We start from the raw sequence: 57,671 nt of genomic DNA on the forward strand, positions 1-57,671 counted from the left end.
GCACAATTTTTAGTAAAGGGACTAGAGGCTGATACCCGTTATGATTTTATGGTACGAGCATTGAACCGCTACGGCAGTGCCTTAGAATTTGCAGAGGTCAGTGTTAGAACATTAAACTCAAAAGAAGATCATCATTTAAAAGATAAACAAGAGGAGCTAGAAAAAACGGCTGAAAAATTAAGAAAAGAAGGAAAAGAAGAGGTAGTAGATGGGGCTCTTGTAAAAACCATAGGTACAGAACAAATCCCTACTGGTAATACACCATATACATTAGACTTCTCTTTGAGTCAGTATAGCAACCATGATAAGTTTATCATAGCTATCCCTGTTTCCCTTTTATCGACTTTAAATAGAAGGCTGATAATCACCGATGGCAGAGCTACTTTTAGCTTTACCCCTAATAGTCTGTATACCCGTGAGGTGATACAGGGGGCCACTGGCAACATGGAAGATGCTCATGTTCAAGTTATCTTCGAGAAAGTAAGCGGACAGGAGGCAGAAGGTTTCTACTCAGCAGTACCTAGAACACAGCGAAGGGCTTCTAATATCTATAGCATCGACTTCAACCTACAGGTGGGCAAAGATATCACAGCTATTAGACGAATGCTGCAGGCAGGAAACCTAGCTATTAACTTTGACGCCAGATCCTACGCCAATGTTGATAGCAGCAAACTCTTTATAGGAGAATATAACGCTTCAAAACATGAATTTACTAGAATAAGAAACACAAACAGCGCTAGTTTACAGGAACCAACAAAATTAATGCTATTAGCAGATAGATAGAAGGATTCAAGTTCAAGTTAAGGTAAAGGATTAGCGTAATTCAAAAAAAGTGAAGGGACGAGGGGACAAGATACTGTTCCCTCGTCTCGAAACGAAACATCCTTATGATTTAAAACAAAAGAAGCAGGGAGCCAAGGAGACAGTCCCCCTTGGCGTCGAGTACTTAAAACGAAAAGGAGGGATCTCCATGGAATACTTAAAGAAAAAAATATATATCCTTGTAGCAATAACCTTAATACTACAACTTTTCCCCTACCCAGCCTTTGCTATAGATACTTTAAGCCCCTACCCAGCCTATGAGGGTCTTCAACATGGCGGTGACCTATACAGAGGTATTCATTTCACAGATATCGATAACCACTGGGGAAAGGCACATATTCAGGAAACTGCTGGCCTAGCTTTGATGAAGGGTGTGGGAAATCAACAATTTCAGCCCAATCAAAGTCTTACCCGCCTAGAAGCCTTGACAATTTTAGTTAAGGCCATAGGTCAAGAGGAGGAAGCACAAAGGTTGGGAGAACAGCAGATGCCTCCAAGGGTTAGGGATATTGTAATACTCAGTACAGCAGACCATTGGGGGAAGGGCTACCTACAGGTGGCGCTACAAAACAACATTGTAACCCCTCAAGAAGTCAATGAAATTATGAACTTAACGCCTCAGCAGATGGAAAATTTACAACAGCAAGTAGAAAACCGGTTGGAAGCTTATGAGGGTAGAGAACTAACAGCAGCAGAGATGACAAACCTCCAAAATCAAATTGCAGATCAACTGGAGACCCGTAATACATGGAATCGTCCTGTTAGTCGTCAGCAAGCAGCTGCCTGGATTGCCAGAGCATTAGGTTTGGAGGGAACCTATGGCAGCGGTATAGTAAGGGTTTATACGTTTAACGATGTAAACCAAATGGATACGGAAAAACTTCCTTTAGTAGAGGCTGTATTACAAAAAGGTATTATGTCTGGTACCTCCGCTAGTACCTTTGCTCCCAAACAAACCCTTACTAGAGGGGAGATGGCAGCAATGCTAGTAAAGTTTCATGAGGACTTATTAGAAGAAAGAGGTTTAGTGAAGAAGCAGGGGGAAATTACTGCGGTAGAGGAACTACAGCATGAAGGCGCCAACAAAAGGGTGCTTACCGTAGAAAATGACGACAATAGCAAAAATCTTATTGTTACAGAAGCCTCTTTAAGAGACTTTCCTGTACAAAGACATGAAAGTTTAGGTTTATCCAATAGCCTACGGAGAGGAGACTGGGTGCGCTATTACCTCAATGAAAATGATGAGGTGATTTATGCCTCTGTAGACCCCGGGGCTACAACCACGATAGAAGGTTTTGTGGAAACTATTGATGTAGACAATCGTCAATTGGTGATGACAGACTTTCAAAACAAGAGACATATTCTACAGGTACAGCCTTCTGCCAAAATTCAAATTAACGGCAGGGATGTAAATTTTGAAGGATTAATGCATGGGTTAGAGATTGTGGTAACAGCGAGAAATAATCATGTGTCCAACATAGAGGGTATGCTGGAAGAGGACCCCGATAGACATGGATATATCCCTCCCGGTAGCCGTACTAAGGTAGGAGATGTGCTATTTATCAATGGAGATACGATAGAAATAAGAGCAAACAATAATAGAGAAAAATACCGTATTACCAACGGAACACAGATTTTAAGAAATGAAAGTCCTGCTAACTTATTTGAGATAAAAGAAGGGGACAGAGTGATTCTTTTCTTCAATGATATCTATAGCCCTGATATTGCGACGATTAGGGTAGAAGATCATGAACGTCATATCGAAGGAATATATCGCGGGCAAATAGAGCAGGTAGATCAACGAAATAGAGAAATCTTACTAAAAAATGTTACTGTTTATCAAAATGGTAGATGGGTAAGTCATTCTAGAGATCAGGTAAGGTTGAAGGCAGAAGGAAATCTTCTTTATGAAGGTGCAGAAAAAATATCCCTTCAAAACTTAAGCACTAGAAAAAACAGCGAAGTTTATGCAGCGGTGGAAAACAGTTATGGGGTACCAAGGATTGCAAAACTGGTGTTAAAAGGAGGTTCTTCTGTACTATACGAAAGCAAAATTACAGATATTAACTTTGGTACAGGAAGAATGATTGTAGACAATACGGGACTTGCCTTCCACGCCGGTACCATCGTAGTCAAAAATAATCGTTTAGTGGACATGCTGAACCTAGACGAAAATCAAATTGTCTATGTTGCTGCAGATCTATTAAGAGGTAATAGAAATGCTTCTTTTGTGGCTATAGAGTACACAGGAATGGTGGAGGATCGCATAGATCGTACCCGATTAGTGATTTACAGGGGTACAGTAGAGGATATTTACCACTATGGAATTACTATGGGTCGGTTAGGCTATCGTCTAGATTATTTAAAGCTAGAGGAAAATCAATGGACTGAAGTTTCCGGCAGAAGAAGAATGACTTTGACAGAAGACACCTTTATCTTCGATAGCGATTTACAAATGGAAATAGAAGCTGGTTATTTCATGGATACTAGATATATTGACCCAGAAGACATAGAAGATAAAGAATTACGAAGACGGGTTGAAGATCGATTCTATCTAGGAAAAGCTGCTTACTTTGTAGTGAGAGAAACCTATACAGATGGGGAAACCTATGAGGAAGTATTGGCGATAAATCTCACACCAGTAAATATCTATGAAGGCGGTAGACTTCATATAGAGCATAGTGCTATTGGAGAAATAGCTGAAGTAGATATCGATGGAGAGACGATTACCTTAAGCAATGTAAGACACTGGAATAGTTTAAACAGACGTTGGGAGAGTGCTGTGAATTCAGAAACTATCCTTGCGGATAAAGCTGTCATCGTTGTAAATGATGCACCTATCGATAAAGATGAATTCCATAAGTTAAGAAGAAGTGCCAAGGCTTATGTTATCAAGAGCAAGAATTCTTCCACTGGGGATGATGCCTATATTATTGTAGTAGAACAATAACCCATCTAGAGGGGGACGATCCTATCCTCCTCTAGATACCATCAGTACATGGAGCCAAGACTACGCCAAGGGGACTGTCCATCTGGCTCGCGCTTCCCAGTGAGCCTGAGGGACTGTCCCCTTGGCGTAGTCCAACCAACTAACTAATCAAGGGGGAAAAAAAATGAAAAGAAGAATGGCCCAAATCCTATTAACACTACTGTTGATACTATCCTTTAGCGTGCAAGGCTACGGCTTAGAAATCCCCGGCTATGAAGGCGGTATACAGAATGAAAGCACCTACCGCGAAGTGATCTTTATCACAGGAGAACCTATTGTAGTAGAGGGCACAGTAACTGTGAGTGATCGTGGAGACCGTGTTACTTATACCTATAGAAATCTTACCAACACAGAAAAAGAGGTTACTTTGACGAGAAATGTTACATTAACAAAGCAAACAACAACCAATGGTAATCATCAAAAGACAGAAACCTTATCCCTTAACCGTTACCGGGAGACCATCAACGTAGGAGGCGTGAGATATGAAACCACAGAAGACCAATATCCATGGAGCCAGTCTACTATTTTTCACGAAAAACCTGGTGTGACCTACTTTGCAGGGAATTGGGACGGAAGAAAAACCTATACCATCAATAGAAACGAGGGGACTGTTAAAGTATCCACGCAAGGAACAATAGTCGGATATGACCATCATTGGGGAGCTACGCAGACACAAAGTATTGTCCATTACATTGAATACCGACAAAACAACAACAATGGAGAAGAAGGTTTATCTTGGGAGGGAACAGTAGAGGTAAGTGTTGCACACAATCGTACAAAGGATTATCACTATGAAGCCAATGCCCCTTCTCAAATCAGCTTTAGGGGAGGATATCTCTTAACAGAGAAGGAAGAAAATGTTGTAAAGTATAATTATAATCTACCGAGGATAAGTCAAGAAGGAGAATTGTTGAGGGGAAGAAACAGCGGCACCAGCAGCTTCACCCTCGATACAAATCCTGAAAATAAGAGATTAACTATACCTGCGTTGCGGGACATCTCAGGTCACTGGGCAGAAGGCGATATTTTATTCTTAGCCAGTTTAGAGGCTTTTTATCCAAACAATGTTAACTTTGGCCCCTCTTTACCGATGAGTCGGGGAGAATTCGCCAGAGCTTTAGGGGTAGTGATGGGAATAGAAAAAGAAGAACAGCCTACAGTAAGGACCCGTGCCGTCAGGACGGTGGAAGAACCCCCTAGCATCTTTGTAGATGTGCCGAAGGAAAATCCCAACCAAAAATATATTGAGGCCGTTTATGAAAGAGGGGTCATGAGGGGAGTAGGTCAAGACCATTTTATGCCTAATCAGGGAATCACTAAGGCGGAAGCTACAGTTGCTATTATCAAAGCCTTGGGTTTTGAAGGGTTAGCTCCTATCCAGCAATATACCACAGGTTATAGAGATGATGGGGCCGTGCCCCTATGGGCGAAGGATGCGGTTTATTTGGCAAGAGAGTTGAAGGTCGTACAGGGAGACAACAACGGTTACTTTCAGCCTAATAGAAATTTAACGAAGGCAGAGGGAGCAGAGATCTTGGTGAACCTTGTAAACTATCTTCAGCAGGATATAAGGTATGACTATAGAGAGAGAATATTAAATTACTAAAAAGGAAAAAATAGATTGAAAAACCCCCTGAAAAAAGGATATAATAAGAAAAAACAAGATAAGGGGGATTAATTATCTTGGAAGAAAAAATGTTTCTGATGTTAGAAAAAATTTATAGTGAATTACAGGGTGTAAAAGGAGAAGTAGGTGGCTTAAAATCAGAAGTAGAGGATTTTAAATCAGAAGTAGAGGATTTAAAATCAGAGGTTAAAGAAAATAGTCAGCGTTTAACAGGTGTAGAAACTCGGTTAACAAAACTAGAAACAAAAGTGGAAAATGAAGTCGTTACCAAAATCAATAGTCTTTTTGACGGATATCTACAAAACACCGAAGCCATCAATCGTGTGGAGGGTAAGGTAGATCACCTAACAGAAAAAGTAGAAAAGCAAGAGCTAGAAATAAGGGTCATAAAAGGGGGAAAATAGCAGCATCTTCTCCCTTTAGAGTGACCCTTTCCTTTTTGTTCCTGTAACACAGGAACATTAACTTAACAAAGAACTTTAAACAGTTACAGGTACAGGGACTGAGCGAAGTCATGGGGACGGTTCGAGCGTTTCCGAAGCGTAGCGAAGGACCGAAGGGAAAACGATGGAACCGTCCCCATGGCGTAGCGGAAATAAAGCACAACTTTAACAAACAACTTTAAATTTTAACTATAAGAAAGGATGAAACAACATGTCAACAAAATACATTTTTATCACAGGCGGGGTAGTCTCTTCTCTTGGCAAGGGCATCACCGCTGCCTCTTTGGGACAATTATTAAAAAGCAGGGGACTAAAAGTAACCCTACAAAAATTTGACCCCTATTTAAACATTGACCCTGGTACCATGAGCCCCTATCAACATGGGGAAGTATTCGTCACGGATGATGGAGCAGAAACGGATTTAGATTTAGGCCATTATGAAAGGTTTATAGATATCAATCTCAGTAAATATAGCAGTGTTACCTCTGGTAAAGTTTATTCAGCTGTTATCAACAAAGAGAGAAAAGGGGATTACTTAGGAGGCACAGTACAGGTCATCCCCCATATCACTAATGAGATTAAAGAAAGAATTTATCGCGTAGGTAGAGATGGCAACTTCGACGTGGTCATCACGGAGGTAGGGGGCACAGTAGGAGATATCGAAAGTCTGCCCTTTTTAGAGGCAATCCGTCAGATTAAATACGAAGTCGGGCGAGAAAGCACCATGTATATCCACGTTACTTTGGTGCCTTATCTAGGAAAGGCAGGAGAGTTAAAAACAAAGCCTACACAGCATAGTGTGAAGGAGTTGAGAAGTATCGGTATCCAACCAGATCTCGTGGTATGTCGCACGGAAAAACCGCTATCTCAGGAAATGAAGGACAAGATTGGTCTTTTCTGCAATCTAGACCCTGGCCATGTGGTACAAAACATGGATGCTCAGAGTTTATATGAAGTGCCGTTACTATTAAAGGAAGAAAAACTAGATGAATTGGTAGTAAAGCGACTTAAGTTACAGGCGCAAGAGGCAGAACTTACTCAATGGAGGGAAGTTGTAGAAAGAGATAAAAATCCTAAGGGTAGAGTAAAAATTGCCCTAGTAGGAAAGTATGTGGAGCTGAGAGATGCCTACCTTTCTGTATCAGAGGCCCTCACCCATGCCGGTATCTATAATAATGTGAAGGTAGATATTGATTGGATTCATTCAGAGGATATCATAGAAGACAATGTAGAGGATTTTCTAAAGGGAGCACAGGGAATTTTAGTACCCGGTGGATTTGGAGATCGTGGTGTAGAAGGAAAAATTAGTGCTCTAAAATATGCTCGTGAAAATAACATTCCTTTACTAGGTATCTGCCTTGGTATGCAGTTGGCAGTGATAGAATACGCAAGAAATGTACTAAGTCTAAAGGATGCCCATAGCTCCGAGTTAAACCCTGATACCACCAATCCTGTGATTGATTTGATGCCAGAACAAAAAGATGTGGAGGACATGGGAGGGACGATGCGTTTAGGTCTATACCCATGTAAAGTCTATGCCGATACCAAGGCTAGAGAAGCCTATGGGGAGGATTTGATTTATGAAAGACATCGCCATCGTTATGAGTTCAACAACCATTACAGAGATGCTTTGACGGAGGCAGGCTTAATCATCAGCGGTATTTCTCCAGACGAAAGATTAGTAGAAATCGTAGAAATCAAAGACCACCCATGGTTTGTAGCCGCCCAATTCCATCCGGAGTTCAAGTCCAGACCCACAAGACCACACCCTTTATTTAGAGACTTTGTAAAGGCCGCAATTGGACAGTAAAGGAATTATAATAAAAAATTTAATTTTTTTGCAGGAATTTTTTGTAGGACATAGAATAGTATGTAGTGGAGGAGTTAAGCTCCACTACTGTTTTTTTATGTGCTTTTTAAAACGAAGTTAATGAAGCTACGGGAACTGAACGAAGTCATGGGGACTGTCCCCTTGGCGTAGTGTAGTATGGCACACGATGCTTTTTTTAATAGAAGCTTGTCAAAAAAGGTAAAAAAATTGTAACATACTTGTAATGGTAATTTACAGTGATTATGTGTATAATGGTTTTAGTAGCAAGGATAACACTAATTTTACAGTTATGTTACAAACTGTCATCAGAAGTTGACCTTGGAAATAACTGATGGTATAATCGTAGCTACAGGGCAAGTGAAAAGTAAGTGCATAGGAATACATAAGAAAAATTTTGAGACTTGCTTGTTTTAATTAGCTTTTAAAGGTTTTAAACCTTTAAAATATTGTACTTTGGGGGGTTGAATACATAAGCATCCTAAAGTAAGAAAAAAATAAAAAACTTAAAATTTAAAGGAGGAAGAAGAAGGATGAAAAGAAAAATAGCTCTATTATTAGCGCTAGCTATGGTATTGACTATGATACCAATGATGTCTTTCGCAGCATCAGGAAACACTAAGACTATTATAACTAGTGTGCCAAGATTGGCAGACGACTATAATAGTGAAGGTAAAACAAAAGGAACTTTTACTCCTGCTACTTATTTAGTTATTGAAAGAGACAACTTCGATACAAGTAGCAACATAAGTTTCCAATTAAGAATTGATGGCGCTAAATGGTCTGGAAGCGCAGCTTATGGAGGCGACAATAAGAACGAAGGAGGTAGTGTTACATCTTCAGTATACAACTACTCTGGGTTTGTAGGAACTGGTAAAGCGCTTAACATTCCGGAAGGTGACTTAGCACAATTTGAAGTTGTAAGTAGAACTGACAGAGTGTTAGACATTACTTTAATTGACGCTATCGATGATTCAACATCATTTGCTATTCCATTATTCTTTGAAGTAAACGGTTCAGGTACTGTACAAGTAACTGTAGATGCAGATACTGGAGTTACAAGCGGAACTTTTACAGTAGCAAACGCTACAAAGGGTGCTACAGTAACAACTGTAGACGATATTGTTACTTTTGCTGAAGAAGGTACATTAGAAACAATCCGTATTGAAGAAACTTCGGCTGCTGCATTAAGCAAAAAGGATCACGTAATTAAACTTAGATTACCAAACAATTTTGAATGGGTAAACAGTGATGTTAAAAACAACGTACAATTTATCGGTGGTTTAGACGCTGAAGTTGTAAGCGTAAACAGCTATGTTGGAGAAAGAGACCTTGACATAACAATAAAGGTAAAGAGTGCTTCTTCTACTAGAGGTGCTATCTTAATTAGCGACCTTAAAGTTTTAGCAGGAACGAATGCTAGAGAAGGTGACGTAGAATTAAGAGTTTCAGGTGGAGATGTAACTACTGAAACGATCACAGTAGCAAAATACTCTGATTTTGATGTTATCGTAAAAGCAGATGGTGAGCCTGAAGAACTTATCAGTGGTAGATTTGAAGGATACAACGGCAAAGATGCTGATGAGTTAGATCATGCTGCTTTTGATGATGAAGCTCACGAATTACAAACTTTAATTATTGAAGAAGCAACAAACGGTGCATTGTTAGGAAATAGAAGAACAAGAATCGAATTCCCAAGCTGGGTAAAAATTCTTGGTGTAGATGTTGATGCAGACGATGCAGATGTTACACTTCACGGAATTGACGAAAATGAAATGGAAGGTCCAATCTTCGGATACAAGGATCGTGGTGAAAGCTATCTTGAATTAACTATCAATCCTGATTCTGGCGCTACTGTTGAAGCAAAAGTTGAATTAACTTTCTACGTATCTATCAAAGCTGATGCTGAAGGAGATATCGTAGCAGAAGTATCTGGTAGAAGTGGTGCAGAAGGAGAAGTAGTTCTTGGTACAGCTAGAAGAGCTGTAGAAATGGAAATCGAAGGAAAAACAACAATCGTAGATATTGGTAAAAAAGCACAAGCAATTCCTGATATTATCATCAGTGAAATTGAAGGCGAAGACCTAATGGAAGGAGATTTAGTGCTTAACCTTTCTAATGGTGCTGTATGGAATGATTATAAAGTAGAAGTTATCGAAGGAGATCTAGAAATAGACGATGTTGATGATAAAGATTCAAACTTAATCATTACTATTAAGAAGTCAGGTGTTAGTACAAAGGCAAGTACAATTAAAATTTCAAATGCATCAATTGATGTAGACAGAACTATCCCTGATGGTGCTGTAAACGTAAGAGTACGTGGAACATCTGCAAGAAAGAACCACTTACCTGGCAGCGAAAGCAAATCAACTGAGCTTGATGCTGGTTACTTCGATCAAAATAACGTTGTATCTGCTAAAGTAGCAGACGTATTAGCTGGTGGAGAAAGTGCAGTAGGAAGAGATGCAGTTACTTTAACAATTGGTGAAATTCCAGCTGGTGGAGATGCAGCTCCATATATCAGCAACAACAGAACTTACGCACCAGTAAGTGCTGTAGCTCAATCTTTAGGAATTGCTAAAAACAACATTATCTGGAACGAAGCTAACAGAACAGTAACAATCATGGGTAACAAAACTGTTCAAATGACAATCGGAAGCACAACATTATTAGTAAATGGAACACCTGTAGTAATGGACGTAGCTCCAGAAATCACAAGCAGCAGAACTTTCTTACCAATCGCTTGGTTAGCAAAGGCTCTTGATGTAGAATATTCTTGGGATGCTGCAACACAAACAGTTACATTTTACTAGAATGAAGTAAATACTAAAATGTTTTATAAAAAGGAGACTCCTTAGGGAGATCTCCTTTTTATCGTAAAAAAAGAATTTATCCTTCGGTATATAGGTAAGACTCATTTTATTTCTAATCTATTAAGAAACTATTAAAAATAGATTAAGAATAAAGCTAACTGCTGGTAAACTTTTTTAAAATATGATAAAATTGCATTATGCAGCATAGATTTAAAAATAGTTACTTAAATATGTATAGGGTTTATTTAAAACTATTTTAATGGTAAAGGAGGAAAATGTTATGGCATGGCAAAAATGTAAAATGTTAGTTTCAGGAATCTTCATAGGGGCTTTAACTACCTTAACCTTCAATGTTTATGCTAATGTAGAGGATAAGGTTACAGCTTTTCTTGCTCCGTATATCGGTTTTGAATTTAATGGTGAAGAAAAACCACTGTCCCAAGGCTATACAGTTCTCCTATACGAAGGCAGAACGTATACACCTGCTAGATTTATAGCTGAGGAATTGGGTGCTGAAGTTTTTTGGGATGAAGCAACACAAACTGTAAAGATAGAAACTCCTTTACAAGAGGATGTGGAGAAGGAAGACATAGATGATAAAACAGAAGAACCTAAGAAGGAAAATCCTGTAGAAGTAGAGGAAGAAACAAAAGTGCGAAAAAGCTACGAATCTCTACCTGCAACCTACTATGATGGTGATATTCGACTTAAGGTACAAACCGTCGTTATAGATGATGAGCAAACAAGAGTCTACATCTCACTTCTCAATGAAGGCAATGTACCCATACAGTTAGAACAAACTGCTACTCTTATAACAATAGATGGAAAAGAATACAAGCAATTGGATACTGGCAGAAGAGTACCAAACCCTTATGTAGGTGATTGGTACAATGATATAAGAAATGATGAATTTACGGATAGTCTTGTCCGGATGCCTGCTATACCAGAAGATACAGAAGAATTAACGATAAAGTTTGAGATTAGAGAAAATGACAGGAACCAAAACCGAAAAGAGATAACCTTTAATATTAAACTATAAAACAAAAAGCAATATAAGGAGATGAAGGAAGATGAAAAAAAGAGCAGCGTCTATAATGATGGCTTCCCTTGTTCTGGCCTCTAGTTTTACTGTGTATGCTGACAGCGTATTGCAGCCAGACGTCACAAATATAGTAGAAAATGAGGCAGCCGTGGAAGAAGATGAGTCATTGGTATTGACCTATGAAGAGGCGCTAGACAAGGCATTAAAACAAAGTTATGATTATAAAAAACTAATAGAGACAATAGACCAGCTAGAAGAAATAAGAAAACAAGCTGCTACAGATCTAAGATATATTCCCATAGGAGGGCAGGGGGATAGTCAAGCAGTAAGCCAGTTATTTGGGCTAAAGTCATCAGAAATCAACCTGCAAATGAGTAAGAGACAAGAAGAGACATTGCAAGAAATGCTTTCTTTTAAAGTGAGAACAGAATACGATAATATTGTCAAAAAAACAAAAGAAATACAACTACAAGGTGAAATCATCAGTAATACAGAAAAGCAGCTAAAACAGTTGAATAAAAAATCTCAACTAGGCACTGCCAGTACCTATGAATATCAAGTTCAGCTAAATAAATACAATGAAGAACTACAAAAGAAGCGAACCTTAGAAAAAGAACTAGAGGACACTTATTTAAAGCTTAATGCTACGATGGGTGTCGATAAGGATGAGCGGTACGATGTAGTTTTAGATAGAGAAATTGAATGGATGGAAGAAGTAGACCTAAATACGCATATCAGAAGAATGCAAAGTCAGCATCCTTCTGTTTGGAATCAAGAACAACAGATTAGAATGAATCAGTTAGATGTGGAATTACATATATTTAATGTGGGCGGCACGCCTTACGAAGCTAAACAGGCAGAAACTAGAAAATCACAAATAGAATTAGCCTCCCTAAAAGACAATATTCAACAATCCATCAACAATACCTATAATCAAATGCAGCAGTTGGAAAGCCAATATAAGATGATGGAGGTTATGTTAGAAAAAGCTGAAAAGGATTTAAACATAGTTCAATTACGATATGATGTGGGGATGGCTGTTGCTTTAGATGTGGAAATGGCAGAACTGGCGGTAACAAGCATCAAAAATCAAATGGAGACGATACTTATATCCTATGAACAATTAAGAATGATTTTTGAGAAACCATGGCTTATGGGATGATGAAAGCTGCGTAGAAAAATAATTGATTTTCAGAAAAATATCAATAGAGACTACCTAATTCATCAAGCTATCGACAGCATCGATAGCTTTTCTCATGAAGAAACTAAAAGAAAGAACATAGATATAAAAAAAGATACGCTAGCTACAAGAATATATGCTTTTGTGATGAGAGACTCTTGAAACTTATTAGGAAATAGCATATTATATGTCTTAAAGAGATGTTTTTCAATAGGAGGTACAAGTAAGCGTTATGAAAAAAACAAGGGTATATATCTTAGCTGGTATCTTGATTATAATAATTATCGGGTCACTTGCTTTTCTGCCTAACTTAAAAGTGCAGGGTACATTATTTATTAATGAAGTGATGTCCTCCAACGGTGATACCATAAAAGATGCAGACGGAGATTATGAAGATTGGATAGAAATCTATAATGCAGGAGATAAAAGAATCAACTTAAATGGTTATTGCCTATCAGATAATCCTAACAAACTAGCTAAGTGGAGATTTCCTAAAATCATCTTAGAGCCAGGAGAACACTTATTGGTCTGGGCCTCAGGAAAGAATAAAATAGGAAAAAACGGAGAACTCCACACGAATTTTAGCATAAATTCCGGGGGAGAGCCAATTTTTCTTACGGCACCCAATGGCAAAACCATTATTGATACAGTAGATGTTATAGCCATCCCAAGAGATCGATCCTATGGACGAATAGGAGATGGTGCTGAAGAATGGCGTTTTTTTGATAAACCTACTCCTGGTGCTTCTAATAATAGTATAGAAGCCTACGAGAAAGTTTTAAACCCTCCTGTTTTTTCTCATGTAGGGGGATTTTATAAAGAAAATCTTATACTGGAATTAGACGTAGAGGATGAAGGTATGATTTATTATACATTGGACGGTTCGGAACCTACGGAGGAATCGTTTATCTATAAAGAGCCGATAAAGATAGATAGACAAGCTGTTCCTGCTAATGCACCTACGCAGAAAATAACAGCAGAAACCTCGCCAGAATCTCCCATTACCTTTATTGAAACTGCATCTGAAGAACTTTATGAAGGATGGGGATATCAAAGATATCGCTGGAATCCTCCTAGTGACAGTTCTATGAAGGCTGTTGTTGTTAGGGCAAAAACCTTTCAAGAAGGAGCCTTACCTAGTGAAATAGCCACCCATACCTACTTTATAGATGAAAACATTGAGGGCCGATTTGATCTTCCGATCATTTCCATAGCTACAGATATAGAAAACTTTTTTGGCTATGAAGAAGGAATTTACCTACCGGGCAAAGTTTTTGACGAATGGAGAAAAGAAAATCCAGAAGAAAAGGTGTTAGGTAATGTTCCAGCCAATTACAATGCGAAAGGTATAGAAGGGGAGAAACCTATTCATATAGAGTTTTTTGAAAAAGATGGTAGGCTAGGTTTTTCACAGGAAGCAGGGGTAAGAATTCATGGAGGCTTTACAAGGGCATGGGCTCAAAAAACATTAAGAATTTATGCTAAAAGAGACTATGATGAAGAAAGTTATTTTAACTACGAAATTTTCCCAGGACTTAAAAAATCCAGCGGTAATGGAACTTTACAGCAATTTAAACGTCTAATATTAAGAAATTCTGGGAATGACTGGACCTATACTTTGTTTAGAGATGCATTAATTCAAGAGTTAGTAAGAGATTTCAAAATAGACACCCAAGCTTATCGACCAGCAGTGGTTTATATCAATGGAGAATATTGGGGAATCCACAACATTCGAGAACGTTATGATCAACATTATTTGGAAACAAACTACGATTTAGATAGAAATAATGTAGCTATTATAGATATAGGGGAACTAGAACAGTTAAAACAAGAAGAAGCACCAGATATAGAGCATTATTTACACATGATTAACTATCTTGAAGAGCAAGATATCACCTTAGAAGAAAATTATGAATATGTAAAAACCTTGATGGACATGGAAAACTTCATAGATTATCAAATCGCTGGTATCTATGTTGCTAATACCGATTGGATAGGGAACAATTTGCAGTTTTGGAGGTTAAAAACAGATGGTTATCAGCCGGAGGCACCTTATGGACAAGATGGAAGATGGCGATGGATGCTGTTTGATACAGATTATGGTTTCGATTTAGATAATTATGGGATGTATGCCCATAACACATTGGCGTGGGCTACTGCAGAAGAAGGAACCGAGAGAAACGAACCACAATATACTTTTCTGTTAAGAACCTTACTGAAAAATCAGGATTTTCAAAATCAATTCATCAATCGTTTTGCAGATACAATCAACACCAATTTTAGGCCCAGTGATGTTCTTGGAAAGATAGAAGAGATGCAAACTGTATTGCAACATGAAATGACTTATAACATTAAACGATGGGTAAACTTTGGTAGTATAGAGGAGTGGTATGACAATATTGAAGTGATGAAAAATTTTGCAAAGCATCGTCCACAGTATATGTGGCAATACATTACAGAACAGTTTGATTTAAGTGGCACAGCGAATCTTACTGTAGGCTTACCCAACCTGCAAGAAGGAACAGTAAAAATCAATACAATCATCATTGATGAAAAAACTCCGGGGTTAAATAGCAATAATATGTGGCAAGGGGTATATTTCCAGGATGTACCGATAGAAGTTACCGCTATAGCAAAACCAGGTTATCGCTTTAGCGGCTGGGAGGAAATAGGGAATGAAGAAGCTTCTCTAAGCATGACATTGTATCAAGACATGACATTAACGCCTATTTTTTTAAAAGAGTAAAAGGAAGTGGAGAATATAATAAAAAAAGAGGAATGGTGCTACCTTGTGAACGGAGTCATGGGGACTGTCCCCGTGGCGTAGTGGCATACAGAGAACCTGTCCATGACGCAACAGAAATATTTAAAGAGGACTGCATAGATAATACTACCTATCCATGAAATTTTTACACAAACAGAGAGGATTTTACGGAAAAATATAGAATACTATTCTATAGAATCTAAAAACAAGGGGGATAAAGGACAAATGAAAAGCTTCAAAAGAATCTTTATAGTAATGATGATCCTAGCAATGTTTATGACCACAGCTATGACTAGCTTTGCTGCGATAGCCTTTACTGATGTAAGTACAAACTATTGGGGAAGACCGCATATTGAGAAGATGGCAGACAACAGTATTGTAAGTGGCATGATGGAAAATGGAAAACTTGTATTTAAACCAGAGGCCTTTGTCAGTAGGGTACAAGCTCTTCAAATGATATTTAGAACCCTAAGAGCTACTGATAGGCTGCAATCTACAGCGAACTTTACCAATAAATATGAAGATGTAATGGCATCCTATAATATTCCTGAATGGGCCTATGAGGCAGTGGCCTATGCGTTGGAATATGAAATTTTAACCGGCAACGAACTTGCCAACTTAATGAAGGATGAGCAGCAGGTGAGTGCCACAAGACAACAGGTGGCAGTTTACTTAGGAAAAGCGATAGATACTGATCCTCAAGGCAGTGCGGTTTCTTCCATAAATTTTGTTGATAGAGAGCTCATTGATGCTGTAGCAATGCCTTATGTGGAGTTGTTGGTAACAAATAATATCATTTCAGGAGATGACAAAAACTACTTCAACCCAAGAAATACCATTACTAGAGCGCAAATGGCTGCGATCTGTTCTAAAGCCTTTGATTATTTAGAAGAGGAAGCGGATATTATCGTGGAGATACCTGTAAATGACCCTGTAGAAGAGGAAAAAACTGAAACAAAAATAGCTACAATCATTGATATAAGAAATGATAATATCTTTGTTAGAGACAATAATGATAATGTAGATGTTTATACAATAGAAAATAACACAGAATTTTTCCTTAATGGATCAAAAACTACTAGAAATAATGTGACAAAAGATAGAAGAGCTCATTTTACCTTCAATCAAGAAAAAAAGTTAATAAAAATTGAAATAAATCCTTCAGAGGATAAGTACGAAGGCTTTATTGACAAAATCAATAGAGGAGACAGTTATGATTCAATAACTGTTCGAGGTGATTATGGTTACACCAGTACTAGAACTTTTAGGCTTTCTGAAAATACAGAAATCAGGTACGAAAATAAATCTGCCCATATAAGAGATTTAAGTACGGGTGATCAAATTAGCGTAGTATATGAGGGAGATAGAGCAGTGAGAATAGAGGCTTATTCTCCAATGGACGAGTTGGTAGGTATATTAGAGGCCAGCATCAGTTATACTAGATACCCCTTTACAATGCAGGTAAGAACTGCAGGTAATCAGGTGAGGGAGCTAGAAATTAGTGACGGTGTAAGAGTAAGAAAAGATGATAAGACAAAGGAATTAACAGATTTATCTAGGGGAGATATTGTAAGTCTTCAGATCAATGGCAATCGTGTAACCCGTATTGATGCTATTAGCGTCAGCGGTACGCAAAAGGATGATAAAGGTGTGGTTCAATCTATTATCTTGGGTAATCCAAATAAAATTACCATTGTAAATGAAGATAATGATGAGTTTACTTATGACATTGATAACAACGTAACCATCTATATAGATGATACAAGATCTAACTTGTATGATCTAAGAGTGGGTTATGAAGTAGAATTAGAGATAGAAAACAATCGCGTCATAGCTATTGAAGCAGATAAAGTAGAACAAAGAAACTCTTTAACTGGAGAGATTGTCAGTGTTCATGACAGCATCAACAGAATTGTATTAAAAGTCTTTAATGATACATCTAAGAGATATGAAGATATACCAGTGTATATAAATAAAAACACCAATATCATTGATGAAAAAGGAAAGTCAATTGATATGGGGTATCTAGATAGAAGAGATGAGGTCTTTGTTTCAGGCAAATATGAAGAAGATGTGTTTGTAGCAACAAGAATTATTATATTGAATAATTAATAAAAAAACTAAATGATGAGAACAAAAAAAGTGAAGAATTCATTTCTTCACTTTTTTGTTTTTGTTACAAAATTCTTACAAATTATTGGAAACACCAAGATTTTTCGGTGAAAATGTTGTTATTCGTAGCAATTTCATATAAAATGTAAAAGGAAGGTCTGTAGTAAAAGTTTTATTTAATTTCTTAGAGCAAGAGGTGCGATGATGAAGACAAAAAGTGTTAAAAAGGTACATACCATAGAAACGCAGAGCTTTGAAGTACTATTATTGAGCTGTATTATATTCTTTCTCCCCTTCTTTAGAGGGCTTTTTTTTGAGAAGGAGTTTTATGTTGGCAGTCTATTGATGGCTCTTTTAGTTATAGGAACTCTAGTAAAAAATAGCATAGCGAAAGAAAAGATAACTTTTTCTACAATGATAGAGTATTTAACTGCAGCTTTAGCTTTATTATACATTTTGAGTTTTCCATTAGCTGTAAACAAGTACTTAGCTGCTTTTGAAACAATAAAAACCTTGACATATTTTTCGGCGTTTTTAATAGCAGCAAATCAGATTAGGAAAAAAGAAGATATCAGTACAATTACCTGGACGATTTTGTTGAGCAGTGCAACTGTAGCTATAATAGGATTTGGTGCAGCCTTTGGTAGTTTCACCTATCAAGACGCCTATGGGGCTGGAATGATTAGTTCCACCTTTCAGTACCACAATACATTTGGAGCCTTCATGTTAGCCACACTTTTTTTAGCCGCAGGAGAAATTGTAAGCAATCAGGGTTGGAAACGATACAGTGCCACAGCTATAGGCTATCTTCTATTTATGGGATTGGTTTTTTCCTACTCAAGAGGAGCGTGGCTTTTAGTTCCCGTGGTGGGTTTAGCCTTTTTCTTAATGCTAAAGCAGGAAGCATTAAAGACTGTGGTATTAAGTCTTATAGCGATTCTTCTATCTTTTGCTATGACGATAAGCTTTCTCTATAAAGCGGTACATACATCGAATGGATTAATAGGTTGGACACTGCTTATAGGAGGCAGCTGTTTAGCTGCTGGGATTGGCTTTGCTTTTAATAAATATATTGCTGCTTCTTTTGAAAAATATATTACAAAAAGGAAGTTTATTATAGGTATGTTGATAATCGGTATTTTCAGCATTGTCTTATTAACCAATGGTTATGTTCTAAGACACCTGCCAGAAACAGTAGCGGACAGAGTTTCAACAATTAATGCTAGGACCTTTACTGTTGTAGAAAGAGGCGTGTTTTACTCAGACGCATCAGGTCTAATAAAAGACTACCCTATCCTAGGAACTGGTGGAGGAGGATGGGCTACTTTATATGGTACCTATAAGACCTATGACTATACAACCACAGAGGTACACAACTATGTAATGCAGACATGGATTGAGATGGGGACGGTGGGTGTACTCTTATTAATAGGTATTTATGTATCTTTTGTATGGATAGGCTTTAAGCTTGTAAAAAATGTAGAGGATGGCGCTTTATCTAGTAAATTGCTAGGGGTCATCTGTGCAATACTTGCGATGATTTCTCATAACTTTATCGATTTTAATATGTCATTGGGAGCTTTTGCTATTGTGTTTTGGCTTCTGTTAGGGGTTGTTGCAGCAGCTTATAAAAATTATGATACTACAGAAAAAAAATTAAATATCAGGCTAAATATACCTAATGCACCTTTTCTTTTATTAGCAGCACTGCTTTTTATTTCCTCTTTAACCTTTAACTTAAGTATTTCCAATGCAGCAAGGGCTGAGACACTAATAAATGAAGGCTATTATTATGAAGCCATAGAGCATTTTGAAAGTGCAGCTAAACAAAATCCTTATAATGCCGACTATCTGTTGGACTTAGCTAATCTGCAGCTGCTTATAGGTGCGAATGTAGAGGATGAGACATTAATAGAAGCATCAAAAGAAAACATGGAGAAGGCTTTAGATAGAAATGATAGAGACTTTGGAGTGTTACAAAATGCTATAACTTACTATATCAATATAGAAGACTATGATGCAGTCAATAAATTGTTGGAAAAGCTGATAATGTATCATCCCTTAAGTGATCATACCTATAATTTTGCTGTGGAGGCATATGATTTTATGGCAAATGATTTAATGCAAAAGGGTGAGGGAGAAGAGGCACAGAAATACTTTGAGAAGATATTGATGTTACAAGATAAAATTGAGGGAATTAGCTTGCTACTTGCAGAAAGAAGAGAAAACTTGTTGCAGGATGTCACAGATATTCCAGAATGGTATATAGATCAACGATTTAGAATTAATTTAGAGGGCAGCACGCTAGAAAAAATTAATTTCGCCAGGAGTGTTGTTGATCGGTAAATACTACCGCTTAAGCCACAACTCTACAGGAGAGGTTACAATTAACTACAGGAATTTCTAAAAGAAAATCGAATACTTAATCATGAAATAAACTTTTTAATTGAATATGCTAGGAATAGTTTCAATAATACAACGATAAATAATAAAAATGTTAATGAAAAGGAGATTTCTAATCATGAAAGGGATCATTTTAGCGGGAGGGTCAGGTACAAGACTATATCCTATCACTCGTTCTATATCAAAACAATTATTACCTATATATGATAAACCAATGATTTATTATCCTTTATCTGTATTAATGCTGGCGGGTATAAGAGATATTTTAGTAATATCTACGCCAAGAGATATAGGTGCCTATGAAGAATTATTAGGAACTGGAGAACAAATGGGTGTGAATATTTCCTACGCCATTCAAGATAAGCCCAGAGGACTTGCAGACGCTTTTATTGTAGGGGAGGCATTCATAGGTAATGACAATGTTGCTCTAATACTAGGGGACAACATTTTTTATGGGCAAGGTTTTACACAGATTTTGAAAAGAACGGTTGACCGCAAGGAAGGGGCTACTATATTCGGCTACTATGTAAATAATCCAGTTGAATTTGGTGTAGTAGAGTTCGATGAAGACAATAATGTGATATCCATAGAAGAGAAGCCTAAGAAGCCTAAATCCAATTACGCAGTGCCAGGATTATACTTCTATGATAATAATGTAGTGGAGATCGCTAAAAATGTAAAACCATCAGCTAGAGGAGAAATTGAAATTACTTCCATTAACAATGAATATTTAAGAAGAGGTAAACTGAAGGTTGAGTTATTTGGTAGAGGTATGGCATGGCTGGATACAGGTACCCATAGCGGACTTTTAGAAGCAAGTAATTTTGTTGAAGCTATACAGAAAAGACAAGGTCTTTATATTGCGTGTATTGAAGAAATAGCCTATAGAAAAGGTTATATTTCTAAAGAAGAGCTGCTAAAAACAGCGGAAACATTAGAAAAAACAGAGTATGGACAATATTTGTATAGCTTAATCGGCGATGTAAAAGTAGAGCGTGTACGTGTAGAAGAAGCGTTAGCAAAAAGTGTGTAGGGAGGATTTATGGGAAAATTTCATTTTATCAAAACTGAGATTGAAGACTTATACATTATTGAACCAACAGTGTATGGTGACAATAGAGGGTATTTTATGGAAACCTATAACTACCAGGACTTTAAGGCTGCTGGTCTAGACATGGTCTTTGTACAAGATAACCAGTCCAAGTCAATAAAAGGAGTCTTAAGGGGTCTTCACTTTCAATACACTTATCCTCAAGGAAAGTTAGTAAGGGTAACTAGAGGAGAAGTCTTTGATGTAGCAGTAGATATTAGAAAAGGATCACCAACCTTTGGGAAGTGGCAAGGGGTTATTCTTTCGGAGGAAAATAAGAAGCAGTTTTATGTGCCAGAAGGTTTTGCCCATGGATTTTTAGTACTTTCTGATGAAGCAGAGTTTGTGTATAAGTGCACGGACTATTATCATCCTGAAGATGAGGGCGGTATATTGTGGAATGATGCTGATATAGCCATAAGTTGGCCGATAGAAGAGGTTGAGCAGATAATTTTATCAGAAAAAGATAAGAAATGGAAGGGTATAAGAGAAACTTTTAAATAAACGGAGGACAAGGTGATGAAAAAGCTATTAGTAACTGGTGGTGCCGGCTTCATAGGCAGCAACTTTATCACATATATGCTAGATAGATATAATGATTATAAAATAGTAAATCTAGACGCACTAACATACGCTGGAAACCTGGAAAACTTGAAGAATATAGAGAAAAACGACAGATATCTATTTATTAAAGGAGACATAGCCGATAGGCAACTGATCAACCAATTGTTTTTAGACTACGATTTTGATTATGTAATCAATTTTGCAGCGGAAAGTCATGTAGACAGAAGCATCGAAGATCCTGAAATTTTCTTAAGAACAAATATTATGGGAACGCAGGTACTGCTTGACAGTGCGAAAAAAGCCTGGATAGTAGGAAAAGATGAAAAGGGATATCCAGTTTATAGAGAAGATGTTAAATATCTACAAGTATCAACCGACGAAGTATATGGTGCATTAGGGGCAACAGGCATGTTTACAGAAGATACTCCATTAGCACCGAATAGTCCATACTCCGCTAGTAAAGCTAGTGCAGATCTCATTGTGAGAGCTTACAGTGAGACCTATAAAATGCCAATTAACATTACAAGATGTTCCAACAATTATGGTCCTTACCAGTTTCCAGAAAAACTTATTCCCCTTATGATCGCCAATACACTGGAAGAAAAAGCATTGCCGGTATATGGGGATGGAATGCAAGTAAGGGATTGGTTGCATGTGAAGGATCATTGTATAGCCATAGATACAGTGCTTCACAAAGGAAAGGCGGGAGAAGTATATAACGTCGGCGGCAACAATGAAAAAGCAAATATTGAAATTGTTAAATTAATCATCAGTAGATTGGGAAAAACAGAGGAGCTTATAACCTATGTGCAGGATAGGCTTGGACACGATAGAAGATATGCTATTGATAATACTAAAATCACCACTGAATTAGGCTGGGAGCCAAGTTATACTTTTGAAGAGGGTATGGAAGAAACGATACAATGGTATCTGAACAATAAGGATTGGTGGGAGAAAATTATTAGTGGTGAGTATATGGCGTATTATAAAAAAATGTATAGCAATAGATAAGGAAAAGTGATATTATGAAAGTTTTAATGAATTTTTGTAAAAAAGTTAAGGATAATCGGTATCTTATAAACAATTTGGTAAGTAGAGATATAAAAAGTAGGTATGTAGGGTCTATTTTAGGTATATTTTGGACGGTTATACAACCCTTAAGTACTATATTAATTTATTACTTTGTTTTTTCAGTCGTATTAAGATTAAAATTAGGAAGCGAATATGGCACTGAGAATTTTGCTATATGGTTAACCTGCGGCCTTGTACCATGGATGTTTTTTGCTGAGGTAATAAATAGATCAATTAATGTAATCGCTGACTACAAAAATCTTATAACTAAAACAGTTTTTTCTTCAGAAATGCTTTCAGTTGTTACGCTTGCAACTGGAATAGTAAATCATATAATTGCAATATCCTTGGTAATTATTACTGGGATGATATTTGGATTTATAACCCCTTCTATAAGAATTTTATATCTTCCCATATACGGCTTAAGCCTTATATTCTTTACACTAGGTATGTCATGGTTTATCGCTGCACTAAATGTATATTTCAAAGATATAGGCCAAATGGTTACTATTATATTGAATTTATGGTTCTACTTTACACCAATTGTTTTCCCCCCAAGCTCAGTACCATTAAGTATTATGCCGTTGCTAAAAGCCAATCCGATGTTTCATGTAGTAGAAGGATATAGGATGGCGCTATTAAATTCAAACAATGTCACTGCTTGGAGTGTGGTATATACACTTATAGCTGCAATAACATCTTTTGCATTAGGTGGATATATCTTTAAAAAATTGAAGAAGGGCTTTGTAGATGTGTTATAAACTAAGTGAAAAGGATGATTTCTTTGTATGCAGTAGAAATTAAACATCTATCAAAATATTATAAAATATATGATAAGCCTACAAATAGGCTAAAAGAATTTTTTCTTAAGAACAAAAAGTATCATAGGGAGTTTTGGGCGTTGAGTGATATATCACTAGATATCCCAAAGGGAAAAACCGTAGGTATTATTGGCGAAAACGGAAGTGGAAAAAGCACTTTACTAAAGCTAATATGCAATATAATCTCTCCTTCTGAAGGTAAGATTATAACGAGTGAAAAAATTGCTGCAATCCTTGAGTTGGGGGCAGGTTTTAATATTGAATTTACAGGCAGAGAAAATATTTATATGTATTGCTCAATTATGGGTTTAACAAGACAAGAAACAGATGAAAAAATGAGTGACATCATTGCGTTCTCAGAGTTGGAAGAATTTATTGATCAACCACTAAAAACATATTCTAGTGGTATGTATGTAAGACTTGCTTTTTCTGCTGCTATCAGTGTGAATCCAGATATATTAGTTGTAGATGAGGCGTTAGCTGTAGGAGATATACACTTTCAACTTAAGTGTATTAATAAGATTAAAGAGTTTAAGCAACTACAAAAAACGATTTTATTTGTTACGCATGATACCTATACGGTTAAGAACCTATGTGACTATGCTGTCTGGATTAAAAATGGAAAAATAAATCTACAAGGTGATGTTAACTTTGTTTGCGAGGAGTATGAAAGATATATTAAAAACAAAGGCAAGGCTGTAGATAGTGATAAACCCAAAGATGAATCTAAAGAAATATTAAGAATTGTCGACACAAAAATTTACGATGAGAACTGTAACGAAAATGGGCAGTTTAAACATGGAAAAAATCTAATCATAAACATTAAATACGAGACATACAAAGCGTTAGAGAGTATTGTGGCTGGTGTAGCTATTTTTGACAGTCAAGGATATTATGTTTGTGGATTAAATACCAAACTAGATGGAGTAAAAATAATACCTAAAATAGGATGTAATGAAGTCCAACTCCAGTATGAAAATATTAGTTTGTTGCCAGGCACTTATTTCATTGATGTTGGTTTCTTTGAGGAAGAGGGCGTGGGGAAATTAGATTATATGTCGAAATGCAATCATTTCAATATTATATCCTATGATTATTTTGCTGAAGGGATAGTTCTATTGAAACATAAATGGATGGTGAAGTAAATGGATGAATTTAAGTATAATTATAAGATAGATATGGAAAGCGACACCACTGCTGCAAAAGTTGCTAAATTAGTAGGTTACAATAAACATGTACTGGATATTGGCTGTGCTACAGGATATATGGCTGAAGTACTTGAAAAACACTTTAATTGCGATGTAGTGGGAATAGAGATAGACCAGGAAGCTGCAAAGGTAGCAGCAAAATTTTGTAAAAAGGTAATTGTAGGTAACATAGAAGAGTTAAACTTATCAAAGGAATTGGACAAATGTCAATTTGATGTTATTATATTTTCGGATGTATTAGAACACTTAAAAAACCCATGGGAGGTACTTTCACAAATTAAAGGTTTTTTGAAAAGAGATGGGTATATAGTAGCATCTATTCCTAACATAACGCATAGTTCAGTAGTCCTTGAACTTTTGAAAGGTAAATTTAACTACAAGGAAAGAGGATTATTAGATAACACACATCTGAGATTTTTCACAAAAGAATCAATCACGGATCTCTTTGAGTCTATAGGATATTATATTGAATCCATAGATCGGAAGCGAATACTGCCTGAGGATACGGAGTTCAATATTGAGTTGAAGGAGTTCCCTGGTGAAATTATTGAATACCTCAAGAATAACGAAGAGTATACAACTTACCAATTTATTATTAAAGCATATAAAGCAACGGAACATAAAGCTATCGAGATGTTAAGAAAAAAATTAGTTGAAAAAGAAAAAATTTTAGAGAACATTAAAACTGAATATAGACAGCTAGAAAAAGATGTTAAGCGGTATAAAGGTAATATAGAAGAACACTTGAAGGTAATTGAACAGAAAGATAGGGACATAACAGTATATATTCAGAATATTAAAGACAAGGAAGATAAAATAGAAGAGTTATTTAGAGTATTAGAGAGTAAGGATGCAGACATTAAAATATATCTAGAGAATATAGAATTAAAAGATCAAAAAAATCAGGAACTTCTTGAAATTATTGAACTAAAGGACAGCATTATTAGTAGTCACTTAGATACTATATCTCAGAAGGGCATGATTATAGAGCAGTTTAGTGAAGTAGTAGAAACTAAAGAAAAAATTAAAGGAAGATTAGATAGTAGAATAGAAGATATGCAAGAAATTCTTAGTCAACTTAATGAAGTAATTAATCAATTAGAAATAGAACGATATGAGAAAGAAATAAAAGAAAACGAAATTAATAATTTAGAATCTAAAAATAGAGAACTTAGCACGAGTATGCAAAACAAAGAGCAGGAAATAAGTAAATTAGAAAATCAATTGAACTTGATATATATGTCAGGGTTTTGGAAGCTTGCTACAAGATACTATAGGATTAGAGATAATGTATGGCCTCTTAATAAAGTTTACCAATATGTTAAGAAAAAAAAACTTAGAAAAGCGCAAAACCTTCGTCTTTCAACAAACAATGAAAGCAACCAGACTGCTCATGAAGATTCGCTGTCCACATCTCCTTTAATAAAACAACAAAATATCGAAGCCAGTGGGAATATTACTTTTAAACCACACTTGGCTTCAAAAGATAGTTCAAAATACGATATTATATTCTTTTCCATTATAGACTGGGAATTTAGATATCAAAGACCCCAACATATCGCTTCATATATGGCTAATCAAGGATATAGAGTATTTTATTTTAATGTAAATTTTACTTCTTCGAATCTAGCCATTAAGGATAAAGGTGGTAATTTAAAAATTGTTACATTACCGAATGATCTTGGTAGTAGAATATATGACGTTGCGTTTGACCAACGCCTATCTCATATAGCTAATGAACTTAATCGTATTATTGTTGAATATGGTATTAAGAGTAGTGTCATATTTGTAGAATACCCAAACTGGCAACCTTTAGCTACCTATTTAAAAGACAAATATGGTTATAGGATTATTTTTGACTACTTAGATGACTTTACTGGATTCAATACAAATAATATAACTCTGGTAGAATATAATGATAAACTATTTGATAGTAGTGATCGAATTATAGCAACATCACAATTTTTACATGAAAAAGCTAAGATTAAGACAGAAGAAATTGATATAGTAAGAAATGGTACCGAATTTAGCCATTTCAATAAAGCTCATAAGTTAAGCAACAAAAAGGCAGAAGGTAAGTCTCCAGTTATCGGATACTATGGAGCGATTGCAGAGTGGTTTGACATGGGCAAAATAGAGTATTTGGCAAAAACCAGGCCGGATTGGGAGATTGTACTAATTGGAGATTATAGTTATGCGAATGTCAATGAAGCATCTAAACTTAGTAACATAAAGTTCTTAGGAGAAAAACCATATAAAGAGCTACCGGAATATCTTAAAAACTTTGATGTTTGTATTATTCCCTTTAAGGCAGATAGAGATCTAATAAAAGCAACAAATCCTGTGAAGTTTTATGAATACTTAAGTGCTGGGAAGAAGATTGTAGCAACAGAAATTCCTGAACTTATGGCTTTTAGCAACAAGTTTGTTTATCTAACAAATGACAATGAAAAGTTTGCTCAATATATAGAGAAGTGTTTAAATAATTCAGATGATTTAGCACCGTTAGAAGAAAAATTAGAATTTGCACGAAGTCAAGACTGGGAAAATAGATGCAAAGACATTCAGAAGATCATTAAAAAAACACATAAACTAGCCAGTATTATAATTGTCACATATAATAACTTAAAATATACAAAAGAATGTATCAATAGTATATTAGAGAAGACCTCCTATCCTAACTATGAGATTATTATTGTTGATAATCAATCAAAGGATGATACTGCAGAATATCTAAAAGAATTAGATAAGAATTATTCACACATCAAAGTAATTCTTAATGATGAAAATTATGGTTTTGCAAAAGGTAATAATGTAGGTATTAAAGAAGCTCAAGGAGACTATATTATTCTACTTAACAATGATACTGTAGTAACTAGAGGCTGGCTATCGGGATTAATAAAGCACTTAGATAGAGAGCAGCAACTAGGCTTAATTGGACCAGTCACGAATTCTATAGGAAATGAAGCAAAAATTAATGTACCATACACCAATATAAAAGATATGGATGACTTTGCTGAAGACTATACATCAAAAAATTTCAATACACTTTATCGAAATATAGAGGTTTTAGCTATGTTTTGTGTAGCTATGAGAAGAGATGTATTTGAGCAAGTAGGTTACTTAGATGAAACTTTTGGCATAGGAATGTTTGAAGATGATGATTATTCCTACAGAATAAAGGAGAAAGGCTACTATGTAGCATGTGCAGAGGATATATTTATTCATCATTATGGAAGTGCATCCTTCAGTAAGTTACAAGATAAAACATATAGGGAGCTATTCGAAAAAAACAAGAAGATATTTGAAGAAAAATGGAATATGAATTGGACACCGCATAGTTATAGGGAGGGGGTAAATTAGTATACCTATCATGAAAATCCTATATTTTTCTCCAATTTTATGGAATGATTTAAAACAAAGGCCACAACATTTAGCAGAAGAGTTATCAAAAAACCATGAAGTGTACTATATAGAGCCATCGGTCAGTTACCTAAACTGTCTGATAAGGAAGTCAGATTTATATAAGCCAAATTATTTTCCTATAGATCATAATTTAACCGTTAGGAGATTTAGTGGGAAATTTAGATTTCCTAAGAGTTTCGAAGTGTTAGACATATTAGGATTAAATACCCTCTACCAAGAGCGGCAAATAAAACAGTTGAGCCAAGAGTGTGATATTATTTGGTTAGGCAGTCCAGTATACTATGCGTTATTTAGAAATACAAAAGATAAAGTTATTGTATATGATAAAATGGATGATTATGCATATTTAACACGAAATCCTTTATTACGAAGACTGATTCGGAAAAATGAAAAACAGTTGATTGATAGAGCTTCGTTAATATTTACCACGTGCCATGTTTTTTTTGAACAGTTAAAAGAAAAAAACAATAGCGTTTTTCTAATAAAAAATGGTGTTGATAGCTTTAATTTTAAAACAAATATAAGTAATAGAAAGAATAGCATTACAAGCCATATAGAAGAATTAAAAAATCAAGGTAAAACTGTGTTTGGATATATTGGAACTATTGACCATTGGTTTGATTTTAATGCTATTGAACAAATTATAAGACATAATGATAAATTTGATGTTGTATTAATAGGAAAAAACAATATGCCTAAACTGGATCAAAGTAATATATATTATTTTGATCCAGTAAAAAAGGAAGAGCTTGCATGCATAGTAAATCGTTTTGATTTTTGTTTATATCCCTTTAAGAAAGATGATTTTTTAGATACTATTAACCCTGTAAAACTATATGAGTACTTAAGTCAAAATAAAAAAGTAATAGCTGTTAGTAGCAATGAAACTAGGGAATTTGAAAATCATATTAAACTCTACAGTGACTATAGAGAATTAAATAATATATTATCTGATTTAGAAAATATACCAAATCCTTTTGCAGACAACCTCCAGGCAGGTATATTTACCAGCGAAAACTCATGGAGTGTTAAGGCGGAAAAGATTAGTAGACAGCTTGTGGATGTATTTAATTCTAAGTTATCCAATGAAAAATGAAACATATACAAAAGCTGCCTAATTAAATATAAGAGGGGACAATAATGAAATATAAAGTATCTATAATTATTGTAAATTATAACGGCGCCAAGGTTTTATTAGATTGTTTAAATAGTGTATTTAAGCAAAAATATAAACATTTTGAAATAATTGTTGTGGATAATAATTCTACTGATCATTCTATAAAATTACTCGAAGCATATAGAGAAAAAATAAATTTAATAATACTAAAAGAAAATAAAGGTTTTACTGGAGGCAATATTGAGGGATTGAAACATGCTGGTGGAGACTATATTGTGCTTTTAAATAATGACACTGAGGTTACTAGTGAGTGGTTAGGTAATCTTATTGCCCCAATGGAGCAACATCCTGAAATAGGCATATGTGCCTCAAAGATGGTTAAGTATGGGACAAATTCTATAGATAGCGCCGGTGACGGATGTACCACTACTGCTAGGGGTTTTAAAATAGGCGAAAATGAGAGTGCAGATAACTATACTGAGAGTAAGTTTGTATTTGGAGCATGTGGCGGGGCTGTAGCCTATAGAAGAAAAATGATAGAAGAAATTGGTTTTTTAGACGACGACTTCTTTCTTATTCATGAAGACACTGATCTTAACTTTAGAGCACAACTGGCTGGTTGGAAGTGCTATTTTGTGCATGATGCAATAGTATATCATAAGGTTAGATCAACAATTGGAGAAATGAGTGATATTGCGGTATATTATTCTATTAGAAATGCTGAGTATGTGAGGATAAAAAACCTTCCTTCGTTACTAGTAGTGAAATATTTTCATCATTATATATTACAAGAAATAGGTACTTTATTATATTTTTGTATAAAACATAGGAAATGGAAAATGTACTTAAAAGCTAAGTTGGATGTCTTAAAAAGTTTTCCTATGTTGTTAAGCAAGAGAAAGAAAAATCAAAAAAAAAGAAAAGTGGCGTCAAAGTATATTGATTCTATGCTAACAAAGGTGTTAAATCCTAAAATATTAAGAATGAAGCTAAGGAAGCTTTTTACAAGCTAAAAGACAAGGAAGTGACAAAGTGGAAACACAAATATTGAAAAATGATAATAAAGATAAATATAGTATTTTATCAAAGCAATACTTTGTTATACTGTTAGTTACGCTTAGTTTGTTTTGTAAAATGTTCTATTTAAACTATACTGTTATTTCTTATGAATTTTTAGATGCAAGGATGCTTATAGGAAATTTTCTCTTTATACTTGCTTTGGTTGCATGGTCAATCTTTATACCGCAGCCTAAGCAGTTTTTATCGCTGTTAATAATAAATATACTATTTACTACTTATATTATAGCAAATCTATATTATTTTAGATATTTTGCCGATGTTTTTTCCTTTAAGATGATAATGTACAGCAGTCAAATAGTCAACGTAGCAGATAGTGTAAAATACTTAGCTAGTATGAAAGATTTAATATTATTTATAGATATATTACTTTTGCTAGCAATTTATTTTTTTGTATCTTTTCAGTTAAAAAGAAAAAAAAGGGAACCTCAGGTAGTACAGGCTAAAAAAGAAAAAATAGTTATTACTTTATGTATACTGATAATAACATTTGTTACAAATTTTTTAACTATTAACAGTTTTGATAAGAACAATCCTAATGCACTTGCCTCTGTGTGGGATAAAATCTATGTAGCTACAGGCATAGGTATACCTAACTATCATATATTAGATTTGAAAAGCTTTATTACTGAAAAGACACAAAATAAACCTCTGTTAGAGGAGGAAGTAAAAGAAATTGCAGCGTTTTTAGAAGAGAAAAACAGAACAAATGATGATGCTAAGAAGTTATGGGGATTTGCTCAAAACAAGAATTTGTTAATTATACAAGTGGAATCGTTACAAAAGTTTGTTATTAATAGAAGTATAAATGATTTAGAAATAACGCCGAACTTAAATCGTCTAGTGGAAGAGAATATGTATTTCTCAAATATTTATGGGCAAACTGCTGGAGGTAATACCTCTGATGCTGAATTCATGGCCAACACATCATTATATCCAATAGCTAATGGTGCTGTATTTGTAAAACATGCGCATAATGACTATAATTCTCTAGCTGCTATTTTAAAGGAAAGAGACTATAAGTATACAGCTATGATGCATGCGTATAAGCCAAGTTTTTGGAATAGATCTAGCATGTATAATAGTCTACAAGTAGATAGATTTTTTAGTTTTGAAGATTATGTTTTTGATGAACATATAGGTTTAGGGCTTAGTGATGCTTCTTTTTATCGACAGTCATTGGATAAATTAAAGGAAATGGAAAAACCTTTTATGGCTCTACTATCTACATTAACGAGCCATCATCCATATAGCGATGTAGAAAAATATGGAGATTTTTATACAGGTGAGTTAGAAGGATCATTGTTAGGAAATTATATTAAAAGTATCCATTATGCAGATCAACAGCTAGGGAATTTTATTGAAGAATTGAAAAAGAACGGTATTTGGGAAGAGTCCTTAGTGGTAATATACGGTGATCACCCAGGGATTCCTTCTAATCATCGAGATGAACTATATGAATTTTTAGATATACAAGATGGTGGACTATTGAGTTGGGAATTACTGCAGCAGATTCCTCTCATCATTAATATACCTAATGAGAATTTTGAAGGGAACTATGAAATTGCTGGAGGATTAATAGATGTATTTCCAACTGTATTAAATTTATTAGGACTAGAAGCAAATGTGGTTTTCGGCAAAGATTTAATAAATTCAGAAGAAGGTTTTGTTGTATTTAGAGATGGTTCCTTTGCTACTGATGACTATTATTATTTTTCTAGTCAGAGGGTACTATACAACATTGAAACGGGTGAACAAGAAGATTTTTCTATAGTTCAAAAAAAAGTAGACTTAGCGAAAATGCATTTATCTAGTTCTGATAAAATTATTGAAAATGACTTAATACCAGTCATCGAGCAACATATAGATACGATAAGGAATAAACAATAAAAAGAAGTATGTTTTATGAAGATATCAAGAGCTGTTGCAAATTATGATATATGAGGTCTTTTAGAGTGTGTTTAGATTTTATTGTGAAAATAATGTTCCTTTATACTATGAGGCTTGTGTAGTATTTACTTATTGTCGGATATATCTATACAATATTATTTTCATTGATTTATTATCGATTTCTACGAACATATCAAATTATTAATGAAAAGTCTATAGAACTATTTTAAACCATACCATGAAAATTTATGCGGGTGATATTTAAATGAAGAAAGTTAAACTAATATATAATCCTAATAGTGGACAAAGGAGTTTTCCAAAACACATAGATTACTTTGTGCAAAAGTTTCAACAAAGTGGAAATCAAGTAACTATGTTTAGGAGTTTAGAAAAAGGAGATATACAAAAAAGTGGATTTAGCGATATAGATTCGCAAGCATATAACTCTATTATAGTAGCAGGAGGAGATGGAACTATTAATGAAGTAATAACAGCTATGATAGAAAAAGATATAAATGTTCCTTTGGGGATTCTACCTTTTGGCACAGCAAATGATTTTGCAAATAATATAGGAATGCCAATAAATAAGATAGAAGAATGTTGTGATATAATTTTGCAGGGTAAAATCAAGCATGTTGATGTTGGTAAGGTAAATGAAAAATATTTTATAAATGTCTTAGGGTTTGGTTTAATGGCAACTGTTTCCCAAAATATTAATAATGATCTGAAAAAAATAGGAAAGTTAGGATATTACATCAAAGGTATTGAACAAATTCCAAGTTTAAGACCAATTCCAGTACGAGTTATAACAGATAGTAGGACTATTGAAGATAATATATATTTAATGTTAGTTTTAAATGGAAAATGTGCTGGCGGTTTTGAAAAACTTTGTACAAATGCTGTTTTAGATGATTCATTGTTTGATGTTTTAATCGTTAAAGCCAAACCTTTACATGAAATTGGAAAATTATTTATAGATATTTTACAAGGAAAGCATCTGAGCAATGAAAATATAATTTATTTAAAGGAAAAACATCTTAAGATAGAGTGTTTAGATAAATATGAAGGTTTCTATGAATCAGATATCGATGGCGAAAAAGGCCCTAATTTACCATTAGAGATAACATTGCTACCTAAGAAAATAGAAATCTATGTTAATCCAATAAGTACGTCATTTAAATACTAACTTTAAATATGAGTAAAAAATACAGAGGCTTTTAACCAATAAAGAACCCAACAAAAACAATGAGGAGACTTTCCCGTGGACTTATCCATCATCATCGTCAATTATAATACAATAGAACTAACAAAGCAGACATTACATTCTATATTTGATAAAAAATATAATTTCATATACGAAGTATTTGTAGTGGATAATGCCTCTACAGATGGTAGTGTGGATATGATTAAGACTGAATTTCCGCAGGTCCAGTTGATAGAAAATAATCAAAACCTGGGTTTTTCTAAAGCAAATAACTTAGCCATCACACTGGCAGAAGGCAAATATATTTTACTGCTTAATTCAGATACCGTTGTACTAGAGGACTGCTTATCTAAGTCTTTATCATATCTGGATGCCCACCCAGAAATAGGCGTTTTAGGCTGTCAGGTTATATTAAAAAATGGACAATTAGATCATGCCTGTAAAAGAGGCTTCCCTACGCCAGAAGCCTCTTTGTACTATATATTGAAACTAAACAAGCTGTTTCCTAACTCTAAAAGATTCGGACAATATGATTTGACTTACTTATCAGATCAAGAGGTAAATCAAGTAGATGCTGTGACAGGGGCATTTATGATGGTAAGAAGAGGGGTCATCGATGAAGTGGGAGGGTTGGATGAAGATTTTTTTATGTACGGCGAGGATCTTGATTGGTGCTATAGAATAAAGAAAGCAGGATGGAAGATTATATATTATCCTGAAGCAAAGATTATCCACTATAAAGGAGCTAGCAATAAAAAAAAGAAAGTAAAAATTGTCTACGAATTTCATAGGGCTATGTACTTGTTTTATAAGAAGCACTATAATGAAAAGTATAATGCCTTTGTCAAAGGCTTAGTGTACATGGGAATAGGAATAAAGCTGGCTATTTCAACAGTTGTGAACTTGTTTAAAAAAAGGGGCGGACATGATGATCAAGGAAAACCAAAAGATACTAAATAGACTATTGATTATATTTGATGCTGTATCTATAATGTTTTCTTTAATGCTAGCTTGGTGGATTAGATTTAGAAGTGGGTGGATATATGTTGATTCAGGGTATCTATCTCTAAGGGAGTATCTATTACCAGTGTTAATTATTATGCCAATTTATATTATTATTTATAGTTTTTTTCGACTATATACCCCTTATCGTTTTAAAAATGTTTTTGAAGAGTTATTCAATATAATAAAATCAAATATCATGGGCTTATTGATCTTAGTATTAATTCTCTTTTTGTTTAAAGAAATCCACTATTCAAGATATCTTCTCTTTATTTTTGCATTATGCAGCATTTCCATAACAACAGTAGAGAGAATTATCATTAGATTAATCTTAAGAAGAATTAGAAAAAAAGGATATAATTTAAAACATGTTTTGATTGTTGGGTTTAGTGAGTTAACTGTTGAGTTGCTCAGAAGAATAGATAAAAATAAGCAATGGGGATACAACGTTATAGGTATATTAGACGATAATAAAAAACTAGGATATAAAGTAAAAGAAAAAGAAGTGATAGGTAGGAATTATGACTTGGAATATTATTTAAGTACGAAGGATATCGATGAAGTTTTTGTTACATTAAATATAAAGGAATATGAAAAACTTCAGTGGGTAATTGGTATATGTGAAAAAAGTGGGGTAAGAACACAAATTATCCCTGACTACTATAAATATATTCCTTCACGGCCTTATGTAGAAGAGGTGGATGGCTTACCAATTATTAATATTAGACATGTGCCCTTAGATCATGTCATTTATAAGGTGATAAAAAGGTGTATAGATGTAATAGGATCTTTAATAGCTTTAGTTATTTTTTCACCTATTATGTTGTTAACAGTGGGAATGATTAAATTTACTTCCCCTGGGCCTGTGTTATTTAAGCAAAAAAGAGTAGGTTTAAATCGAAAGAATTTTAATATGTATAAATTTCGTTCCATGCATGTTCAAAAAGAGGAAGAAGAAAAAGTACAATGGACAACAAAAGAAGATCCTAGGCGTACAAAGTTTGGGACATTTATTAGAAAGACAAGTATTGACGAATTACCGCAGTTATTTAATGTATTAAAAGGAGATATGAGTTTAGTAGGGCCTAGACCAGAAAGACCGTATTTTGTGGAGAAGTTCAAAGAAGAAATACCAAAGTATATGATTAAACATCAAGTGAGACCAGGTATTACAGGATGGGCTCAAGTCAATGGATGGCGAGGAGATACATCTATCAAGAAAAGAATTGAGTGCGATTTATATTATATAGAAAACTGGAGTTTGTTTTTAGACATAAAGATATTATTGCTCACAGTCTTTAAAGGTTTTGTGAATAAAAATGCTTATTAATAGAGGTGAAAAAATGAAGATTTTAGTTATTGGTGCAAAAGGACAGCTGGGAACCGACGTAGTAGAAAAATTAAGTGGAGGCTATGAAACGATAGGGGTTGAAAAGGAAGCGTTAGATATCACAAACTTAGAGGGTACGATAAACACGGTAAGAGATATAAAGCCAGATGTTATCATCAATACGGCTGCTTACACCAATGTAGATGGTGCTGAAACAGAAGTAGATTTGGCCTATAAGGTTAATTGCATCGGCGCTAAAAATTTAGCTATTGCTACAATGGAAACCGGATGCAGACTTGTACACATTTCTACTGATTTTGTATTTGACGGTCAAAAGTCTAGTCCCTATATTGAGTTTGATCCTTCAAATCCGCTGAGTATCTACGGAAAATCTAAACTAGCCGGAGAAATAAGTATTAAGGAAATCTGCCATCGCCATTATATCTTAAGAACCTCTTGGTTGTATGGAGAGCATGGTCACAACTTTGTAAAAACAATGTTAAAGCTAAGTGAAACCAACAGAACTTTAAGGGTAGTAGACGATCAAATCGGTAGTCCAACCTATACAAAGGATTTGGTGGCAGTAATAGAGAAAATTATTACTACAGATGCCTATGGTACTTATCATGCTTCCAATGAGGGGGAATGTAGCTGGAATGCCTTTGCTAAAAAGATCTTTGAAGTTGCAGGTGTAAAAGATATACAGGTTTCACCTATTACTTCAGAGGAATTAAACCGTCCTGCAATAAGGCCAAAATACTCTGTTATGAAAAACTATATGTTACAATTGCAGCTAGATTATAAAATGCCTCATTGGGAAGAAGGATTAAAAAACTTCAACAATAAAAAATAATCAAAGATAAATATAAAATACGTGCTTCTCGCAAGAAGCACGTATTTTATATTTATGACCCTATACCGTAGTCATTAAATAGACATCATACCAGTATTTACATTGGAACATATTCCCTATAAACATTGCAATTTCAATATCTTTTATATACAATAGTCTCAAGGTCCTAGGGGAAAGGGGCCTAAAAAATTATTCAACGGAGGGATGATAGTGAAAGGAAAAGATAATGTTAAAAGAATACTAGGACTATTGGTGGCAGCAATCATGATGCTTACATCTGTAGGAATGGTATTTGCCGAGGGTGCTGATCTAGAGAATGGAGATGCAGCAGATACTTCTGTTGTAGATCAAACCGAAGCATCAGATGAAGAGAATGATGAAGCAGCGGATGAAGAGAATGATGAAGCAGCGGATGAAGAGAATGATGAAGCAGCGGATGAAGAGAACGATGAAGCAGCAGATGAAGAGAACGATGAAGCATCGAATGAAGAGAATGATGAAGCATCAGATGAAGAGGATGATGAAGCATCAGATGAAGAGAATGATGAAGCATCAGACGAAGAGAATGATGAAGCATCGGATGAAGAGAATGATGAAGCATCAGACGAAGAGAATGATGAAGCATCGGATGAAGAGAATGATGAAGCATCAGACGAGGAGAATACTGTTACCTTCAGTGATATAGAAGGTCACTGGGCTGCTGATAGAATTATCCTTTGGGCAGAAAAAGAAGTTGTAAGTGGTTATCCTGATGGCAGTTTCAAACCAGAAAACAACATTACTAGAGCAGAATTTATGTCATTAATCAACAAATCAATGGGCTACATAACAGAAGTAGCAATTGACTATTCCGATGTACCAGAAAATGAATGGTATGCGAGCGTAGTAAGAAGAGCAGAGGCAGCTGGATATATTTCTGGGTACGGAGATGGTACAATGAAGCCAGAAAACTTTATTACCCGTGAAGAAGTAGCGGCTATCATTAGCAAAATCAATCAATTAGAGCAAGATGCAGAAGCCTCTGAAGTATTTACTGATGCAATCTCAGCATGGGCGAAGGGTCATGTAGGTGCAGTAGCAGCAGCTAGATATATGAATGGCTATGTTGATAATCAAGAAGTTAGAACCTTTGGTGCACTAAATAACATTAAAAGAGCAGAAGCTGTAGTAGTGATCCACAACATGTTCCGTGAGTTAGAAGAGCAAGATGAAGAAGTAGATGAAGACGAAAACAATAATGAAGAGCAAGACGAAGAAGTAGATGAAGACGAAAACAATAATGAAGAGCAAGACGAAGAAGTAGATGAAGACGAAAACAATGATGAAGAGCAAGATGAAGAAGTAGATGAAGACGAAAACAATGATGAAGAGCAAGACGAAGAAGTAGATGAAGATGAAAACAATGATGAAAAGCAAGACGAAGAAGAAGGAAACGATACAGAACAAAACTAATCTTTAGTAAAAGGAAACCCTGAGAGGAGTTCTCTCAGAGGATCACACTGTAAAAAGTAGCCTATGCTTAAATGAAAAAGAAGCTCCTTTCTGACAAGAATGAACAAATCATTCTCCTTCAGAAGGGAGTTTTTTTATGAGTAAATTTCTAAAATAAGTGCATAAGCATATCATATTTCACTATAGAAAACTTATTAAACATAAGAAAAAACACCTCTATCTCTATAAATTATAGCGGAAGGGGGTGTTTTTTGCACTGTAATGAATTTAAGAAAAAATTAAGATACTTTTAATTGATTGTTTACATGAAAATATTATATAATATGGTAGAAATTACACTGGACTGTCAGTCAATTTTAATTAAAGTTATAGTGATAGTTTAGTAGAAGCTTTTAATAATTAAAGAAGATATTGGAGGGAGAAAAATGATGAAAAAAGTAATTTGCCCACTATTACTAACAATGTTCTTAGCAATTGCTTTAGTAGGCTGCAAAGGCAAAGAAGAGGTGGCTGTAACAGCGCCGGAAGAAGCCTACGTCCCTATAGAAATTGAAAAAGCAGAGACGAAGTTTATTGGTAACAGCATTACATTAAATGGGAAGATACATGCCAATGATGAGGCTGTTGTATTACCTAAAATACAAGGAAAAGTAACAACTGTTAATGTGAAGTTGGGAGATTATGTCCGCAAAGACAGTGTGTTGTTTGTGATAGATCAAAAAGATATGCTTCGAAGTATAGAACAAACACAACAATCCGTAAATTTAGCACAAAAAAGTGTGGATCAAGCGGAAAACGCCATCACAACAGCTAAAATTAATTATGACTCCATAAAAGAAAGTATAGAGAATGCTGAAACAAACCTTCAAAGAACCAAAGAGCTTTTTGAGGCGGGTGCTGCTTCCAAAACACAGCTAGAACAAGCAGAGTTAGCGGCTTCTAGAAGACCCCTAGAAGTTGCTGAGAGTCAAATACGCCAAGCGGAGATAAGTTATCAGCAAGCATTAAATCAGTTAAATCAAGCAGAAGTTACTCATCGTCAAACACAGGATAAATTAGAAGATACGGTTGTAAGGGCACCTATGAGTGGTGTGATTTCTAGTTTAAATGTGATAGCAGGAGAATTAGCCAGTGGTGCACAACCATTAGCCACGATTGCCGATATTGATAGGGTTTACTTCCAGGTAGATGTTACAGAAAACATTGTAAACACCTTATATACTGGACAAAAAGTATCTGTTCATATACCAGCAGCACTAGAGGAGGAAGTAGAGGGAACGATTGATTTTATTAGTCCTACGGTAGATGCTAGTACACGTTTGTACACAGTAAAAGTATACATAGATAATAAGGATCGCAAGATTAGAACAGGAATGAGTGGTTCTATGGCATTGAATCTGGATAGTAGAGACAATGTGGTGGTGATTAACCGTAGAGCTGTTCTGGACAAAGAAGGAAATAATATTGTTTTTGTTGTAGAAGGAGATCATGCTGTCGAAAAACAGGTAACGTTAGGAATGAATACCGCTTCTGAAGTAGAAGTGATAGAAGGATTACAGGAAGGAGATCAGGTAATTGTTAAGGGGCAGCAATATGTAACCGATGGAGAACGGGTTAAGATCGTAGGAGGTGAGTAACAATGAATTTATCAAAATTTGCAGTAAGAAGACCTGTAACGATTACAATGATGATGCTTGTGATAATACTACTGGGAACTATCTCTTTAACGCGCTTACCTTTGGATTTAATGCCAGACATAGAGATTCCTGTAGCAATTGTCAGCACTACTTATTCAGGGGTAGGCCCCCACGAGATGGAAAATTTGGTGACCAGGCCTATTGAAGATGCTGTAGCCACTGTTGCTGACTTGGATACAGTTACCTCCATGTCTTCTCAAGGAAACTCCATTGTTGTAGCAAGATTTGATTTTGGTACCAATATGGATTTTGCAGCCTTAGAAATGAGAGAAAAGGTGGATATGGTAAGAGGAAGGCTTCCAGATGATGCATCGCAGCCGATGGTAATGAAGCTAGACATGAACGCTATGCCCATTGTGATGTTGTCGCTTTCTAATGGTGAAGATCTCTTTGCATTGCAGGCATTGGCGGAAGATACCATGAAGCCAAGGCTTGAGAGAATTAGCGGCGTTGCTTCAGTAAGTATTGTGGGAGACTACGTTAATGAAATAGAAATAAAGGTAAACCAACAAAAATTAAACGCCTATGGCATTGGTGTAGACCAATTAACACAGGTGGTTAGTGCCTCTAATATCAATGTGCCAGGGGGCACGGTAGAAAGAGGAACAGAAAAACTAACCATCAGAACTCTGGGAGAGTTTGAAACCGTAGAGGAAATTGGAGAGTTACCGATAACCTTATCTTCTGGATCGATTATTCGACTGAAGGATGTGGCAGAGGTAGGACTGATTCAAAAAGAAATCGAGAGCATCTCTAGGACCAATGGCAAAAATGGTATAGGAATACAAATACAAAAACAATCAGGGAGTAATACGGTTCAGGTTGCTAATTCCGTTAATAGGGAAGTAGAAAAGTTACGGGCAGACTATCCAGAATTTGAAATTGTTACTATATTTGATCAATCTGATTACATCAATGATGCTATTGCGAATGTGGCTAAAAATGCTTTAGTGGGTGGTGCCTTAGCAATATTAATTCTGTATCTATTTTTAAGAAATATTAGAAGTACCATGATTATCGCAACTGCTTTACCTATTTCTATCATTGCAACCTTTGTACTGTTATATTTTAATGGCATTACGTTAAACTTGATGACATTAGGAGGATTGGCGCTAGGCGTAGGGATGCTGGTGGACAATGCTATTGTAGTGTTGGAAAATATTTATCGGTACAGGATGGAGGGTTATTCTAGAGTAGAGGCAGCGATAGAGGGGGCAAAAGAGGTTTCTATGGCGGTTACTGCATCCACCCTTACCACCATAGCAGTATTTGCACCTATTGTTTTCGTAGGAGGGCTCACCTCTATTTTATTTGGTGAGTTTGCTATGACAGTTACACTGTCTTTAGTTGCTTCTTTAGTGGTAGCATTAACCTTTATTCCTATGTTATCCTCTAAGATTTTGAAGGTAGAGAGAATAGAGGAAGGGGAAAAATCTAAAAAGAGAAAAATCTTTACAGGTATTTACGACCTATTTGATCGTTGTTTTGCTGGATTAGAGAAGAGCTACAAAAAAATGCTGATATGGGGTCTAGGACATAGAAAAACCCTTATCTTTATGACCATAGTGGTATTTGTAGGGAGTGTTTCCTCAGTGTTTCTTGTAGGGGCAGAGTTCTTTCCTGCTTCGGACCAAGGTCAAATAGATGTTAGTGTTACTTTACCAACAGGCTCGCAATTAAGCGAAACAGATGAAACACTTCAGCGAATAGAAGCTGCAATTGCTCCGATAGAAGAAATTGATATTGTTTATACTACGATTGGTGGTGGCATGGGAGCAGGATTCGCGTCAAGTAGTGACAATCGTGGAAGCATGACGGTCATGTTGGTGGGCCTTAGCCAAAGGAACAGAAGTGCTGATGAGGTTGCCGATGAAATAAGAAGTCTTGTTAGAGATATTGCTGGTGCGGAAATTAGTGTATCAAGCGCTGATGGGATGGCAATGGGCGGTGCTAGCGCACCTATAGAGATCAAAGTCAAGGGAGACGATCTAGAGACGCTTGAGGAGATTACAGAGGATTTTAGAAGAATGATTGCTCAAGTAGAAGGAACCAGAGATGTAAAAACCAGTTTCTCCGAGGGGGTACCGGAGCTTCAGATTCATATTAACAAATATGAGGCTTCCACCTATGGTTTGACAACAGCCCAAGTAGCAAATTCTGTAAGGAGCTTTGCCCTTGGTACGACGGTTTCCAGGTTTAGAGAAGATGGAGATGAAACAAACATCATTATCAGAGGAGAAGAAAATATACGACAGGATTTAGCTAATTTAGAGCAGATAGGCATCCAAACCCCTATGGGTAGTACGGTTCCGTTAAATCAAGTGGCGGATATGTATATTACCCAAGGGCCTACCAGTATCAATAGAGAAGATCAACATAGGGTAGCTACGGTTACCAGTGAACTTAGCGGCAGAGATTTGGTAAGTGTCACACGGGATATTACAGCTTTACTAGAAGCCTATGAATTGCCGGAAGGGTATTTTTATCAAATGGGGGGAGAAAACGAACAAATGGTAGAAGCATTTGCTGACTTGCTTTTGGCAATTGTGCTGGCTATTATCTTGGTTTACATGGTTATGGCTTCGCAGTTTGAATCATTGATGCATCCCTTTACCATTATTATGTCAATACCTTTAGCTTTTTCTGGAGGCTTCTTAGGGTTATTTATAACCGGAAGAACCTTAAATGTACCAGCCTTTATAGGGCTTCTGATGTTGGCAGGGATTGTCATCAATAATGGTATTGTATTGGTGGATTATATCAATATCTTAAGAAATGCAGGCAAAGACAGAAGTGAAGCCATCACCATAGCAGGCCCCACAAGATTGAGACCTATCCTGATGACAACACTAACAACGGTTTTAGCGATGGTTCCTTTAGCCTTAGGGATAGGAGAAGGTGCAGAAGCCCAAGCACCTATGGCCACAACTGTTGTGGGGGGATTGCTGCTATCAACGGTTTTAACCTTATTAGTAACACCTATTATTTACACAATAATGGATGATCTTGCTATGACTGTAAAAAGAAAGCTTAAAAGAAAAGGAAGAGAAACAACCGCAAACTAGCGGTTGGAGGTGAAACTATGATAGTAACAATGAAACAGAAGGAATATCTAATCCTAGAGGCAGCTATCAAGGTTTTTAATCAATATGGGTTTTATGAAGCAAAGATTTCAAATATTGCCGAAGAGGCAGGCGTTGGCAAAGGAACTGTTTATGAATATTTTGATAGTAAAAAGCAATTGTTTGAAAGATCAATTCTATATATAACAGAGCAATACATTGTAGAGGCAAGGGAAATTATAAAAAAAGAAAAGACGGTAAAGGAAAAATTAGTTTTGCTTGCTCAGTATCATGGGGAGTTTATAGAGAAATATGTTCAAGCTGGAGAACTGATTATCTCAAGAAATAGTATTATATCGGAGGAAATGATTTATAAAATCATGGAGGCTAGAAATACAGTCTATGACTTTATTGATGTTCTAATAGAAGAAGGTATTCACAATGGCGAGTTAAGGGGAGATATAGATAAAAAAATAATGCTTTTGACCCTTTGGGGGGCGATTACAGAAAACTATCAGGAAAAAATATTCTTCCAAAAGCTTTCTGCACAAGATGTAGATGCCGTCGGTATCATTAACAGTGTTTTTCGAGGGATAGCAGGAAATTATTAAAACTTATCAAGTCACCAACAAAGCCCACAAGACTTTTATTTGTGGGTTTGGTGTTTTGGTCATCTGCTTTGTTATCTTATCTTCAACACATTTTGGCTAGCAGAAGCAATGAAATGTGTTGAAGAACGTTAACTAAGCGACTGACACAAAATCATAGATTTTGGTCATCTGCTTATGTTACAATGGTAGTAGGAAACTTGTCTATGAGGAGGAAAAAATCATGAAGGTAAAAAAGGCGATTATACCAGCGGCTGGGCTAGGGACAAGATTTTTACCGGCTACGAAGGCACAACCTAAAGAAATGCTACCTATTGTAGATAAACCCACATTACAATATATTATTGAGGAAGCTGTGGACTCTGGCATAGAAGAAATACTCATCATTACAGGGAGAAATAAAAAGTCTATCGAAGACCACTTTGATAAGTCTATCGAACTAGAGCTAGAATTAGAAAAAAAGGGAAAAGATGATTTGTTGGAGGAGATAAGAAAAATTTCTGATATGGTAAATATCCACTATATCCGGCAAAAAGAGCCAAAGGGCTTAGGACACGCCATTTACTGTGCTAAGAGCTTTATAGGAGACGAACCCTTTGCAGTTCTTTTAGGAGATGATATTGTAGATGCAAAAGTACCTTGTCTAAAACAAATGATAGAAGTATATAATGAATATAAGACAACCATCTTAGGGGTACAGCGGGTGCCTATGGAGGATGTAGACAAGTATGGGATTGTAGCGGGAAAGCATATAGAAGATAGGGTATATAAGGTAAAGGATTTGGTAGAAAAGCCAGCAGTGCCGGAAGCACCTTCTGATGTAGCCATCTTGGGAAGATATATTATTAGCCCTGAAATATTTAATGTATTAGAAAATACAGCGCCCGGTAAAGGCGGCGAAATTCAGTTGACAGATGCTTTAAAGGTCTTAGCACAAAAGGAAGCGATGTATGCCTACAATTTTAAAGGCAAGAGATATGACGTAGGAGATAAGTTAGGTTTTCTACAGGCTACTGTAGAATTTGCACTAAAGAGAGAGGATTTAAAAGAAGAATTTTATCAATATCTTACAGGAATTGTTAATAGAGAAAAGGACAAGGTTGTGAAGGAAATTGCTGTTGCAGTAGATCAAGCGATTAGCTAAATAGGGGGAGGGCTGCTTAAATATGGTATAGCAGCTCTCCCCATAGCTTTATCCTGGAAAGTGTGTTATAATAAGCATGAATTTTGAAGAAAAAAGGATAGGGAGAGAAAAAAATGATACAAAAAATAGTACGAAATACAGTACTTTCTTTTTATTTACTTTTTTTTATACTGGTACTGATTTATGGTAACTTTCTGCGGGGACCCTATCTTTATCAAAGACCTACTCTGTATTTGTTCTTTTATGGTATGCTTGTATGTGGTGGTTTTATTGGCGTTTTTTATTTGCTGAGAAAAATAGATTTTTTAAAAAGTCCAAAGTTTTTTATACCCTTGCTTTCCTTGATTGCTTTTGCCCCTAGATATGTTTGGGTAAGGCTGATGAATACGATGCCGGCATATGACTTTTTAAGGTTTCATAACTATGCAATAGCCCTTTTACAGGGGGACTATGATGCCTATCTGGAAATTCGCAACGTCTTTCCTCACCTGTCGGGATATCCTTTAGTACTTTCCTATATCTATAGAATCTTTGGTGATACTGTAGCAGTGGGGAAATGGTTCAATGTATTTTGCTCTATCATAACGGCAATTCTTCTATACTTATTGGTGAGAGAGGTCTTAGGGGATATAGCAGGACAAATGGCAGGATTGATTTTTGCCCTATATCCTGCAGATATTATGTATATTACCTTGTTGGCATCGGAGCATGTTTTTTTAGCCTTGTTCTTACTATCCATCTATTTGTTTATCCGATATTCAAAAATAAACTTGAAGAGCTGGGGATTGCTGAAATTATTCGTGATAGGAGCAGTAATGGGGATGGCCCATATTATCCGTCCAGTGGCTTCGCTGCTGTTTCCTCCCATGCTGGCATATCTGCTGTTTTTTCAAGAAGTGAAAAAACCTATGGTAGGTTTTTTGAAGGAAAAGGGAAAAATCCTGGCAATGATTTTTTTAGGGTTTGTTCTTACCCTTGGGCTACTGAATTTGCTTTACTTAGATATAGTAAAAGTACCATTAGGAAAAACAGCAGGAGGCTTTAATATGTATGTAGGTACAGATCCTGAAAGAAACGGTATGTGGAATCCTACTGCATGGCAAATTATTGAGGAATACGACCATGATTTCGACAGGGTTCATGGAGAAGCCCAAAGACGTGCTATAGAACGTATTAAAGAAGATCCTACTGCGTTTGTAGAACTGGCAGAGAAAAAATTTGCTATTCAGTGGACTACGGATGACTATGCTCTCTACTGGAGCATGTTGGAGGTTTATCCTGACACCGTCTTTAGCCTATGGATAGAGGAAAACAAGGAAACTGTTGATATAGTGGCGCAAAGTTATTATATGGGCATCATGATGCTGGCTCTTTTAGGAGTTTGGTACAGCATAAAAAGAAAAGCAGGGCATTCTATTGGGTTACCTGCTATGATTGTGTTGGTTTTTGCAGCTGCCCATGTGTTGCTAGAGGTTCAGTCTCGATACCATCATCCAGTGGTACCCTTCTTTATTCTAACAGCAGTAACGGCACTGGTGTATATAATGGGGGATGCAGATAAAATCGGAAATGGAGCGTTGAGGGAATGAAAGAAAAATTGATATCCTTAGTAGTACCTATGTATTGTGAAAATGAAGTAGCTAGAGAGTGTTATAAGCGCTTAAAAAAAGTAATGCAGGAGAATAACATTTCACATGAAATTCTTTTTGTCAATGATGGTAGTAAAGATAATACCTTAAATATATTAGAGGAGATTGCTGCAGAGGATAAAAAAGTAAAGGTGATTAGCTTTGCCAGAAACTTTGGTCACCAAATTGCTGTAACTGCTGGCATAAAGAAAGCTACTGGGGACGCAGTGGTGGTGATTGATGCAGATCTTCAAGACCCACCAGAACTGATACCAGACATGCTGAAGCTGTGGCAGCAGGGATATCACGTGGTCTATGGACAGCGGAAAAAGCGAAGAGGTGAGACCTGGTTTAAGCTGACAACTGCAAAGTATTTTTATCGGTTTTTAAACAAGATGACAGAGGTAGATATACCTGTGGATACAGGAGATTTCCGTCTCATGGATCGCAGGGTGGTAGATGTTTTTAACAGCATGCCTGAGAAAAACCGTTTTATTCGGGGTATGATAAGTTGGATTGGGTTCAAACAGACAGCACTGATGTACGAAAGAGAAGAGCGGTTTGCGGGAGAAACAAAATATCCTTTAAAGAAGATGTTGAAACTGGCCTCCGATGGTATTCTCTCCTTTTCCTTCAAACCCATTAAGTGGATAGAAGGGACGGGATTGGTAGTGATCCTACTGGGTATTTTGCTGATGCTTTACAGCGGAATCTCATGGGTAAGGGGTACAGTCAGCAGTATACCTGGATGGCTTTGGTTGATGGTTCTGCTGAGTGGTATACACTTATTCGCCCTAGGGATTATAGGGGAATACCTTGTAAGGATTTACGATGAAGCAAGGAGGCGACCTCTTTATACTGTTGAGAAGGAGATTAATATAGAATAAGGTGATGATAAAATATGATGGGTAAAATCAAACACTATTTCTCCTATTTATTGTTTGGCGTATTAACAACCTTAGTAAATTTAGTGATTTATAAGATTTTAGTAGACGTAGGTTTACACTATAGTATAAGCACGACAATAGCTTTTGTTGTAGCAGTGATGGTAGCTTTTTATACCAATCGCAGGTGGGTATTCTCTACTACCGATAAGGGGTTTATAAAGGAAATGAGTCTATTTTTTACTGTACGGATTGGGACCTATGTTTTCGATTTAGTAGGATTAATTGTCCTGATTCAATTATTCCATATGGAGGAATTTATCAGTAAGCTTATCGTAAATGCTGGAGTAGTTTTATTAAATTATATTTTAAGTAAAAGGGTGGTATTTAAGACCACTAACACAAGAAAGGTAGCTTCTTAAAACCGACATAGACAGCATTAGGCATATTACAACCAAAGACAAATATGGAACTGTCCCTGTGACACAGAGTAAGGAGAAATGAGATGGGTTTTTTTACAAAATTCTTAGAATTTATGACAATTGAATTAACAGTATTGCTAACAGCTGCCATGCCAATTATCGAGTTAAGAGGCGCTATACCTGTGGGGATTTCTCTGGGGATGTCCCCTCTTCATGCCTTTGCTATTAGTTTTATTGGCAGTATATTGCCGGTGCCAATCATTATTTTCGGTACAAGACCGATTTTTAAACTATTAAAACAAACAAGGGTATTCAAAGGATTTATAGAGAAGATCACAAAAAAAACGATGCTGAGAAGTGGCAAGATTCAGCGATATGGCTTCTGGGGTTTGATTTTATTTGTGGCAATACCATTGCCGGGAACGGGAGTATGGACAGGTAGCTTGGCATCAGTGCTTTTAGACATGCGAATCAAGCTAGCTTTTCCTGCTATCTTAATAGGCAATCTTATAGCAGGCTTAGCAGTGATGAGTTTAAGTCATGGGGTAGTTAGAACCTTAAACTTAATGCAAGGAATGTTCTAGGGGAGTATAAAAAAAGTCATCCTTCAATTTTAAAAAGGAAGACTTTTTTTGTTTCAAGATGCACAGTGCTTGATCCCACAATAAAATCCATGATCTAGATAGCGCTGCTTTAACCGCTTGATGAGAAAGAAGTGATAAGGTCTGTTAAAAGATCACGAAGAAGCGCAAGATCCTTTAAGGTAGCCTCCACATTTTTTATAGGTAGATATTCCTCTTGAAGCTGGGCAATGAGTGTTGCTTGATGATAACGTTTTTTTAAGATGGGGGCGCTGTTTAGGCAGTAGATTAGTTTTCCATTCTTTAGATGCAGTGCTTTCTTGGAAAGATCCAGTTTTTTTACTTGAAAGTAGTTGACATAGGCAAGTGAAGAATCATTTTTTACCTTTGGTATTCTTGTTTTAATGGGAAACAGTAATAAGTTTTTGCTCAAAGGTAAAGGAACATAGTATTTGCAGTTTAATAACTTTTGCTGTTTTTTCCTAAGAAGTCTTAGGTGGAGGGCATAGTAGTTACAGATGGCATATAAGACTGATGTTATAGAATGCTTTAGGAGAACTTCTTCATCCTGCAGCATGACTTTGGTGATATTTCCTAAGTCCTGCTGATACAGAGGAACTAAAGCAGCTATCTCTTCTTTATCCTTCAATATTTTTTCAATTCTGTCCAAAAAAATCATCTCCTTTTTATGAAATTTCCTACCAATGCTATTGGAAGAAACTAAACTTTACTCTGCTGGAGGAGGGTGTTATACTATATATGTTAAAGATATGTTAAATTGAAATAGTTGTGCCAAAGGATGAAACTACCATAAATTTTAGAGAGGAGGAGAGATTATGGCAAGGGAAGTATTTAATCGATACGAGTTAAAGTATTTGATTAATGATGACGTTTATAGAGATTTGCTGACAGCCTTAAGGCCGTATCTTTCTATAGATGCCCATGGGGATCAAGAAGGTTATTATACCATCTCTAATATTTATTATGATACAGAGGACAATCTATTTCACCAGGAAAAAATGCTGGGACAGTCTTTTAGGCAAAAGTTAAGGCTCCGCACCTATAATAGAGCGAACTTAAATGAACAGGCTTTTTTAGAAATCAAACAAAAACATGATAAAGTTGTCAATAAAAGGCGAACTTTAATTAAGTTAAAAGATGCCTATCGTTTTTTAAGCCAAAAAGAACCTATACAAAATCCCTTTTCCTTTGAGGTTTCCAATCAACAAATTTTAAAGGAAATAGATTTTTTAAAGAACTTTTATCAACTGGTGCCGAAAATGGTATTATGCTATGAAAGACAGGCTTTTCAAGTAATTGAGGACCCTAGTATAAGGATTACTTTTGATAAAAATCTGAGAAAGCGTGAATATAACTTTAGGCTAGAGAAAGGCAGCCACGGGGATCTTTTTATGGACCCTAATACCTTTGTCTTAGAGGTCAAGCTAAGTGAAAGAGTGCCCTTATGGCTTGCTAGAATTTTGAGTAATTTTAGTTGCTCCATGCAGGGTTTTTCCAAATACTCCAACAGTCAGAATAATGTTGAAGTAATGTTAAACCAGAAGAATATCATATAGGGGGAGTAGATTGTGATAGATACTATAAATGACATTTTTATGTTGAATGAAATTGGTACCATCACCACATTACGTGAAGTGATTATTACGATTTTGATTAGTTTTCTTCTAGGATGGATGATTTCCTATACCTATATCAAGACCTATAAAGGCAGATTTTATTCTCAAACCTTTGCGCAAACTTTAATCATTGTGGGGGTAGTAATTTCTATCATTATCGTTGCCATCGGCAGCAACATTGCTAGAGCCTTTAGTTTGGCGGGGGCCTTATCTATTATACGGTTTAGGAGCACCATAGGGGACCCAAGGGACATAGCCTTTATCTTCTTTGTGTTAGGAGCAGGCTTAGCCTCTGGAGCAGGCTTATTTATACCAGCGATTGTTTTTGTTGCTATGTTATGTGGACTGATTTTTATTCTATACAATTTAGATTATGGAGCAAAAAAAGAAAAGCAAAAAATCTTAAAAATTATGGTTCCAGAGAATCTAAACTTTGAAGGGTTGTTTGATGATCTATTAGAAAAATATCTTGAAGAGTTTTCTCTTATGAGTATAAGGACCACCAATTTAGGCACGATGTTTGAGTTAATGTATTCCATTAAGAGTAGAGAAGGTACGGAGGAAAAAGCTTTAATGGATGATATTCGTTCTAGAAATGGCAACTTAAATGTGATTATTCTATTGGATGAACAACTAATGGAGATATAGGTATACGCCTTTAAACTTGAATCTCAATATACACGGTCTACGGTTTCACCTTAGCTAAAAAACGTAGCCAAAGACTACAAGCGTAGCCTTAGGATATTAAAGTTCATAGGCATATGTCTATATAAAAGATAGGAAGAGAAAGATAGCGTAAACTTGAGCTATCTTTTTCTTTTTTTCGCGGAAATTTCACTTGACAAAGACATCTAGAGGGGTTAAAATAAATGACATATACTTTTTCAATTCACCGCTTTATCAAATTAAAGCGGTGAAACAATAGAGGGGGAGATGGGAAGAGATGAAATCTAGAAAAGTACTGTTGCCAGAGGGAGTACAGGATTTATTAATTGATGATTGTATTTATCGCAGGCACATTGAAGATAAATTGATGAATAATTTTATGAAATCAGGATATATGGAGGTAAATACCCCTAGCTTAGAATATTACGACCTTTTTTCTAATGATTACTTAGCGAGTAATGGCGATAAAATGTTTAAATTGATTGACACCAATGGAGGGATTTTAGTACTTCGACCGGATTGCACCATACCTATCGCCAGGATGGTGGCTACAAAGATGAAGGATTTTGTTTATCCGCTAAAGCTTTGTTATGTACAGAACGTCTTCCGTATTGATGAAGAACAGGCAGGCAAGAAGAGGGAATTTCGTCAAGCAGGGGTGGAACTTTTCGGCGTAGCCTCCTATGAAGCCGATGTAGAAGTAATTATTACTGCCATCGAGAGCTTGAAAAACTTAGGATTAAAAAACTTTCAAATAGATATCGGGCAAGTGAAGCTTCTAAGAAGTATTCTAGAAAAACTTATAATAGAAGAAAAGGAAAAACAAGAGATTGAGGAGCATATAGAAAATAAAAACTTTATTGAATTAGATAAACTGGTAAATGCCTTAAAGATAGAAGAGGAAATCAAAGAGATTTTAAAGAAGCTCCCAAGACTATTTGGTGAGCCGGAGGAGGTTTTAGGGGAGGTAAAAGCCCTGCCTTTAGATGCGGCGATGCTAGAGGCCGTAGAGGATTTAGAAAAGGTGTGTGACAGGATTGCAGCCTACGGACTAGGAAAATACATATCCTTGGATTTAGGTATGGTGACGATGATGAAGTATTATAGCGGCATTATTTTCAAAGGATTTACAAGAGACTTAGGGACGGTTTTATTGAGTGGTGGTCGTTATGACAGACTTTTAGAGGATTTTGGCATAGAGTGTGCTGCCACTGGATTTGCTTTTATTGTCAATAAAATCACAAAGGCTCTAAAGATTCAGGAGAACCTAAAGGTACAAAGAAGTAAACACATCCTATTATTGGCGCCACAGGTGAATTTGGTGACGGCACAGACGGTGGAGAAACTTAGAACCGCAGGGCATGTGGTAGAGATCTGTTTGTTAGAAAACACAAAGGATCTACAGGAATATACTCAGCGAAGAAAAATAGATGAAGTCATAAAGATTGACGACAAGGGTGAGATTCAAGTTTTAGAAGATTTGGGGGGATGGTAACTTGGAAACAATAAAAATGGCTATAGCCAAAGGTAGACTGGCAAAATATAGTATTGAACTTTTAGAGGGTATTGGTATAGATTGTCAGGTACTAAAGGAGGATAATCGGAAGCTGGTGTTTTCCTTATCCAGTCATAATATAGAGGTAATTTTATTGAAGGCGGCGGATGTTCCTACCTATGTAGAGCATGGGGCTGTAGATATGGGCATTGTAGGCAAGGATGTATTGATGGAGCAGGAAAAGCAATTATATGAAGTAGTGGATTTAAAATTTGGTAATTGTAAGTTTTCTGTGGCAGGAAAGCCCTCCAGTGCCAATGGAAAGAAACATCTTCGTGTAGCAACAAAGTATCCAAATGTCACAAAAAAATATTTTACAGAAAAAGGGCAATCGGTGGAGATTATCCGGCAAGAAGGTTCGGTGGAGTTGGCACCATTGATGGGACTATCCGATGTGATTGTAGATATTGTTGAAACAGGAAAAACCCTTAAGGAAAACGGCTTAGTAGTTTTAGAGGATATAGCCAGTATCAGCGCTAGATTGGTTTTAAATAAAGTTAGCTTTAAAACAAAGAAGAAAGAAATTTCTCCAATTATTGATTTGATTACAGAAAAAGTAAATTAGGAGGAGCAGGAAATGATCGATATAATCAATGGCAGCAAAGAAGAACTTTTTATTACATTAAAAGAAAGAAGTACAGTAGATTTTAAAGATTATCAACCACAGGTGGATGAAATATTGCAGGGAATACAGGATCGGGGAGATGAAGCACTGCTGGAATATACCAAAAGATTTGACGGTGCCACATTTACGTCGCAGCAGATAGCTGTCTCTGATGAAGAATTTGAAGCAGCCTATGATGAAGTGACAGAGGCCTTTGTAGCAGCTCTTCGGCTGGCAATTAAAAACATAAGAGAGTATCACGAAAAACAAAAGCAGAATTCCTGGTTTACCTCCTCTGAAGGGATTTTCCTAGGGCAAAAGGTCACCCCTATCGCCAGCGTAGGCATCTATGTGCCAGGGGGAACAGCTGCTTATCCCTCCTCTGTATTGATGAATGCCCTTCCAGCTATTGTGGCGGGGGTAAAACGGATTGTTATGGTAACACCACCAGGGAGAGAAGGTAAATTATCTCCTGGGGTGTTGGTGGCGGCAAAGGAGTTAGGTATCAAGGAGGTCTACAAGGTAGGAGGAGCGCAAGCGGTGGGGGCACTGGCTTTTGGCACAGATACCATTCCAAAGGTAGATAAAATCGTAGGGCCAGGGAATATTTATGTAGCTACTGCAAAAAGAGCGGTTTATGGCTATGTAGATATTGATATGATTGCAGGACCCAGTGAAATCTTAGTGGTAGCCGATGATTCTGCTAACCCTAGGTATGTGGCGGCGGATTTATTGTCTCAAGCGGAACATGATCCCTTGGCATCTTCCCTGCTGATTACCACCAGTGAAACACTAGCACAAGAAGTGAAGGAAGAGATCCTCCGACAGACGGCTTTATTAGAAAGAAAAGAAATTATCGAAAAATCTTTGAAGGATTATGGGAAAATTATTTTAGTAAAGGATTTGCAGGAGGCAGTAGCCTTTGCCAACGAAATAGCACCAGAGCATTTAGAATTATGCGTAGAGAAGCCCTTTGAAGTATTAAATATCATAGAAAATGCCGGAGCCATTTTTTTAGGTCACTACACACCAGAACCACTAGGGGATTATTTGGCAGGACCCAACCATGTGTTACCTACCAGTGGCACAGCAAAATTTTATTCTCCCCTATCCGTGGAGGACTATATGAAGAAATCTAGTGTGATCTATTACAGTGAAGAGGCTTTAAGAAAAGTAAAAGATGAGATAATGACATTGGCGGAGGCGGAGGGATTAACAGCCCACAAAAATTCTATTAAAGTGAGGTATGAAAAAAATGATCAGTAATTTGGTAAAAGAGAATATAAAAAGTCTTATACCTTATGAAGTGAAGGAATGTGAAACTGTAGCAAAACTGGATGCCAATGAAAACAACAATGTTGATTACTTACTAAACCAAAAAATTGCAAAGGCGCTGATGGAATTAAAGGTAAATCAATACCCTGATACAGATTGCTGTGAATTAAGGCGTATCTTAGGAAAACAACTTCGGTTATCTCCCCAACAACTGCTAATAGGTTGTGGTTCTGATCAGATTATCCTAATGATTCTCCAGGCCTTTATAGGAGCAGGAGATAAAATTTTAATTCATACACCTACCTTTGGGATGTATAAGATTTCCACTCAGATTGTGGGAGGAAGTACCATAGAGGTGCCCTTAGGGGAAGATTTTACCTTCGATTATTATAACTTTGTGAAGGTAATGAAAAAAGAAGCACCAAAGGTAGTGTTTTTAACAAACCCAAACAATCCTACAGGTGGCGTGATTCCTAGAGAACAAATTATCAGAATCATAGAACATGCCAACGGTATTGTGGTAATTGATGAAGCCTATGTGGAGTTTTATGGTGAGACAGTATTGGATTTGGTAAACTATTATCCTAACCTGATTGTATTGCGAACCCTTTCCAAGGGTTATGGTTTAGCAGGGGCCAGAGTAGGTTATGGGGTAGCCTCTAAAGAATTGATGGGTATTTTATATAAAGTCAAGCCGCCTTATAATATCGGCAGCCTAAGTCAAGTGGCGGCAAAGGTATGTTTAGAAAACAAAGAAATGCTGGATCGCGTTATTAAAGAAATTATTATTGAGAGAGATAAAATGGCAGATGTCCTTAGTGACATACCGGATATAAAAGTTTACAAGAGTCATGGCAACTTCCTTCTATGTAAAGTAGGTAAGGCAAAGGAAGTCTATCAACACTTAGCGGACCATAAAGTATTGGTGAGGTATTTTGGAGAAGAGGGACCACTAAAAGGATGTATACGCATTACCATTGGCACTAAGGAGGAAAATCAACTGGTGGTGAAGTTGCTGATGGAGGCGCTAGGGGTTACCAAGGAAATAGCAGTGTAGGAGGATAAAAATGGAAAAAAGACAATGTAGCTTAGAACGGATCACTGCAGAGACAGCCATTAAGATTACCATAGATCTAGATGGCAAGGGTACAAATAGGATTCATACGGGTATAGGTTTTTTTGATCATATGCTGCAACAAATTGCTAAGCATGGCTTTTTAAACTTAAATATTGAGGCACAGGGAGACCTAGAGGTAGACTTCCATCATACAGTGGAGGATGTAGGCATATTACTGGGGCAGGCGATAGGAAAAGCTTTAGGAGATAAAAAAGGGATTACACGTTATGCGACGATTTTTACCCCTATGGATGAAGCACTTTCTATGGTAGCCATTGATATCAGTGGTCGTCCCTATTTGTATTACGAAGCAAGCTTTGCAGGAGAAATGGTGGGAAATTTTGAAGTGCAGCTGATAGAAGAATTTTTCAGGGCATTAGCCTTCAATAGTGGCATGACGCTACATATCAGGAACCTTTATGGGAAAAACAGCCATCACATGATAGAAAGTATGTTTAAGGCCTTTGGTAGAGCTTTAGATGCTGCTACTAGGCTAGATTCCAGGATAGAAGGTGTGATGTCTACCAAAGGACAGTTGTAAATAGATAGGGGTGAAGGAAATGATCGGCATTATTGACTATGGTATGGGAAATTTAAGAAGTGTAGAAAAGGCCTTTGAAAAAATGGGTTATAAAGCTTTTGTGTCTGATAAAATTGAAGAATTAAAGGAAGCAGAAGCACTGATTATACCAGGGGTAGGAGCCTTTTACGATGCGATGAAAAACTTAAAGGACAAGGGTCTAGAGTCTTGGATTTTAAAAGAAGTAGAAAAGGGAAAGCCTTTTTTAGGCATATGTTTAGGCATGCAGATTTTGTTTGCTTATGGCTATGAGGTAGAAAAAACAAAGGGACTAGATATGATTCCTGGGGATATCGTGAAAATTCCTGCCGGAAGAAAAATACCACATATGGGATGGAATCAGTTGAACATCACAGCAGAGAGTGAAATCTTAAAGGGAATTGAGAGTAACCAATATGTTTATTTTGTCCACTCCTATTATGCAAAGCCACAGGAGGAGCATGTGGTAAAGGCAGTGACTGACTATGGCATAGATATACCAGCGGTGGTGGAAAAGGGAAACATTTATGGTCTGCAATTCCATCCAGAAAAAAGTGGTGATACAGGATTACAGATACTAAAGAATTTTGGGGAGTTGATAGGATGATTATTTATCCAGCGATAGATATCAAAGAGGGAAAATGTGTTAGATTAACCCAGGGGAAATTTGATGAAGAAAAGGTATATTTTAAAGATCCTCAACAGGTGGCAAAGCTATGGCAACAGAAGGGTGCAAAGATTCTACATGTTGTTGATCTAGATGGGGCTTTAGAGGGTAGATCTAAAAATCTTTCAGTGATTGAGGAAATCGTCAAGGCAGTGGATATTCCTGTGCAATTAGGCGGGGGCATTCGAAGCCTTCAAACCATTGAAGAGCTAATGAAAGTTGGGGTAGATCGCGTAATTATAGGTACAAAGGCAATTCAAGATAAAGGGATGCTGCAGGAGGCTGTAGCAGCTTATGGGGATAAGATTATTGTATCCATCGATGCAAAGGATGGCTATGTGGCAATAGATGGGTGGACAAAAACCAGTGAGGTTACTGCTTTAGAGCTTGCTTTAGAGATAGAAAAAATGGGGGTAAAGACCATTGTTTACACCGATATAGCCAGAGATGGCATGTTAAAAGGCCCTAACTTTGAGGCCATACAACACCTACAGAGCCATGTAAAGGTGGATATTATTGCCTCCGGCGGTGTTTCTTCCCTAGAAGACTTAAAAAAACTATCTGATATAGGCGTAGCTGGGGCAATTGTAGGAAAAGCCCTTTATGAAGGTAAGGTGGACCTAGAAGAAGTAAAGGTGGGATAAACATATGATTACAAAAAGAATTATACCTTGCCTAGATGTGGACCAGGGCAGGGTAGTAAAGGGTGTAAACTTTGTAAATCTTAGGGATGCCGGCGACCCAGTGGAGGTGGCTAAGGCCTATAACCTGCAGGGAGCAGATGAAATTGTGTTTTTAGACATCACCGCCTCCAATGAAGAAAGAAATATCCTCTTGGAAGTGGTAAAAAAGACTGCTGAAGAGGTTTTTATACCTTTGACGGTGGGCGGGGGGATTCGAAGTGTAGAAGATTTCAGACAGGTGCTGAAAAGCGGGGCAGATAAAGTATCCATCAATTCTGCCGCTGTAAAAACCCCTTCTATCGTAACAGAATGTGCTAAGCTCTTTGGTTCTCAAGCGGTGGTGGTGGCGATTGATGTAAAAAAACAAAAGGATGGCAGCTATCATGTTTATGTAAAGGGCGGCAGAGAGGATACTGGGTTAGAAGCCATCGCATGGGCAAAGGAAGTGGAAAGGCTGGGGGCAGGAGAAATTTTGCTTACCAGTATGGATAAGGATGGTACGAAAAGTGGTTATGATATAGAGATTACCAAAAGTATCAGTGAAGCAGTAAACATTCCGGTTATTGCCTCCGGTGGCGCTGGGAGCATGGAGGATTTTTTAGAGGTATTTACCAAGGGCAGCGGGGATGCAGCACTGGCGGCGTCATTGTTTCACTTTAAAGAAATAGAGATTGGGGCGTTAAAGGATTACCTAAAAAAACATGGAATCAATATGAGAAGGTAGGGGAATAGGATGGAAGAGCTAAAGAACTTA

The 57,671-nt window shown here is 36.3% G+C and carries 46 protein-coding genes (2 of these 46 running past the window's edge); 45 read left to right on the forward strand and 1 reads right to left on the reverse strand.

From position 1 onward, the window contains the following. The 34 genes from BJL90_RS06185 to BJL90_RS06345 form a co-directional block, all read left to right on the forward strand. A protein-coding gene (locus BJL90_RS06185; protein ID WP_070965419.1) for an IPT/TIG domain-containing protein crosses the window boundary here: on the forward strand, window positions 1–783 show its 3' end. It extends 5,193 nt beyond the left edge of the window; the window shows 783 of its 5,976 coding nt (coding positions 5,194–5,976); its start codon lies off the left edge, out of view; its stop codon occupies window positions 781–783. Window positions 784–970: 187 nt separating this feature from the next. After that, window positions 971–3,772 carry an S-layer homology domain-containing protein gene (locus BJL90_RS06190; RefSeq protein WP_070965422.1) on the forward strand — a complete coding sequence of 934 codons (2,802 nt, stop codon included), beginning with the start codon at window positions 971–973 and terminating at the stop codon, window positions 3,770–3,772. 163 nt (window positions 3,773–3,935) lie between these two features. Beyond that, window positions 3,936–5,417 (forward strand): S-layer homology domain-containing protein, encoded by a 1,482-nt coding sequence (locus BJL90_RS06195; RefSeq protein ID WP_081561866.1) that lies wholly within the window; start codon window positions 3,936–3,938, stop codon window positions 5,415–5,417. Window positions 5,418–5,494: 77 nt separating this feature from the next. After that, window positions 5,495–5,842 carry a hypothetical protein gene (locus BJL90_RS06200; RefSeq protein ID WP_081561867.1) on the forward strand — a complete coding sequence of 116 codons (348 nt, stop codon included), beginning with the start codon at window positions 5,495–5,497 and terminating at the stop codon, window positions 5,840–5,842. Between the two features lie 250 nt (window positions 5,843–6,092). Continuing rightward, window positions 6,093–7,691, forward strand: a complete 1,599-nt coding sequence (locus tag BJL90_RS06205) for a CTP synthase (RefSeq protein ID WP_070965425.1) — start codon at window positions 6,093–6,095, stop codon at window positions 7,689–7,691. 656 nt (window positions 7,692–8,347) lie between these two features. After that, window positions 8,348–10,522 carry a copper amine oxidase N-terminal domain-containing protein gene (locus tag BJL90_RS06210; protein ID WP_205684276.1) on the forward strand — a complete coding sequence of 725 codons (2,175 nt, stop codon included), beginning with the start codon at window positions 8,348–8,350 and terminating at the stop codon, window positions 10,520–10,522. A gap of 280 nt (window positions 10,523–10,802) precedes the next feature. Continuing rightward, the gene (locus tag BJL90_RS06215) at window positions 10,803–11,561 is read left to right on the forward strand and encodes a copper amine oxidase N-terminal domain-containing protein (RefSeq protein WP_070965430.1); all 759 of its coding nucleotides are present in this window, start codon (window positions 10,803–10,805) and stop codon (window positions 11,559–11,561) included. A 31-nt stretch (window positions 11,562–11,592) separates the two neighbouring features. Further along, window positions 11,593–12,726, forward strand: a complete 1,134-nt coding sequence (locus BJL90_RS06220; RefSeq protein ID WP_070965433.1) for a TolC family protein — start codon at window positions 11,593–11,595, stop codon at window positions 12,724–12,726. Between the two features lie 250 nt (window positions 12,727–12,976). Then, a complete protein-coding gene (locus tag BJL90_RS06225) occupies window positions 12,977–15,490 on the forward strand; it encodes a CotH kinase family protein (protein ID WP_070965436.1) in 2,514 nt (837 codons plus the stop codon). A 32-nt stretch (window positions 15,491–15,522) separates the two neighbouring features. After that, entirely contained in the window at window positions 15,523–15,648 is a 126-nt protein-coding gene (locus BJL90_RS23040; RefSeq protein ID WP_257786402.1) for a hypothetical protein, read from the forward strand. Between the two features lie 85 nt (window positions 15,649–15,733). After that, entirely contained in the window at window positions 15,734–17,620 is a 1,887-nt protein-coding gene (locus tag BJL90_RS06230; RefSeq protein WP_070965439.1) for an S-layer homology domain-containing protein, read from the forward strand. 204 nt (window positions 17,621–17,824) lie between these two features. Next, window positions 17,825–19,966: an O-antigen ligase family protein gene (locus tag BJL90_RS06235; RefSeq protein ID WP_070965441.1), complete on the forward strand. Its 2,142-nt coding sequence runs from the start codon at window positions 17,825–17,827 to the stop codon at window positions 19,964–19,966. 175 nt (window positions 19,967–20,141) lie between these two features. Continuing rightward, complete coding sequence (rfbA, locus tag BJL90_RS06240; RefSeq protein WP_070965443.1) at window positions 20,142–21,056, forward strand: glucose-1-phosphate thymidylyltransferase RfbA; 915 nt, start codon at window positions 20,142–20,144, stop codon at window positions 21,054–21,056. A gap of 9 nt (window positions 21,057–21,065) precedes the next feature. Then, window positions 21,066–21,617 carry a dTDP-4-dehydrorhamnose 3,5-epimerase gene (rfbC, locus tag BJL90_RS06245; RefSeq protein WP_070965446.1) on the forward strand — a complete coding sequence of 184 codons (552 nt, stop codon included), beginning with the start codon at window positions 21,066–21,068 and terminating at the stop codon, window positions 21,615–21,617. Window positions 21,618–21,632: 15 nt separating this feature from the next. Further along, window positions 21,633–22,688, forward strand: coding sequence for a dTDP-glucose 4,6-dehydratase (gene rfbB / locus BJL90_RS06250; protein ID WP_070965449.1), 1,056 nt, complete (start codon window positions 21,633–21,635; stop codon window positions 22,686–22,688). A gap of 14 nt (window positions 22,689–22,702) precedes the next feature. Beyond that, window positions 22,703–23,509 (forward strand): ABC transporter permease, encoded by an 807-nt coding sequence (locus tag BJL90_RS06255; RefSeq protein WP_070965451.1) that lies wholly within the window; start codon window positions 22,703–22,705, stop codon window positions 23,507–23,509. Between the two features lie 14 nt (window positions 23,510–23,523). Then, on the forward strand, window positions 23,524–24,714 hold the full coding sequence (locus BJL90_RS06260) for an ABC transporter ATP-binding protein (RefSeq protein ID WP_070965453.1): 1,191 nt from the start codon (window positions 23,524–23,526) through the stop codon (window positions 24,712–24,714). Continuing rightward, the gene (locus BJL90_RS06265; RefSeq protein ID WP_070965456.1) at window positions 24,715–28,140 is read left to right on the forward strand and encodes a glycosyltransferase; all 3,426 of its coding nucleotides are present in this window, start codon (window positions 24,715–24,717) and stop codon (window positions 28,138–28,140) included. 10 nt (window positions 28,141–28,150) lie between these two features. Beyond that, a complete protein-coding gene (locus BJL90_RS06270) occupies window positions 28,151–29,299 on the forward strand; it encodes a glycosyltransferase family protein (RefSeq protein WP_070965459.1) in 1,149 nt (382 codons plus the stop codon). 44 nt (window positions 29,300–29,343) lie between these two features. Beyond that, window positions 29,344–30,333, forward strand: coding sequence for a glycosyltransferase family 2 protein (locus BJL90_RS06275; protein ID WP_070965462.1), 990 nt, complete (start codon window positions 29,344–29,346; stop codon window positions 30,331–30,333). A gap of 19 nt (window positions 30,334–30,352) precedes the next feature. Continuing rightward, window positions 30,353–32,287, forward strand: coding sequence for an LTA synthase family protein (locus BJL90_RS06280; protein ID WP_070965463.1), 1,935 nt, complete (start codon window positions 30,353–30,355; stop codon window positions 32,285–32,287). Between the two features lie 265 nt (window positions 32,288–32,552). After that, on the forward strand, window positions 32,553–33,473 hold the full coding sequence (locus BJL90_RS06285) for a YegS/Rv2252/BmrU family lipid kinase (RefSeq protein ID WP_070965466.1): 921 nt from the start codon (window positions 32,553–32,555) through the stop codon (window positions 33,471–33,473). Window positions 33,474–33,548: 75 nt separating this feature from the next. Further along, complete coding sequence (locus tag BJL90_RS06290) at window positions 33,549–34,451, forward strand: glycosyltransferase family 2 protein (protein ID WP_070965469.1); 903 nt, start codon at window positions 33,549–33,551, stop codon at window positions 34,449–34,451. Continuing rightward, complete coding sequence (locus tag BJL90_RS06295; RefSeq protein WP_070965471.1) at window positions 34,420–35,823, forward strand: undecaprenyl-phosphate glucose phosphotransferase; 1,404 nt, start codon at window positions 34,420–34,422, stop codon at window positions 35,821–35,823. Before BJL90_RS06290 ends, BJL90_RS06295 begins: the two co-directional genes overlap by 32 nt. A 13-nt stretch (window positions 35,824–35,836) precedes the next feature. Continuing rightward, entirely contained in the window at window positions 35,837–36,676 is an 840-nt protein-coding gene (rfbD, locus tag BJL90_RS06300) for a dTDP-4-dehydrorhamnose reductase (RefSeq protein WP_070973018.1), read from the forward strand. 210 nt (window positions 36,677–36,886) lie between these two features. After that, window positions 36,887–38,128, forward strand: coding sequence for an S-layer homology domain-containing protein (locus BJL90_RS21815; protein ID WP_070965474.1), 1,242 nt, complete (start codon window positions 36,887–36,889; stop codon window positions 38,126–38,128). Window positions 38,129–38,553: 425 nt separating this feature from the next. After that, window positions 38,554–39,765: an efflux RND transporter periplasmic adaptor subunit gene (locus tag BJL90_RS06310; protein WP_081561870.1), complete on the forward strand. Its 1,212-nt coding sequence runs from the start codon at window positions 38,554–38,556 to the stop codon at window positions 39,763–39,765. 2 nt (window positions 39,766–39,767) lie between these two features. After that, on the forward strand, window positions 39,768–42,890 hold the full coding sequence (locus BJL90_RS06315; RefSeq protein ID WP_070965477.1) for an efflux RND transporter permease subunit: 3,123 nt from the start codon (window positions 39,768–39,770) through the stop codon (window positions 42,888–42,890). A 17-nt stretch (window positions 42,891–42,907) separates the two neighbouring features. After that, window positions 42,908–43,498: a TetR/AcrR family transcriptional regulator gene (locus tag BJL90_RS06320; RefSeq protein ID WP_070965480.1), complete on the forward strand. Its 591-nt coding sequence runs from the start codon at window positions 42,908–42,910 to the stop codon at window positions 43,496–43,498. A gap of 220 nt (window positions 43,499–43,718) precedes the next feature. Further along, a complete protein-coding gene (gene galU / locus BJL90_RS06325) occupies window positions 43,719–44,639 on the forward strand; it encodes a UTP--glucose-1-phosphate uridylyltransferase GalU (protein WP_070965483.1) in 921 nt (306 codons plus the stop codon). 113 nt (window positions 44,640–44,752) lie between these two features. Beyond that, entirely contained in the window at window positions 44,753–46,228 is a 1,476-nt protein-coding gene (locus tag BJL90_RS06330; RefSeq protein ID WP_070965486.1) for a glycosyltransferase family 39 protein, read from the forward strand. Then, window positions 46,225–47,154, forward strand: coding sequence for a glycosyltransferase family 2 protein (locus tag BJL90_RS06335; protein WP_070965489.1), 930 nt, complete (start codon window positions 46,225–46,227; stop codon window positions 47,152–47,154). Before BJL90_RS06330 ends, BJL90_RS06335 begins: the two co-directional genes overlap by 4 nt. A 14-nt stretch (window positions 47,155–47,168) precedes the next feature. After that, on the forward strand, window positions 47,169–47,573 hold the full coding sequence (locus tag BJL90_RS06340) for a GtrA family protein (RefSeq protein WP_070965492.1): 405 nt from the start codon (window positions 47,169–47,171) through the stop codon (window positions 47,571–47,573). 83 nt (window positions 47,574–47,656) lie between these two features. After that, complete coding sequence (locus tag BJL90_RS06345; RefSeq protein ID WP_070965495.1) at window positions 47,657–48,157, forward strand: COG2426 family protein; 501 nt, start codon at window positions 47,657–47,659, stop codon at window positions 48,155–48,157. Between the two features lie 109 nt (window positions 48,158–48,266). Here the strand turns inward: BJL90_RS06345 and BJL90_RS06350 are convergent, their stop codons facing one another. Beyond that, window positions 48,267–48,824 (reverse strand): competence protein ComK, encoded by a 558-nt coding sequence (locus tag BJL90_RS06350; protein WP_070965498.1) that lies wholly within the window; start codon window positions 48,822–48,824, stop codon window positions 48,267–48,269. 166 nt (window positions 48,825–48,990) lie between these two features. Here BJL90_RS06350 and BJL90_RS06355 point away from each other — a divergent pair, with 166 nt between their 5' ends. The 11 genes from BJL90_RS06355 to hisIE all read left to right on the forward strand — a co-directional run. After that, window positions 48,991–49,731: a polyphosphate polymerase domain-containing protein gene (locus tag BJL90_RS06355; protein WP_070965500.1), complete on the forward strand. Its 741-nt coding sequence runs from the start codon at window positions 48,991–48,993 to the stop codon at window positions 49,729–49,731. 12 nt (window positions 49,732–49,743) lie between these two features. Beyond that, window positions 49,744–50,439: a DUF4956 domain-containing protein gene (locus tag BJL90_RS06360; protein ID WP_236905031.1), complete on the forward strand. Its 696-nt coding sequence runs from the start codon at window positions 49,744–49,746 to the stop codon at window positions 50,437–50,439. Window positions 50,440–50,734: 295 nt separating this feature from the next. After that, complete coding sequence (gene hisZ / locus BJL90_RS06365) at window positions 50,735–51,952, forward strand: ATP phosphoribosyltransferase regulatory subunit (RefSeq protein ID WP_070965502.1); 1,218 nt, start codon at window positions 50,735–50,737, stop codon at window positions 51,950–51,952. Window position 51,953: 1 nt separating this feature from the next. Then, window positions 51,954–52,577: an ATP phosphoribosyltransferase gene (gene hisG / locus BJL90_RS06370; protein WP_156778721.1), complete on the forward strand. Its 624-nt coding sequence runs from the start codon at window positions 51,954–51,956 to the stop codon at window positions 52,575–52,577. A 12-nt stretch (window positions 52,578–52,589) separates the two neighbouring features. After that, window positions 52,590–53,882: a histidinol dehydrogenase gene (hisD, locus tag BJL90_RS06375; RefSeq protein ID WP_070965504.1), complete on the forward strand. Its 1,293-nt coding sequence runs from the start codon at window positions 52,590–52,592 to the stop codon at window positions 53,880–53,882. Beyond that, entirely contained in the window at window positions 53,863–54,948 is a 1,086-nt protein-coding gene (gene hisC, locus BJL90_RS06380; protein WP_081561872.1) for a histidinol-phosphate transaminase, read from the forward strand. Before hisD ends, hisC begins: the two co-directional genes overlap by 20 nt. A gap of 10 nt (window positions 54,949–54,958) precedes the next feature. Further along, window positions 54,959–55,549 carry an imidazoleglycerol-phosphate dehydratase HisB gene (gene hisB / locus BJL90_RS06385; RefSeq protein ID WP_070965507.1) on the forward strand — a complete coding sequence of 197 codons (591 nt, stop codon included), beginning with the start codon at window positions 54,959–54,961 and terminating at the stop codon, window positions 55,547–55,549. A 19-nt stretch (window positions 55,550–55,568) separates the two neighbouring features. Next, a complete protein-coding gene (gene hisH, locus BJL90_RS06390; RefSeq protein WP_070965510.1) occupies window positions 55,569–56,174 on the forward strand; it encodes an imidazole glycerol phosphate synthase subunit HisH in 606 nt (201 codons plus the stop codon). Beyond that, entirely contained in the window at window positions 56,171–56,878 is a 708-nt protein-coding gene (gene hisA, locus BJL90_RS06395; RefSeq protein ID WP_070965511.1) for a 1-(5-phosphoribosyl)-5-[(5-phosphoribosylamino)methylideneamino]imidazole-4-carboxamide isomerase, read from the forward strand. The genes hisH and hisA overlap by 4 nt, the downstream gene beginning before the upstream one ends. A gap of 4 nt (window positions 56,879–56,882) precedes the next feature. Further along, window positions 56,883–57,641, forward strand: coding sequence for an imidazole glycerol phosphate synthase subunit HisF (hisF, locus tag BJL90_RS06400; protein ID WP_070965514.1), 759 nt, complete (start codon window positions 56,883–56,885; stop codon window positions 57,639–57,641). Window positions 57,642–57,650: 9 nt separating this feature from the next. Further along, on the forward strand, window positions 57,651–57,671 hold the beginning of the coding sequence (hisIE, locus tag BJL90_RS06405) for a bifunctional phosphoribosyl-AMP cyclohydrolase/phosphoribosyl-ATP diphosphatase HisIE (RefSeq protein WP_070965516.1). It continues 603 nt past the right edge of the window; only the first 21 of its 624 coding nucleotides appear in the window; its start codon is at window positions 57,651–57,653; the stop codon falls past the right edge of the window.

It is taken from the genome of Clostridium formicaceticum, from assembly GCF_001854185.1.
In the GTDB taxonomy this organism is placed as follows: Bacteria; Bacillota; Clostridia; order Peptostreptococcales; family Natronincolaceae; genus Andreesenella; species Andreesenella formicacetica.

Coding starts and splice junctions, on each gene's coding strand:
- BJL90_RS06190 (WP_070965422.1), top strand. CDS start 971: ATGGAATACTTAAAGAAAAAAATATATATCCTTGTAGCAATAACCTTA.
- BJL90_RS06195 (WP_081561866.1), top strand. CDS start 3,936: ATGAAAAGAAGAATGGCCCAAATCCTATTAACACTACTGTTGATACTA.
- BJL90_RS06205 (WP_070965425.1), top strand. CDS start 6,093: ATGTCAACAAAATACATTTTTATCACAGGCGGGGTAGTCTCTTCTCTT.
- BJL90_RS06215 (WP_070965430.1), top strand. CDS start 10,803: ATGGCATGGCAAAAATGTAAAATGTTAGTTTCAGGAATCTTCATAGGG.
- BJL90_RS06220 (WP_070965433.1), top strand. CDS start 11,593: ATGAAAAAAAGAGCAGCGTCTATAATGATGGCTTCCCTTGTTCTGGCC.
- BJL90_RS06225 (WP_070965436.1), top strand. CDS start 12,977: ATGAAAAAAACAAGGGTATATATCTTAGCTGGTATCTTGATTATAATA.
- BJL90_RS23040 (WP_257786402.1), top strand. CDS start 15,523: ATGGTGCTACCTTGTGAACGGAGTCATGGGGACTGTCCCCGTGGCGTA.
- BJL90_RS06230 (WP_070965439.1), top strand. CDS start 15,734: ATGAAAAGCTTCAAAAGAATCTTTATAGTAATGATGATCCTAGCAATG.
- BJL90_RS06235 (WP_070965441.1), top strand. CDS start 17,825: ATGAAGACAAAAAGTGTTAAAAAGGTACATACCATAGAAACGCAGAGC.
- rfbA (WP_070965443.1), top strand. CDS start 20,142: ATGAAAGGGATCATTTTAGCGGGAGGGTCAGGTACAAGACTATATCCT.
- rfbC (WP_070965446.1), top strand. CDS start 21,066: ATGGGAAAATTTCATTTTATCAAAACTGAGATTGAAGACTTATACATT.
- rfbB (WP_070965449.1), top strand. CDS start 21,633: ATGAAAAAGCTATTAGTAACTGGTGGTGCCGGCTTCATAGGCAGCAAC.
- BJL90_RS06255 (WP_070965451.1), top strand. CDS start 22,703: ATGAAAGTTTTAATGAATTTTTGTAAAAAAGTTAAGGATAATCGGTAT.
- BJL90_RS06260 (WP_070965453.1), top strand. CDS start 23,524: ATGATTTCTTTGTATGCAGTAGAAATTAAACATCTATCAAAATATTAT.
- BJL90_RS06265 (WP_070965456.1), top strand. CDS start 24,715: ATGGATGAATTTAAGTATAATTATAAGATAGATATGGAAAGCGACACC.
- BJL90_RS06270 (WP_070965459.1), top strand. CDS start 28,151: ATGAAAATCCTATATTTTTCTCCAATTTTATGGAATGATTTAAAACAA.
- BJL90_RS06275 (WP_070965462.1), top strand. CDS start 29,344: ATGAAATATAAAGTATCTATAATTATTGTAAATTATAACGGCGCCAAG.
- BJL90_RS06285 (WP_070965466.1), top strand. CDS start 32,553: ATGAAGAAAGTTAAACTAATATATAATCCTAATAGTGGACAAAGGAGT.
- BJL90_RS06295 (WP_070965471.1), top strand. CDS start 34,420: ATGATCAAGGAAAACCAAAAGATACTAAATAGACTATTGATTATATTT.
- rfbD (WP_070973018.1), top strand. CDS start 35,837: ATGAAGATTTTAGTTATTGGTGCAAAAGGACAGCTGGGAACCGACGTA.
- BJL90_RS06310 (WP_081561870.1), top strand. CDS start 38,554: ATGATGAAAAAAGTAATTTGCCCACTATTACTAACAATGTTCTTAGCA.
- BJL90_RS06315 (WP_070965477.1), top strand. CDS start 39,768: ATGAATTTATCAAAATTTGCAGTAAGAAGACCTGTAACGATTACAATG.
- BJL90_RS06320 (WP_070965480.1), top strand. CDS start 42,908: ATGATAGTAACAATGAAACAGAAGGAATATCTAATCCTAGAGGCAGCT.
- galU (WP_070965483.1), top strand. CDS start 43,719: ATGAAGGTAAAAAAGGCGATTATACCAGCGGCTGGGCTAGGGACAAGA.
- BJL90_RS06330 (WP_070965486.1), top strand. CDS start 44,753: ATGATACAAAAAATAGTACGAAATACAGTACTTTCTTTTTATTTACTT.
- BJL90_RS06335 (WP_070965489.1), top strand. CDS start 46,225: ATGAAAGAAAAATTGATATCCTTAGTAGTACCTATGTATTGTGAAAAT.
- BJL90_RS06340 (WP_070965492.1), top strand. CDS start 47,169: ATGATGGGTAAAATCAAACACTATTTCTCCTATTTATTGTTTGGCGTA.
- BJL90_RS06345 (WP_070965495.1), top strand. CDS start 47,657: ATGGGTTTTTTTACAAAATTCTTAGAATTTATGACAATTGAATTAACA.
- BJL90_RS06355 (WP_070965500.1), top strand. CDS start 48,991: ATGGCAAGGGAAGTATTTAATCGATACGAGTTAAAGTATTTGATTAAT.
- hisZ (WP_070965502.1), top strand. CDS start 50,735: ATGAAATCTAGAAAAGTACTGTTGCCAGAGGGAGTACAGGATTTATTA.
- hisD (WP_070965504.1), top strand. CDS start 52,590: ATGATCGATATAATCAATGGCAGCAAAGAAGAACTTTTTATTACATTA.
- hisC (WP_081561872.1), top strand. CDS start 53,863: ATGAAAAAAATGATCAGTAATTTGGTAAAAGAGAATATAAAAAGTCTT.
- hisB (WP_070965507.1), top strand. CDS start 54,959: ATGGAAAAAAGACAATGTAGCTTAGAACGGATCACTGCAGAGACAGCC.
- hisH (WP_070965510.1), top strand. CDS start 55,569: ATGATCGGCATTATTGACTATGGTATGGGAAATTTAAGAAGTGTAGAA.
- hisA (WP_070965511.1), top strand. CDS start 56,171: ATGATTATTTATCCAGCGATAGATATCAAAGAGGGAAAATGTGTTAGA.
- hisF (WP_070965514.1), top strand. CDS start 56,883: ATGATTACAAAAAGAATTATACCTTGCCTAGATGTGGACCAGGGCAGG.